At 68.0% G+C, this 54,467-nt stretch carries 52 protein-coding genes, 1 tRNA gene and 2 rRNA genes (2 of these 55 cut by a window edge); 32 read left to right on the forward strand and 23 right to left on the reverse strand.

Going from position 1 to position 54,467, the window contains the following annotated elements:
* The 5 genes from ACR9FL_RS00100 to ACR9FL_RS00120 all read left to right on the forward strand — a co-directional run.
* Nucleotides 1-1,252 (forward strand): 23S ribosomal RNA (locus tag ACR9FL_RS00100); it begins 1,528 nt to the left of the window's first position.
* An 80-nt stretch (nt 1,253-1,332) separates the two neighbouring features.
* Nucleotides 1,333-1,447 (forward strand): 5S ribosomal RNA (rrf, locus tag ACR9FL_RS00105).
* A gap of 72 nt (nt 1,448-1,519) precedes the next feature.
* Nucleotides 1,520-1,596: transfer RNA gene (locus ACR9FL_RS00110), tRNA-Met, on the forward strand.
* Nucleotides 1,597-2,040: 444 nt separating this feature from the next.
* Nucleotides 2,041-5,028: a TonB-dependent receptor plug domain-containing protein gene (locus tag ACR9FL_RS00115; RefSeq protein ID WP_296175638.1), complete on the forward strand. Its 2,988-nt coding sequence runs from the start codon at nt 2,041-2,043 to the stop codon at nt 5,026-5,028.
* A 118-nt stretch (nt 5,029-5,146) separates the two neighbouring features.
* Nucleotides 5,147-5,938: a hypothetical protein gene (locus ACR9FL_RS00120; protein ID WP_296175636.1), complete on the forward strand. Its 792-nt coding sequence runs from the start codon at nt 5,147-5,149 to the stop codon at nt 5,936-5,938.
* Between the two features lie 50 nt (nt 5,939-5,988).
* Here ACR9FL_RS00120 and ACR9FL_RS00125 read toward each other — a convergent pair whose 3' ends face one another.
* From ACR9FL_RS00125 to ACR9FL_RS00145, 5 genes are all read right to left on the reverse strand, one after another.
* Nucleotides 5,989-6,282 (reverse strand): HPr family phosphocarrier protein, encoded by a 294-nt coding sequence (locus ACR9FL_RS00125; RefSeq protein WP_296175633.1) that lies wholly within the window; start codon nt 6,280-6,282, stop codon nt 5,989-5,991.
* A complete protein-coding gene (locus tag ACR9FL_RS00130) occupies nt 6,279-6,683 on the reverse strand; it encodes a PTS sugar transporter subunit IIA (RefSeq protein ID WP_105564561.1) in 405 nt (134 codons plus the stop codon). The genes ACR9FL_RS00125 and ACR9FL_RS00130 overlap by 4 nt, the downstream gene beginning before the upstream one ends.
* A 108-nt stretch (nt 6,684-6,791) precedes the next feature.
* Nucleotides 6,792-7,223: an HPr kinase/phosphorylase gene (locus ACR9FL_RS00135; RefSeq protein ID WP_296175631.1), complete on the reverse strand. Its 432-nt coding sequence runs from the start codon at nt 7,221-7,223 to the stop codon at nt 6,792-6,794.
* Complete coding sequence (locus tag ACR9FL_RS00140; RefSeq protein WP_296175629.1) at nt 7,220-8,830, reverse strand: ATP-binding protein; 1,611 nt, start codon at nt 8,828-8,830, stop codon at nt 7,220-7,222. Before ACR9FL_RS00140 ends, ACR9FL_RS00135 begins: the two co-directional genes overlap by 4 nt.
* On the reverse strand, nt 8,799-9,503 hold the full coding sequence (locus ACR9FL_RS00145) for a response regulator transcription factor (RefSeq protein ID WP_105564558.1): 705 nt from the start codon (nt 9,501-9,503) through the stop codon (nt 8,799-8,801). The genes ACR9FL_RS00140 and ACR9FL_RS00145 overlap by 32 nt, the downstream gene beginning before the upstream one ends.
* Before the next feature lie 221 nt (nt 9,504-9,724).
* Here ACR9FL_RS00145 and ACR9FL_RS00150 point away from each other — a divergent pair, with 221 nt between their 5' ends.
* A complete protein-coding gene (locus tag ACR9FL_RS00150; protein WP_296175627.1) occupies nt 9,725-11,437 on the forward strand; it encodes a hypothetical protein in 1,713 nt (570 codons plus the stop codon).
* Nucleotides 11,438-11,441: 4 nt separating this feature from the next.
* Here the strand turns inward: ACR9FL_RS00150 and ACR9FL_RS00155 are convergent, their stop codons facing one another.
* The 6 genes from ACR9FL_RS00155 to obgE form a co-directional block, all read right to left on the reverse strand.
* Nucleotides 11,442-11,789, reverse strand: a complete 348-nt coding sequence (locus tag ACR9FL_RS00155) for a zf-TFIIB domain-containing protein (protein ID WP_436356651.1) — start codon at nt 11,787-11,789, stop codon at nt 11,442-11,444.
* Nucleotides 11,790-11,918: 129 nt separating this feature from the next.
* On the reverse strand, nt 11,919-13,133 hold the full coding sequence (locus tag ACR9FL_RS00160) for an NAD(P)/FAD-dependent oxidoreductase (RefSeq protein WP_436356652.1): 1,215 nt from the start codon (nt 13,131-13,133) through the stop codon (nt 11,919-11,921).
* 50 nt (nt 13,134-13,183) lie between these two features.
* On the reverse strand, nt 13,184-13,492 hold the full coding sequence (locus tag ACR9FL_RS00165; protein ID WP_296175622.1) for a GNAT family N-acetyltransferase: 309 nt from the start codon (nt 13,490-13,492) through the stop codon (nt 13,184-13,186).
* Between the two features lie 83 nt (nt 13,493-13,575).
* On the reverse strand, nt 13,576-16,296 hold the full coding sequence (locus tag ACR9FL_RS00170; RefSeq protein ID WP_436356653.1) for a TonB-dependent receptor plug domain-containing protein: 2,721 nt from the start codon (nt 16,294-16,296) through the stop codon (nt 13,576-13,578).
* Between the two features lie 133 nt (nt 16,297-16,429).
* Nucleotides 16,430-19,342, reverse strand: coding sequence for a DNA polymerase I (polA, locus tag ACR9FL_RS00175; RefSeq protein ID WP_436356654.1), 2,913 nt, complete (start codon nt 19,340-19,342; stop codon nt 16,430-16,432).
* A gap of 262 nt (nt 19,343-19,604) precedes the next feature.
* Nucleotides 19,605-20,663: a GTPase ObgE gene (gene obgE / locus ACR9FL_RS00180; RefSeq protein ID WP_436356655.1), complete on the reverse strand. Its 1,059-nt coding sequence runs from the start codon at nt 20,661-20,663 to the stop codon at nt 19,605-19,607.
* Between the two features lie 96 nt (nt 20,664-20,759).
* Here obgE and ACR9FL_RS00185 point away from each other — a divergent pair, with 96 nt between their 5' ends.
* The gene (locus tag ACR9FL_RS00185; protein ID WP_436356656.1) at nt 20,760-21,518 is read left to right on the forward strand and encodes a hypothetical protein; all 759 of its coding nucleotides are present in this window, start codon (nt 20,760-20,762) and stop codon (nt 21,516-21,518) included.
* Here ACR9FL_RS00185 and ald read toward each other — a convergent pair.
* Complete coding sequence (ald, locus tag ACR9FL_RS00190; protein ID WP_436356657.1) at nt 21,515-22,633, reverse strand: alanine dehydrogenase; 1,119 nt, start codon at nt 22,631-22,633, stop codon at nt 21,515-21,517. The genes ACR9FL_RS00185 and ald overlap by 4 nt on opposite strands.
* A gap of 149 nt (nt 22,634-22,782) precedes the next feature.
* On the opposite strand from ald, the gene ACR9FL_RS00195 reads away from it, so the two are divergent.
* Nucleotides 22,783-23,301 carry a hypothetical protein gene (locus tag ACR9FL_RS00195; protein ID WP_436356658.1) on the forward strand — a complete coding sequence of 173 codons (519 nt, stop codon included), beginning with the start codon at nt 22,783-22,785 and terminating at the stop codon, nt 23,299-23,301.
* 67 nt (nt 23,302-23,368) lie between these two features.
* Here the strand turns inward: ACR9FL_RS00195 and ACR9FL_RS00200 are convergent, their stop codons facing one another.
* From ACR9FL_RS00200 to nepR, 4 genes are all read right to left on the reverse strand, one after another.
* The gene (locus ACR9FL_RS00200) at nt 23,369-23,506 is read right to left on the reverse strand and encodes an entericidin A/B family lipoprotein (protein WP_105564547.1); all 138 of its coding nucleotides are present in this window, start codon (nt 23,504-23,506) and stop codon (nt 23,369-23,371) included.
* An 81-nt stretch (nt 23,507-23,587) separates the two neighbouring features.
* Nucleotides 23,588-25,327, reverse strand: a complete 1,740-nt coding sequence (gene phyK, locus ACR9FL_RS00205; protein ID WP_296177751.1) for a sensor histidine kinase PhyK — start codon at nt 25,325-25,327, stop codon at nt 23,588-23,590.
* A 3-nt stretch (nt 25,328-25,330) separates the two neighbouring features.
* On the reverse strand, nt 25,331-25,939 hold the full coding sequence (locus ACR9FL_RS00210; RefSeq protein ID WP_296177752.1) for a sigma-70 family RNA polymerase sigma factor: 609 nt from the start codon (nt 25,937-25,939) through the stop codon (nt 25,331-25,333).
* On the reverse strand, nt 25,936-26,142 hold the full coding sequence (gene nepR / locus ACR9FL_RS00215) for an anti-sigma T factor NepR (protein WP_296177753.1): 207 nt from the start codon (nt 26,140-26,142) through the stop codon (nt 25,936-25,938). The genes ACR9FL_RS00210 and nepR overlap by 4 nt, the downstream gene beginning before the upstream one ends.
* A 194-nt stretch (nt 26,143-26,336) precedes the next feature.
* Between nepR and phyR the strand changes: the two genes are divergently transcribed.
* A complete protein-coding gene (phyR, locus tag ACR9FL_RS00220) occupies nt 26,337-27,134 on the forward strand; it encodes an anti-anti sigma factor/receiver protein PhyR (protein WP_296177756.1) in 798 nt (265 codons plus the stop codon).
* Between the two features lie 64 nt (nt 27,135-27,198).
* On the opposite strand, the gene ACR9FL_RS00225 is transcribed toward phyR, so the two are convergent.
* On the reverse strand, nt 27,199-27,468 hold the full coding sequence (locus tag ACR9FL_RS00225; protein WP_296177758.1) for a hypothetical protein: 270 nt from the start codon (nt 27,466-27,468) through the stop codon (nt 27,199-27,201).
* Nucleotides 27,469-28,067: 599 nt separating this feature from the next.
* Here ACR9FL_RS00225 and ACR9FL_RS00230 point away from each other — a divergent pair.
* Together ACR9FL_RS00230 and ACR9FL_RS00235 are read left to right on the forward strand one after the other, a co-directional pair.
* Nucleotides 28,068-29,090 carry an NADP-dependent oxidoreductase gene (locus ACR9FL_RS00230; RefSeq protein ID WP_436356659.1) on the forward strand — a complete coding sequence of 341 codons (1,023 nt, stop codon included), beginning with the start codon at nt 28,068-28,070 and terminating at the stop codon, nt 29,088-29,090.
* A 13-nt stretch (nt 29,091-29,103) separates the two neighbouring features.
* On the forward strand, nt 29,104-29,511 hold the full coding sequence (locus tag ACR9FL_RS00235; RefSeq protein WP_436356660.1) for an acyl dehydratase: 408 nt from the start codon (nt 29,104-29,106) through the stop codon (nt 29,509-29,511).
* A 90-nt stretch (nt 29,512-29,601) separates the two neighbouring features.
* Here ACR9FL_RS00235 and ACR9FL_RS00240 read toward each other — a convergent pair whose 3' ends face one another.
* Nucleotides 29,602-30,393: a SapC family protein gene (locus ACR9FL_RS00240; protein ID WP_297934932.1), complete on the reverse strand. Its 792-nt coding sequence runs from the start codon at nt 30,391-30,393 to the stop codon at nt 29,602-29,604.
* Nucleotides 30,394-30,546: 153 nt separating this feature from the next.
* Between ACR9FL_RS00240 and ACR9FL_RS00245 the strand changes: the two genes are divergently transcribed.
* The 4 genes from ACR9FL_RS00245 to ACR9FL_RS00260 are packed head-to-tail and all read left to right on the forward strand — an operon-like array spanning nt 30,547 to nt 32,917.
* Entirely contained in the window at nt 30,547-31,041 is a 495-nt protein-coding gene (locus ACR9FL_RS00245; protein ID WP_296176247.1) for a Fur family transcriptional regulator, read from the forward strand.
* A 5-nt stretch (nt 31,042-31,046) separates the two neighbouring features.
* Complete coding sequence (locus ACR9FL_RS00250; RefSeq protein WP_436356661.1) at nt 31,047-31,937, forward strand: alpha/beta fold hydrolase; 891 nt, start codon at nt 31,047-31,049, stop codon at nt 31,935-31,937.
* On the forward strand, nt 31,937-32,401 hold the full coding sequence (locus ACR9FL_RS00255) for an N-acetyltransferase family protein (RefSeq protein ID WP_436356663.1): 465 nt from the start codon (nt 31,937-31,939) through the stop codon (nt 32,399-32,401). Before ACR9FL_RS00250 ends, ACR9FL_RS00255 begins: the two co-directional genes overlap by 1 nt.
* A gap of 48 nt (nt 32,402-32,449) precedes the next feature.
* Nucleotides 32,450-32,917: a hypothetical protein gene (locus ACR9FL_RS00260; protein ID WP_436356665.1), complete on the forward strand. Its 468-nt coding sequence runs from the start codon at nt 32,450-32,452 to the stop codon at nt 32,915-32,917.
* Nucleotides 32,918-32,921: 4 nt separating this feature from the next.
* Here ACR9FL_RS00260 and ACR9FL_RS00265 read toward each other — a convergent pair whose 3' ends face one another.
* On the reverse strand, nt 32,922-34,085 hold the full coding sequence (locus ACR9FL_RS00265) for an aminotransferase class V-fold PLP-dependent enzyme (RefSeq protein ID WP_436356666.1): 1,164 nt from the start codon (nt 34,083-34,085) through the stop codon (nt 32,922-32,924).
* A gap of 164 nt (nt 34,086-34,249) precedes the next feature.
* Nucleotides 34,250-37,102 (reverse strand): preprotein translocase subunit SecA, encoded by a 2,853-nt coding sequence (gene secA / locus ACR9FL_RS00270; RefSeq protein WP_296176240.1) that lies wholly within the window; start codon nt 37,100-37,102, stop codon nt 34,250-34,252.
* Nucleotides 37,103-37,375: 273 nt separating this feature from the next.
* Here secA and ACR9FL_RS00275 point away from each other — a divergent pair, with 273 nt between their 5' ends.
* Genes ACR9FL_RS00275 through ACR9FL_RS00285 form a run of 3 tightly spaced genes read left to right on the forward strand, consistent with a single transcriptional unit; the run spans nt 37,376 to nt 40,106 of the window.
* Nucleotides 37,376-38,317, forward strand: coding sequence for a peptidylprolyl isomerase (locus tag ACR9FL_RS00275; protein ID WP_296176239.1), 942 nt, complete (start codon nt 37,376-37,378; stop codon nt 38,315-38,317).
* Nucleotides 38,314-39,693, forward strand: coding sequence for a bifunctional glutamate N-acetyltransferase/amino-acid acetyltransferase ArgJ (argJ, locus tag ACR9FL_RS00280; protein WP_436356667.1), 1,380 nt, complete (start codon nt 38,314-38,316; stop codon nt 39,691-39,693). Before ACR9FL_RS00275 ends, argJ begins: the two co-directional genes overlap by 4 nt.
* Complete coding sequence (locus tag ACR9FL_RS00285) at nt 39,690-40,106, forward strand: (deoxy)nucleoside triphosphate pyrophosphohydrolase (protein WP_296176234.1); 417 nt, start codon at nt 39,690-39,692, stop codon at nt 40,104-40,106. The genes argJ and ACR9FL_RS00285 overlap by 4 nt, the downstream gene beginning before the upstream one ends.
* Nucleotides 40,107-40,224: 118 nt before the next feature.
* Here ACR9FL_RS00285 and ACR9FL_RS00290 read toward each other — a convergent pair whose 3' ends face one another.
* Entirely contained in the window at nt 40,225-41,112 is an 888-nt protein-coding gene (locus ACR9FL_RS00290) for a methyltransferase domain-containing protein (protein ID WP_436356668.1), read from the reverse strand.
* Here ACR9FL_RS00290 and ACR9FL_RS00295 point away from each other — a divergent pair.
* From ACR9FL_RS00295 to ACR9FL_RS00325, 7 genes are read left to right on the forward strand one after another with little or no spacing between them, the layout of a single operon-like run.
* Nucleotides 41,111-41,917 (forward strand): ComF family protein, encoded by an 807-nt coding sequence (locus tag ACR9FL_RS00295; protein WP_436356669.1) that lies wholly within the window; start codon nt 41,111-41,113, stop codon nt 41,915-41,917. The two genes, ACR9FL_RS00290 and ACR9FL_RS00295, sit on opposite strands and share 2 nt — an antisense overlap.
* A gap of 32 nt (nt 41,918-41,949) precedes the next feature.
* Nucleotides 41,950-42,207, forward strand: a complete 258-nt coding sequence (grxC, locus tag ACR9FL_RS00300; RefSeq protein WP_436356670.1) for a glutaredoxin 3 — start codon at nt 41,950-41,952, stop codon at nt 42,205-42,207.
* The gene (locus tag ACR9FL_RS00305; protein ID WP_436356671.1) at nt 42,207-43,046 is read left to right on the forward strand and encodes a carbon-nitrogen hydrolase family protein; all 840 of its coding nucleotides are present in this window, start codon (nt 42,207-42,209) and stop codon (nt 43,044-43,046) included. The genes grxC and ACR9FL_RS00305 overlap by 1 nt, the downstream gene beginning before the upstream one ends.
* Nucleotides 43,043-43,477: a DUF1178 family protein gene (locus tag ACR9FL_RS00310; RefSeq protein ID WP_436356672.1), complete on the forward strand. Its 435-nt coding sequence runs from the start codon at nt 43,043-43,045 to the stop codon at nt 43,475-43,477. The genes ACR9FL_RS00305 and ACR9FL_RS00310 overlap by 4 nt, the downstream gene beginning before the upstream one ends.
* 6 nt (nt 43,478-43,483) lie before the next feature.
* Complete coding sequence (locus ACR9FL_RS00315; protein WP_436356674.1) at nt 43,484-44,299, forward strand: AraC family transcriptional regulator; 816 nt, start codon at nt 43,484-43,486, stop codon at nt 44,297-44,299.
* 36 nt (nt 44,300-44,335) lie between these two features.
* Nucleotides 44,336-44,797, forward strand: a complete 462-nt coding sequence (locus ACR9FL_RS00320; protein ID WP_436356675.1) for a DUF6265 family protein — start codon at nt 44,336-44,338, stop codon at nt 44,795-44,797.
* A gap of 26 nt (nt 44,798-44,823) precedes the next feature.
* Entirely contained in the window at nt 44,824-45,300 is a 477-nt protein-coding gene (locus ACR9FL_RS00325) for a GNAT family N-acetyltransferase (RefSeq protein WP_297934942.1), read from the forward strand.
* Here ACR9FL_RS00325 and ACR9FL_RS00330 read toward each other — a convergent pair.
* Nucleotides 45,287-45,832, reverse strand: a complete 546-nt coding sequence (locus ACR9FL_RS00330; protein ID WP_436356676.1) for an AAA family ATPase — start codon at nt 45,830-45,832, stop codon at nt 45,287-45,289. The genes ACR9FL_RS00325 and ACR9FL_RS00330 overlap by 14 nt on opposite strands.
* A complete protein-coding gene (gene ubiG, locus ACR9FL_RS00335) occupies nt 45,829-46,647 on the reverse strand; it encodes a bifunctional 2-polyprenyl-6-hydroxyphenol methylase/3-demethylubiquinol 3-O-methyltransferase UbiG (RefSeq protein WP_436356678.1) in 819 nt (272 codons plus the stop codon). The genes ACR9FL_RS00330 and ubiG overlap by 4 nt, the downstream gene beginning before the upstream one ends.
* A gap of 56 nt (nt 46,648-46,703) precedes the next feature.
* On the opposite strand from ubiG, the gene ACR9FL_RS00340 reads away from it, so the two are divergent.
* The 7 genes from ACR9FL_RS00340 to ACR9FL_RS00370 all read left to right on the forward strand — a co-directional run.
* Nucleotides 46,704-47,978: an aspartate kinase gene (locus ACR9FL_RS00340; RefSeq protein WP_296176212.1), complete on the forward strand. Its 1,275-nt coding sequence runs from the start codon at nt 46,704-46,706 to the stop codon at nt 47,976-47,978.
* A gap of 53 nt (nt 47,979-48,031) precedes the next feature.
* Nucleotides 48,032-50,299, forward strand: a complete 2,268-nt coding sequence (gene ptsP / locus ACR9FL_RS00345; RefSeq protein ID WP_297934946.1) for a phosphoenolpyruvate--protein phosphotransferase — start codon at nt 48,032-48,034, stop codon at nt 50,297-50,299.
* Nucleotides 50,300-50,396: 97 nt separating this feature from the next.
* On the forward strand, nt 50,397-51,446 hold the full coding sequence (locus tag ACR9FL_RS00350) for a helix-turn-helix domain-containing protein (protein WP_296176758.1): 1,050 nt from the start codon (nt 50,397-50,399) through the stop codon (nt 51,444-51,446).
* A gap of 64 nt (nt 51,447-51,510) precedes the next feature.
* Nucleotides 51,511-52,644, forward strand: a complete 1,134-nt coding sequence (gene ispG, locus ACR9FL_RS00355) for a flavodoxin-dependent (E)-4-hydroxy-3-methylbut-2-enyl-diphosphate synthase (protein ID WP_436356680.1) — start codon at nt 51,511-51,513, stop codon at nt 52,642-52,644.
* A gap of 58 nt (nt 52,645-52,702) precedes the next feature.
* Nucleotides 52,703-53,566: an alpha/beta hydrolase family protein gene (locus tag ACR9FL_RS00360; RefSeq protein ID WP_436356681.1), complete on the forward strand. Its 864-nt coding sequence runs from the start codon at nt 52,703-52,705 to the stop codon at nt 53,564-53,566.
* A gap of 4 nt (nt 53,567-53,570) precedes the next feature.
* Nucleotides 53,571-54,167: a glutathione S-transferase N-terminal domain-containing protein gene (locus ACR9FL_RS00365; protein ID WP_436356682.1), complete on the forward strand. Its 597-nt coding sequence runs from the start codon at nt 53,571-53,573 to the stop codon at nt 54,165-54,167.
* A 118-nt stretch (nt 54,168-54,285) separates the two neighbouring features.
* Nucleotides 54,286-54,467, forward strand: the 5' portion of a protein-coding gene (locus tag ACR9FL_RS00370; protein ID WP_436356683.1) for a translation initiation factor 2. The gene runs 283 nt beyond the window's last position; the window shows 182 of its 465 coding nt (coding positions 1-182); the start codon lies at nt 54,286-54,288; the stop codon falls past the right edge of the window.

Consider the following 54,467-nt stretch of genomic DNA (forward strand, 5'->3'; position numbering starts at 1 on the left):
AAACCGACACAGGTGGTCAGGTAGAGCATACCAAGGCGCTTGAGAGAACTGTGCTGAAGGAACTCGGCAAATTGCACGCGTAACTTCGGAATAAGCGTGACTCACCTTGCGCAAGCAGGAATGAGTGGCACAAGCCAGGGGGTAGCGACTGTTTAGCAAAAACACAGGGCTCTGCGAAGCAGCAATGCGACGTATAGGGTCTGACGCCTGCCCGGTGCCTGAAGGTTAAAGGGAGGAGTGAAAGCTCCGAACTGAAGCCCAGGTAAACGGCGGCCGTAACTATAACGGTCCTAAGGTAGCGAAATTCCTTGTCGGGTAAGTTCCGACCTGCACGAATGGCGTAACGACTTCCCCACTGTCTCCAGCACAGGCTCAGTGAAATTGAATTCCCCGTGAAGATGCGGGGTTCCCGCGGTCAGACGGAAAGACCCTATGAACCTTTACTATAGCTTCGCCTTGGCGTTAGCGACCGTATGTGTAGGATAGGTGGGAGGCTATGAAACCGGGGCGCCAGCTCTGGTGGAGCCATCCTTGAAATACCACCCTTACTGTCGTTGACGTCTAACCGAGGACCGTTATCCGGTCCCGGGACATGGCGTGGTGGGTAGTTTGACTGGGGCGGTCGCCTCCTAAAGTGTAACGGAGGCGCGCGATGGTGGGCTCAGACCGGTCGGAAATCGGTCGTCGAGTGCAATGGCATAAGCCCGCCTGACTGCGAGACTGACAAGTCGAGCAGAGACGAAAGTCGGCCATAGTGATCCGGTGGTCCCGAGTGGAAGGGCCATCGCTCAACGGATAAAAGGTACTCTAGGGATAACAGGCTGATTTTGCCCAAGAGTCCATATCGACGGCAAAGTTTGGCACCTCGATGTCGGCTCATCACATCCTGGGGCTGGAGCAGGTCCCAAGGGTATGGCTGTTCGCCATTTAAAGTGGTACGTGAGCTGGGTTCAGAACGTCGTGAGACAGTTTGGTCCCTATCTGCCGTGGGTGTTCGAAGCTTGAGAGGATCTGTCCCTAGTACGAGAGGACCGGGATGGACATACCTCTGGTGGACCTGTCATGGCGCCAGCCGTGCAGCAGGGTAGCTAAGTATGGAATAGATAACCGCTGAAAGCATCTAAGCGGGAAACTAACCTCAAAACAAGGCTTCGCTGAGGATCGTGGAAGACTACCACGTTGATAGGCCAGGTGTGGAAGCGCGGTGACGTGTGAAGCTTACTGGTACTAATAATCCGATCGGCTTGATCGTTTCTCAGCAAAACTCATTCGGTTCTACTTGCCGATAATACAATCGCGACGATGTCTTCTTCTTCTTGTGTGTCTGGTTGACCCCGTGGCTATGTCGGAGGTTCCACACCCGATCCCATTCCGAACTCGGTCGTTAAGCCCTCCAGAGCCAATGGTACTTCGTCTCAAGGCGCGGGAGAGTAGGTCGCCGCGGGGTCTACCAGATACACAAGAACAAGCCGTCCAAAAGACTGTCTTCGAACCCTTCTTCCCTCACACACCGCCTTGCCGCGGGATGGAGCAGCCCGGTAGCTCGTCAGGCTCATAACCTGAAGGTCGCAGGTTCAAATCCTGCTCCCGCACCCAAGCATTTCAAAGCCCCGCAAGCCCAGCTCGCGGGGCTTTCTGCTGTCTTACGCCTCGCGCCCGCCCCCTGATCCCGTCTCCAGCCGCCTAACGGACCTGGCTCATCCAGTCCGACGGCAAACGATCCGTCGGCGCCGGAACCGGTTGATCCAAAGGCCGAGACTGGGGCGGCGCAAGATCGGGGCCGGCGAAGCTCTTGCTTGCTGATGCCGGGCGCGACCGTCCGCTTCTGCGGCCCAGATGGGTCGGCGCGGTCTGTCTGATCTCTTGGGAGCTGTTGCGAGCATGCAACGGAGTTCGGTCAATCGCGGCGTCTTTACGGTTTATGTGGTGCTTTTTTGGCTCTTTTGGCGAAGTTTGATGAAATTGGCCGTGGCGATTTGTTGCGTGCGGCCCCAGCGAAAATCCTGAAGCAGCAAACTGAATAAGGACGCCGTAATTCAGATGAATATGCGAAATCGACTGCGCGAATCGTCTTCTCTTGTCGGGGGGGCGCTGGCTGCGCTGTTAGCGGCGTCTCCCGCTCTGTCCCAAACGACCACGCCGGCTACTCAAGATGAGGGGGCGACACAGGTCGAGGAAGTCATCGTCACCGGCTCGCGCATTCCCAAGAACGAGTTCACCAGCGCCTCACCCGTCCAGGTGATCACCAGCGAGCGGGCGCAGGCGCGCGGGTTGAGCGATACGGCCCAGATGCTGCAGTCGTCGACCGTCGCCGCCGGTTCGCCCCAGGTGAACAGCACCATATCCAGCGCCTTTGTCACCGATGGCGGGCCCGGCGCCTCGACCATTTCCCTGAGAGGGCTGGGCGCCAATCGGACCCTGGTCCTGCTCAACGGACGTCGCGCCGGCCCGGCCGGCACGCGAGGAGGCGTGTCCGCCTTCGATCTCAACGTCATTCCCCAGTCGGCGATTGATCGCGTCGACGTGCTCAAGGACGGCGCCTCGTCTATCTATGGGTCGGATGCGGTCGCCGGCGTGGTCAACCTGATCACCAATCGCGGTCGAGACGGCGGCGAGATGGGCGTGTTCGCCACGGCGCCCTTGGATGGCGGGGGCGAGCAATACAACGTCTCGGGCGCCTTTGGTAAGAAGTTCGATCGCGGCTATATCAACATCTCTGGCGACTATTACCGCCAAGAGGCGCTACGTGCTGGTGATCGTGATTTCCTGATCTGCAAAAATCAGTATGTGTTCGAGCCGGGCACGCGCAATCGCGCCGATCGCATTGACCCGCGCACGGGCAAGCCGACTTGCAACGACACCCTCTGGGGGCAGGTCTATGTCTATGGACCGGGCTTCACCGGCCGCGCCGGCCGCTTCCAGTACGACTATGACGGCGACCTGGGTCAGCATATCCCGGTGCGTCCGGCCAATCCCGCGATCGACGCCCAATATCCCGGCGCGCCGGACGGCTTCTATCTGGTCAACTATGACGCCGCATCGCGCGCCGTGGTCAACGCCAGCCACCCCTTCGCGCGTGAAGAGTCGATCGTGCCCGAGGTTGAACGCTACACGGCCTTCATCGACGGCGCCTATGAGATCGGGCGCGGCATGGAGGTCTATGGCGAGTTCCTGCTGAACCGCCGCGAAAGCCGGACTGACAGCTATCGCCAGTTCTGGAACTACACCTATACGTCGACCGGCATGGGCTATGGCGGTGATCCGGTCAACGGTTTCACCGGCGACTACTATCTGAGTGCGACGCCCGTCACGGATCACTTCGACCAGTCGCAGCGTGTCGACTATATCCGCGGCGTGGCTGGGCTGCGGGGTGACCTGAACCTGTTCTCCAATACGTGGAAATGGGACATCTTCGCCCAGTATAGTCGTTCAGACGGCGACTATACGTCCGATGTGATCCTGGACGACGCCGTGGCGTCGACCAACTTCAAGACGGAAAGCTGCGTCGGCACCAACCTGCCCGTCAGCGGCCGTCAGTGCATCGACATGAATTTCGCGGATCCCCGCGTGCTGCGCGGCGACCTGACGGCGGAAGAGCGCGCCTTCCTGTTCGATACGGAAACGGGCAACACCCTGTACGAACAGACCTATGTGGAAGGCGCGATCGGCGGCAATCTGTTTGATCTGCCCGCTGGACCCTTGGGCCTGGCCCTGGGCTTCCATATCCGTCGCGACGAAATCAATGACACGCCCGGCGAAGTGACGCTGGCTGACAACAGCTGGGGCCTGTCGGGCGCCGGCATCACCGAGGGGACGGAGGACACGCGCGAAGCCTATGTCGAACTGGCCGTGCCCCTGTTGAAGGACTATCCCTTCATTCAGGACCTCGATCTGTCCCTTTCCGGCCGCTACACCGACACCAAGACCTCGGGCGACGCCTCGACCTATAAGGTCGGGCTGAACTGGGCGGTGAACGATGCGGTCAGGTTCCGCGCCACGCACGGCACCTCGTTCCGAGCGCCCGCGCTGTTTGAACTCTATCTCGCCGATCAGACCAGCTTTGCGGGGCAGCGGAATATCGATCCCTGTCTGAACCTGGACAATCGCCTGGCCGACGGCACGGTCACGCAGAAGCTCTATGACAACTGCACCAGTGCGGCGGGGCCGGGCGGCGGCGTGGCCGGCGACTTCACCGGCGGCAACGCCTCGGCTGAGGTGGTGACGGGCGGCGGTCTGGGCGTGCTGACGCCGGAAACCTCGAAGGCCACGGTCGTGGGCGTGATCATTACGCCCCCCAACTCGGGGCTCAGCCTGGCGGTCGACTATTTCGACATCAACATCAACAACCAGGTCACCAACCTGGGCGCCGGCGGCATCCTGACGGCCTGCTATCTGTCCGACAACTTCCCGACCGATCCGATCTGTAACCAGTTCGACCGGGACCCGACCCTGGGCATCACCCAGGTGCGCGACAGCTTCATCAACATCTCGGAGCAGAACAACCGTGGTCTGGACTTCACTGTCCGCTTTGTCACCGAGACGCCGTGGGGCGATCTGACGCTGGATAGCCAGACGACCTGGACCCTTGAGAACTTCACGGCCGTGTTCGCCGACAGTTCCGTCGATCCTCTGGGCGAGGTCGGGTATCCTGAACTGGTCGGCAATATCAACGCCAGCTTCTCGCGCGGTCCGTGGACGGCCTTCTGGGGCTTCGACTGGATCGGCAACCAGTCCAGCCTGGGCGAGTATATCGAGGGCAATGGTTCGCCCTTCACCACCATTGACGGTCGTCGGGTCGAGGTGAAGGCGGACGCCGAGTTCACCGGCTTCCACAGCGCCTCGTTGAGCTATCAGTTCGATGACTGGAAACTGATCGGCGGGGTCGCCAATCTGTTTGACGAAAAGCCGCCGGCGGCTTCGACGATCATCGGCGAGTACTCGACCACGGGGAACTCGATCCTGGCGTCGCAGTACACCGAGGCCTATTACGGCCGCCGTGTCTTCATGCGGGTCAGCAAGTCGTTCTGATCTGATCGAGCGGTCTGGCTTAGAGGGCGGCGGGCTTCCCGCCGCCCTCTTTCCAATTTCGGGCTGGGCGAAGCGGCGATCGCTGCGCTACCAATGAAGAGCTGGGCGGGGGAGAAGCATGGCCATCATTACAGGGATCAAGGACACGCTGGACGCGCAGGTGGCGCAGTTTCCGCAGGCGCCCCTCAATCAGCCGGTTCTGCTCAATAGCGTGCCGAAGGGGGGGACCCACCTGCTGCGCAACATCGTTCGGATGTTCGTGCCGGTCGAGCAGCACTATGATCAGGACTTCGTGCAGATTCCCAACATGCATCTGCATCTGGAGGCCTTCAATCCCCACGCGCCCAGGCTCAGCGCCGCTCATCTGCTGTTCAGCGATCAGGCCGTCGCCAACATCCGCACCGCCCGTCATGTTCTGCTGGTGCGCGATCCCTATGACTGGGTGCTGGCTCGCGCGCGTTTCTTCGTGTCGGACGCCTTCCATCAGGAAAACCTGGAGCATCTGAAATCGGGCGTGTTCAACGCCGAGATGTTGCTCAATTTCATGATCTTCGGATTGCATGGAAAGACGCCGGCGCTGGCCGATGTCTATACCCACAACGCCGCGGCATGGTTGGGGACGGGCGCGTATCTGGTTCGCTATGAGGACATCCTGGCGGCGCTGGCGGATTTGGACGCGCCGTCGTCAGAACGGTATTTTCGCGGCTTGCTGGACGCCTGCGGCATCGACATGCCGGCCGATTGGAGGGCGCGTGTCCGTATCGGCTCGGATCGCAAATTGAGCCGCACGGCGCGTGAAAATCTCAAGCTGCCGGCCGGGGTCGCGTTCCCGGCGGCCCTGCCCGAGCAACAAAAGCAGCTGGTGGACTTCCATGCGCCGGGGCTGCGGCAGCTGCTGGGCTATGCCTGACTGACGGCTTGGCCGGCCTTTGTCGGCAAGGCGTCGGTTCGGGAAGAAGCTTACTGGTCTTCGTCGAACTTGCGGGCGACCAGGTCGCTGAGAGCTTCGATGGCGTCGGCGGCGTCGGGGCCCTCGGCCTCGATGTCCACGCCGCAGCCGATGCCGGCGCCCAGCATCAGCAGGCCCATGATCGAGCGGGCGTCCACGGTGACGCCGTCGCGGGTGACGCGAATCTCGGACTCGAAGCTGGAGGCCAGCTTGACGAACTTGGCCGAGGCGCGGGCGTGCAGGCCTCGCTGGTTGCAGATGCCGACGGTGACCTGGATCGGTCCGTGAACGGGCGTATCGCTCATTTCTCGCCCGCCAGGACCCAGGACGCGACCGAGATGTATTTGCGCCCGGCGTCCTGTGCGTGGGCGACGCAGGTCTCGAGGCTCTCGCGGGTGCGCACGCTGGCCAGCTTGATCAGCATGGGCAGGTTCAGGCCGGCGATGACCTCGGCGTGGGTCTGCTCCATGACCGAGATGGCCAGGTTGGAGGGCGTGCCGCCGAACATGTCGGTCAGCAGGATGACCCCGTCGCCGTCGTTCACGGCGGCGGCCGCATCGACGATGTCGCGGCGGCGCCGCTCCATGTCGTCTTCGGGGCCGATGCAGATCGCGGCCACGCCCCGCTGAGGGCCGACCACGTGCTCCATCGCCGCCAGGAATTCGGAGGCCAGGCCCCCGTGGGTGACGATCACCAGCCCGATCATGAAGGCTTCACCAAGACAATACGCCCCGCGCTTCTGCTCTCAGCGAACGCCCTTGGGGCGCCCAAACTGATCTGCAAGCCGGCCTTCATAGGCTAATCGCGCGCCGGTTCAAAGAGCCGCGAGCGCGGTTGCGACGACCTGCCCGGCGGAAGCGGGGCGGGGGTCCAGCCGCAGGCGCGCGATCGCCACGTCCTGCCAGGCCCAGGTTTCGGCTTCGGGCAGGCGCTCAACGGCCTCGTGCGTGCAACTGACGGCCAGGACGATCCGCGCCAGGGGCTGGATCGGAACGGCGACGATGCCCAGGCCGCGCACCTCGATGCGGCCGGCGATCGCGGCGGGCGTCGCGGCGTAGAGGGCCCCGTCCGAGGCCCACAGGTGGGTCCAGTCGTCGGCGATCAGTCGCCAGCCCTGGCCGATCAGGCGCAGGGCCAGGTCGCTCTTGCCGACGCCGGACGGTCCCTGGATCAGGACGCCGCGCCAACCGGCGGACGTACGGCAGGCGACGGCGGTGGCGTGGATCGGTTGCATCGGCGCGCTCATGGGCGGCGTCCGGCCAGGGGCAGCAGGACTTCAAAGCGGGCGCCGACCACGGCGCCGGTCTCGTCGGTGCGGTTCTCGGCATGAACGCGGCCGCCGTGGGCGTCGATGATCTGGCGCACGATGGACAGGCCCAGGCCCGAGTTCGCGCCGAAGGCCGTGCCCTTGGGCCGCGAGGTGTAGAAGCGCTCGAACACGGTCTCGAGGTTTTCGGGCGGAATGCCGGGGCCGTCGTCCTCGACCCGGATGCGCAGGGGCCAGTCCGGACGGCTGTCGTCGCGTTCCAGCCGCACCCGGACCTCGCCGTCGGCGGGGCTGAAGGAGCGGGCGTTGTCGATCAGGTTGCGGAAGACCTGGCCCAGGGGGATGTCGCGGCCCAGAACCTTTGCGCCCTCGGCGGTCGAGGCGAAGCGGACGCCGGCCTCGCCCGGTTTCTGACCGCCCTCATAGACGGCGATGATGTCGCCCAACAGTTCGTTGAGGTCGATCAGGCGCGGGCGGTCGCGCGACAGCTCGGCGTCCAGACGCGAGGCGTTGGAGATGTCGGTGATCAGCCGGTCGAGGCGGCGCACGTCCTGCTGCAGCAGATTGGTCAGGCGCGCCCTCTGCTCGTCGGTCTTGACCAGGGGCAGGGTCTCCAGGGCCGAGCGGATCGAGGTCAGGGGGTTCTTGATCTCGTGGCTGACGTCGGCGGCGAAGCGTTCGATGGCGTCCATCCGCGTCGACAGGGTGTCGGTCATGGATTCCAGGGCGCGGGCCAGGTCGCCGATCTCGTCCTTGCGGTCTTCCAGGTCGGGCAGGGAGATGGCGCGGGCGCGCTGCAGGCGCACCTGGTCCGCCGCCGCCGACAGGCGCATGACAGGGCGCGCCACGAACATGTGCAGCACCAGGGCCGACAACAGGTTCACCGCCAGGGCCACCAGGGCGAAGGGGGTCAGGGCGCGGCGCTGGGCGGCCAGGGTCTCGTCCACGTCGCCGGCTTCGAGAGTCAGGACGCCCAGGACCTGCTGGACGTGACGCACAGGCAGGGAGACGGACACGACCCGGTCGCCGTTCTCGTTGCGGCGGATGTCGGCCTGGGGGGCGCCTTGCAGGGCGCGCTCGACCTCGGCAGACAGTTCGGCGTTGGCGCGCTTGACCCGAGCGGTTTCGCGGGGGGAAAGCTCCTCGGGCGCCAGGGCGGTGCCGGCGGGGTTGGCGGGCGCCAGGGCCTGGCCCGGAATGGCGTCGGTGACGGCATAGCTGTCGGAAACGATCAGGCCGTCCTGATCATAGAGGCGCGCCCGCTGGCCCTCGGGAATGAAGTTGTCGCGCAGCCACAGGCCGGCCGCGCCGGGGTCCAGCATCGGATAGGGCTCGCCCCGCGTGATGCCCAGCTCGCCCAGCACATTGGCCAGAAGCTTGGCCTGGACCGACAGGGATTCCTGACGCGCCTCGATCAACCCGCGCTGCCATTCGTTCAGGGCCAGGGCCCCGCCGAACAGGATCAGCAGGCTGAGCAGGTTGAGCGCGAGAATGAAGCCGCCGAGGCGCGATCCGCCGAAGCGGAAGCGACGCCTCGGTCGGGCGTCCTCGGTCTCAGCTTTCGCGGTAGCGGTAACCGACGCCATACAGGGTCTCGATCGCGTCGAACTCGGGATCGACCACCCGGAACTTCTTTCGCATCCGTTTGACGTGGCTGTCGATGGTGCGGTCGTCGACATAGACCTGATCGTCGTAGGCGGCGTCCATCAGGCTGTCGCGGCTCTTCACGAAGCCGGGACGCTGGGCCAGGGCCTGAAGCAGCAGGAACTCGGTGACGGTCAGCTTGACCGGGCGACCTTCCCAGGTGCTTTCGTGGCGGGCCGGGTCCATCGACAGCTTGCCGCGCTTGATGGCCTTGCCGGCGGCTTCGGCGGCCGTTTCGACCTCGCCGCCGTCGGCGCCGGTGCGGCGCAGCAGGGCCTTGACCCGTTCGATCAGCAGACGCTGGCTGAAGGGCTTGTGGATATAGTCGTCAGCGCCGAGGTTGAAGCCGAGGATCTCGTCGATCTCCTCGTCCTTGGACGTCAGCATGATGACCGGAATCTGAGAGGTCTGGCGCAGGCGGCGCAGCACTTCCATGCCGTCCATGCGCGGCATCTTCACGTCCAGGATGGCCAGATCCGGGGGCGTGGTCTCCAGCGCCTCGAGGCCCGAGGCGCCGTCGTGATAGGCCGTGACCTTGTGGCCATGACTTTCAAGGGCCAGGGACACGGAGGCGACGATGTTCTCGTCGTCGTCGACCAGGGTGATGTTGGCCAAGGGCTTCTCCTTAGTGCGGGCGGCGGCGGTCGTTCGATCAACCGTCGCGAGTCGATTGCTCAACGCGCGACAAGCGTAACCGTTCTATTCCATCGTGGTGACATTACGGCCACAGCAGATGGTTCGCCAGAGCCTGTCTTTCAACCTTGGCCGGGAAATGGCGAAACCTCGCCTTAAAGGCTGAAGGGCCAGGATAGCGGTCAGAATACGCGAAAGACGCCATGGCCGGTCCGGTTCACTACGAAATCTATGTTCGCAAGACGCCGCCGGCGTCCTGGTCGCTGTCGATGGCGACCGAGGACCGCAAGACGGCGATCGAGACGGCCGAGGACCTGCTGCGCGACGGCCAGGCCTGCGCCGTGCGCGTCACCAAGGAGACCCTGGACCCGGACACCATGGAGTTCGCCAGCGTCGTCGTCCTGACGCGCGGCGCGCCCGAGCTGAAGCGCAAGGCGCCGGTGCGCGAGGACAACCGCGGCCCCAGTTGCCGCGGCGTTCAGGACCTCTACGCCCCCCATGCCCGTGATCTGCTGGGGCGGGTGCTGGAGGACTGGCTGAACCGTCAGGGCGCGACGGCGTTCGAACTGCTGCACCGCCCGGATCTGGCCGAGCGGCTGGAGGCCTCGGGCGTCGAACTGCAACACGCCATTCAGAAGATCGCCGTGCCCGAGAGCCAGAGCACGAGCCAGCCGGTCCACGACCTGGTGCGCCACTATCAACGGCTGGCGGAGCAGGCGATCGAGCGCCTGTTGCAGGCTGGGCGACGCCATCTCTTTCCGAGCCTGGACGAGCGCTCGATCGCCGATGTGGCGCATCGACTGAGCGGGGCGGCGGATCGCGCCTTCATCATGGGCGGGGTCGTCGCCGGGGCGCTGAAGGGCCTGCCCAGCGCGCGGGCGCGCCTGGATCGGCTGATGGATCTTTGCGACCGCGCGCCGACGGACGGGCCGCCGCGCGCCCTGGTCATGGTGCCGGTCGAGCAGATCCTGTGCGAACTGCTGGGGTCACGCGCCAGCCTGGCCCAGATCGTCGGGCCGGCTCTGGATCAGGGCGCCAGCCTGGCGGCCGTGGTGCGGATGGTGGCGCCGCGCGAGATCGCCGCCCTGATCGCCCATGACGAGAAGCTGGCGGTCCTGATCCCGCCGGTCGAAGGCGGCCCGGTGCGTCTGGGGGAGCGGCTGGCGGCGGGCGAGTTTCCTCTGCTGGCGGCCTCGCTGGCGCGGATGGTGGTGCGCGAACTGCGGAGCCAGCGTCGCCTGCGGCCCGGAGACGCCGAGGGCGAGATCGACATCCTGCGCGCCCTGGCCATGACCCTGACCGCGACAGCGGGGCGCCTGCTGACGCTGGAAGAGGTGCAGACGGCCTTCAGCGAGCGCTCCAAGAGCCTGGTCACCGCCGACTTCGTCGCCGCCTATGTGCGCGGTTGCCCGAACGTGCTGAGCGAGGTCGAGCGCCTGGCGCGGCTATGTGAAAACGTCACCGGCGGGGCCAACAAGCGGTCGGCGGCGCGCTGGCTGGACGCCTGCGTCACCTCGCTGCGGTTCGAGACCGAGATGCGGGCTTCGGGTCAGGCGCCGGGACAGAAACTGTTGGCCCTGGCCGGCTTGCAGCGGGCGGTGGGCAACGCCGCCCTGTCGGAGCGCGACCGGGACGCCATCGTGACGGCGCTCGGCGTCGTCGGCGGGGCGGTCGAGGCCGACGCCAAGCTGACGGCCCAGATCGCGCGCGCCCCTGCGCCGCCGCCGCAAAGGCTGACGGCCCTCTTGCGTCTGGCGGCGGCCGAGGTCGGGCCCAGCGGCCCGGTCGCGGATCGCGCCAAGGCGGAGGCGGTCAGGCTGTTGCGGGCGCCGGAGGTGCGGACCGCGCTGGGCGCGGCGCCCGAGGCGGTCAGCGCCCTGCGTCCCCTGATGAGGGCGGTGGGACTGGCGGCCTGAACCCTCAGTCGAAGATGTCGAAGATATCCATCCGCTTCTTCTTTTTGCGGTAGTGATAGTCGTCGTCGCGGTGACGATCGTCCTTGTAGCGCGGCGGCTCGCGATAGCCCTGGGGCTGGCCGCCCCACGGTTGCTGCATGGGTTGCTGCTGATAGGTCGGTTGCGGCGCGGTCTGGGGCGCGATTTGCGGGGCGGCGGCGCGGCCTTCCTCAGCGGCGACGGCCATCAGTTTTTCCAGCTCGCCGCGATCCAGCCAGACGCCGCGGCAGGTCGGGCACATGTCGAACTGGACGCCGTTGCGGTCCAGCGTCTGCATGGCGGCGTTGTCGTTGGGGCACATCAATAGGGGCATGGGGTCCTCATCGTCGAATGATGCGGTCCGACATCACGCCGCTTTCGCCGCGCCAGAGGGGCCCGTCCCGCTGAGGATAGAGTTAGGGACGGCGCGCCCGCCCGACAACCTGCGCAGACGCCGCAGGGGTCAGCAGGTCTGTCCCGCCGCCCAGCCCGACGACCAGGCCCACTGGAAATTATAGCCGCCCAGCCAGCCGGTCACGTCCGCCACCTCGCCGATGAAGAAGAGGCCGGGGACGGACTTCGCCTCCATCGTCTGCTGGTCCAGGGCGGCGGTGTCGACCCCGCCCAGGGTCACCTCGGCGGTGCGATAGCCCTCGGAGCCGACCGGCTTGACGGTCCAGGCGTTGACCGTCTCGGCCATGGCCCGGAGCTTCTTGTCCCCGACCTCGGCCAGCTTGCCCGACAGGTTTTCGCGGGCGCAGACGACCTCGGCCAGGCGGCGGGGGATGACGTGGCCAAGCGCGGTGTGCACCGCCTGCTTGCCGTTCTCGGTCTTGGCCGCCAGCATCCGTGTGGCGACGTCCTCGCCGGGGGCCATGTCGACGGTGATGGCCTCGCCCTCGCGCCAGTAGGAGCTGATCTGCAGGATCGACGGCCCGGACAGGCCCCGGTGGGTGAACAGCATGGCTTCCTTGAAGCTGGGCCTATCGCCCTTCGGGCTGCTTGAGGCCGGGACCGCCTTGACCACGGCGTCCACGGCCACACCCGCCAGCGGCTTGAGCTGTTCCAGCAGGCCGGGCTCGAAGGTCAGGGGCACCAGGGCAGGGCGGGTCTCCGTCACCCGCAGACCGAACTGACGGGCGACCTCATAGCCCCAGCCCGTCGCGCCCATCTTGGGGATGGACTTGCCGCCGGTGGCCACCACCAGGGAGGCCGTCGAGATGCGGGTCCCGTCATCCAGATCGACGGTGAAGCGGTCGCCGTCACGCGTGATGGCCTTCACGCCGAGGCCCAGCGACAGGGTGACGCCCGCCGTCTTCATCTCGTCCGTCAGCATACGGATGATCTGCTTGGCGCTGTCGTCGCAGAACAGCTGGCCCAGGGTCTTCTCGTGCCAGGCGATGCCGTGGCGCTCGACCATCTTGAGGAAGTCGTGCTGGGTGAAACGCTTCAGCGCCGACAGGGCGAAGCGGGGGTTCTCGCTCAGGAAGTTGGCGCCGCTGGTCCCCAGATTGGTGAAGTTGCAGCGTCCGCCGCCCGAGATGCGGATCTTTTCGCCTGGCGCGCGGGCATGGTCGATGACGCGCACGCGGCGACCGCGCTTGCCCGCCTCGATGGCGCACATCATGCCGGCCGCGCCGGCGCCGACGATCAGGACGTCGAGATCAGAAGACTTCATGGGCTGGCCCTAGCAGGCGCGCGCCCATGAAGCGACCTCGCAGACCTGTTCTAGAGGCCGAGCGCGATGCGATAGCTGGGGTGCACCACCTCGGCGTACTCGGGATGCTTCTTCAGATAGCCGGCGAAGAAGGGGCAGGTCGGCAGGATGACCAGGCCGCGTTCCTTCAGGTCGCTCAGGACGTGTTTGGCCATGCGGCTGGCGATGCCGCGCCCTTCCAGCGGGATGGGCACGATGGTTTCGGTGATCAGCAGGCCGCCCGCCACCTTGTTGTAGATGACCACGGCGGTCTGGCCGTCCACCGTCAATTCGTAGCGGGTGGCTTCGGCGTTGTCGTGGATTTCGGGATCGAGGCTCATGATCGGCTCCTGCGGCATGGCCGGTCAGCCTAGCCCGGCGGCCGACGAAAGGGGAGGGGACGTCGCCGCCCCCTCCTGTCGCCTCAGAAGCTGTAGTCCAGTTGGACCCAGGTCTGACGACCGTAGATGTCGTACCAGCCGATCGAATAGTTCGGCCAGCCGCCGGTGCGGTCCTCGGGATAGCGGTCGGCGATGTTGTTCATGATCACCGAGACCGAGGCCTTGTCGTTGACGCGATAGCGGAGGCTGGCGTTGAACACGGCGTAGGGATCGCGCTCCGACGCATAGTCATTGGTCGGAATGGTCCCGTAGCGCACGCCATAGAGGGTGGTGGTCCACGGTCCGACGTCCCAGGTGACGCTGCCCGACATGCGGTCGCGCCAGTCCGACTGACGCGACAGGTCGCGCAGATAGTCGAAGGTCGGGTCGCCCTCGAACTGCTGATACTCGTGCTCCAGAACCTTGGTGTAGGTCAGGCTGCCGCTCAGTCGGCCGTAGCGGTCGAAATCGTGGCGGGCGTTGACGGTGGCGTCGAAGCCGCGCGTCGTCTCGCTGGCCGCATTGATCGGGTTGACCGTGATGCGGGTGACCTGGTTCGGATTGATCGCCGCGCTGGCCGGATTGCGCGCCACCCGACCGACATAGTCCAGGCAGAGGGCCGAGGTCGGATCGACCGTCCCGCCGCTGGGCGTGCGGCCGATGCGGCAGTCGGCCTCGGTGCGCAGGATGATGTCCTCGCTCAGCGACGTCACCTGCTGGCTGATCTCCAGATCATAGTAGTCGAACTGGATGTCGAAGGCCTTGCTGGGCGTCCAGACGAAGCCGGCGGTGAAGGACTTGCCCTTCTCCGGCTGCAACTCGGCATTGCCGCCGCGCGTGAAGTCCATGTTGTACTGGATGTCGCAGCTGGAATAGTCCTGCTCGTCCAGACGGCACTGATAATAGTCCGTCACGCCGGGGTAGTAGCCGCGCGTCTCGGTGGCGAAGATGTAGTTCATGTCCGGGGCGCGGAAGCTGGTCGAATAGCTGGAGCGCAGCATCAGGCTGGGGATCGGCCGGTATTGCAGACCCAGGCTGTAGGTCGGGCTGTCCACCGATTCGCCGCGGTATTCGTAGCGGTCGTAGCGGCCGGCCACGGTGGCGGTCAGTTGCTCCAGGATCGGGACGCGCAGCTCCAGACCCGCCGCCTGACGCTTGCGCTCGCCGCCCGAGGGCTGGGAGCCGCTGGTGTTCCAGGCGACGCCGTCGTTCAGGCGCGCGTCGGGCTGGTTCTTGTAGCCCTGCTCGCCGATCTCGACCACGGCGGCGGCCTGCAAGGGGCCAGCCGGCAGCTGCCACAGGTCGCCGTCCACCGAGACAGTGAAGTCCTGCAGCCAGGAGGTGTTGTGGTCGGTGAAGCGGTCGGCCACCGTGCCGAACTCGCCCGGCGTCAGCGGCGTGTAGAGGCGATTGGCGGTCGGCGCATAGACCGGCTGGGTCGTGCCGGCCACCTCGCGCGTCCCCTGCTGGGCGCCCAGGAAGAAGGCGTCGATCCCGGTCAGCAGCCGCACCCGGCTCTGGTCGCTGACATATTCCGAGCGGTTGAAAGCGGCCTCATAGCGCCAGTCGCCGATATGGCCGCGCACGCCGAGGACCGCGTTCCAGTTTTCCTCGTCATAGCGGTTGCCGACGCCGAAGGCGCCGCCCGTCTCCTCGGGCGTCAGCACCCGGTTCCAGGTCTCCAGCCGCCCGGCCGTGTCGTTCCAGAAGGTCTTGTTCCAGCTCAAGGAGCGGACCACGTTGTCGACCTGGGTCTTGCCGTAGAGGAATTCACCGAAGACCTCCGTGTCGTCGTTGAGGTGATAGGTCAGGCCCAGATAGGCGTTGCCCGACTCCTTCTGCGTCTGGATCGTGCGGGTGTTGTAGTAGGCGTCGCTGCCGCAATAGGAGCCGCCGCTGGCCGCGACGACGCGCTCGATCGTGCCGCCCTGCAGCGACCCCAGGCCCTCGCACAGGCCGGCGGGCGGGTCGTAATAGGCGCGGGTGATCGGGTTGCGGTTCGAGAACATGGCCGGCGGGACCGCGCCCGGCTCGGCGTAGCGAGTGTAGGACTCGCTGATCTCGCGGTCGCCCCAGAAGATGGCGTCGCGCCGGCTGTATTCCAGGCTGCCGACCACATCCAGACGGTCCCAGCTGCGGCCGCCCGACAGCTGGGCGCGCCAGTTCTCGCCGCCGCCCTGTTCGGTGCCGCCATAACGCAGCGAGGCGTCGAAGCCGTCGGTCTTCTGCTTCAGCTTGATGTTGACCACCCCGGCGATGGCGTCCGAGCCGTAGATGGCGCCGGCGCCGCCGGTCAGGACCTCGATCCGGTCGACCACGGCGTTGGGCAGGTTGGCCAGGTTCACCGCATTGACCGAGCCGTTGTAGGCCGAGGGATATTCCGCCACCCGCCGCCCGTTCAGCAGGACGAGGGTGTGGTTGGGGCCGAGCCCGCGCAGGGAGATGACATTGGCCGCCGGGGTGAAGGTGGCGCCGAAGTCCTCGCCCTGAACCGAGCCGGTGTTCTGGGTCGCCTGGCTCAGGGCGTCGAAGACGCTGCGGAAGCCGCGCGTGTCGATGGCCTCGCCGGTGATGACCGAGACGGGGGCGACGCCCTCCAGATCGACGCGGCGGATGCGCGAGCCGGTGACGACGACCTCGTCCACTGTCGCGGCGGCTTCGAGCTCGGGCGTTTCCGTTTGAGCGGGCGGGGTTTGGGCGAAGGCGGGGGCGGCCGCCGTCAGGGCGATGGCGGCGACCGACAGTCGCAGCAGACTCTTTTTCACAACTGAACCTTGTTCTTGGAGGGGTGTTCCAAGCGGTCAAGGTTTAGGCGAAATTTTTACCCCGAACAGCCGTGATCGCCGCGCGTTTCTTTTAGAAGTTTGCGGCGATCAGAGAGAAATGCTCAACGACCGATCAGTGGGCCTCGTCCCAGTTGGCGGCGGCCTTGGCCTCGACGATCAGGGGCACGCTGAGGGCCACGGCGGGATCGGCGGCGCCTTCCATGACCTTGCGCACCAGGGCCAGGGCGCGTTCGGCCTCGGCCTCGGGGGCCTCGAAGATCAGTTCGTCGTGGACCTGCAGCAGCATGCGGGTCTTCAGGCCTGCATCCAGCAGGGCGCCCGGCATGCGGATCATGGCGCGGCGGATGATGTCGGCGGCGGCGCCCTGGATGGGGGCGTTGATGGCCGCGCGTTCGCCGAACTGACGCTCGGCCCCCGACTTGGAATGGATGGCCGGGATGTGGATGCGACGCCCGAAGACGGTGGTGACGAAGCCGTGCGCCTTCACGAAGGTCTTGGTCTGATCCATGTAGGCGCGGATGCCGGGGAAGCGCTCGAAATAGGTCTTGATGTAGGCTGCGGCCTCGCCCTGATCGATGCCCAGCTGGGCCGCCAGGCCGAAGGCCGAGATGCCATAGACGATGCCGAAATTGATCGCCTTGGCGCGACGGCGGGTTTCCGACGGCATGCCCTCGACCGGCACGCCGAACATTTCCGACGCGGTGGCGGCGTGAATGTCGAGACCCGCCTTGAAGGCGCGCTTCAGTTCGGGAATGTCGCCGATATGGGCCAGCAGGCGCAGCTCGATCTGGCTGTAGTCGGCTGAGATCAGGACGTGGCCCGGGGAGGCGATGAAGGCCTGACGGATCAGGCGGCCGGTTTCGGTGCGGATCGGGATGTTCTGCAGGTTGGGATCGCTTGAGGCCAGACGCCCCGTCGTCGCCGCCGCCAGTTGATAGGAGGTGTGGACCCGGTGCGTCGCCGGATCAGAGGCCGCCACCAGGGCGTCGGTGTAGGTGCCCTTCAGCTTGGACAGCTGGCGCCAGTCGAGGATGGCGCGCGGCAGGTCGTGGGTCAGCGCCAGGTCTTCCAGCACGCTGGCCTCGGTGCCCCATTGGCCGGATGCGGTCTTCTTGCCGCCGGGCAGGTTCATTTCGCCGAACAGGATCTCGCCGATCTGGCGCGGGCTGCCGACGTTGAAGGGACGACCCGCCAGCTTGTGCGCCTGCTCCTCCAGCTCGGCCATGCGCTGGCCGAAGGTCGAGGACAGGGAGCGCAGGCGGTCGGGATCGACCCGCACCCCGTTCAGCTCCATGTCGGCCAGGACGGCGGGCATCCCCCGTTCCAGCGTCTCATAGACGGTGGTCAGGCGCTCGCTCGCCAGACGCGGCTTCAGCAGCTTGTAGAGACGCAGCGTCACGTCCGCGTCCTCGGCGGCGTAGCAGGTCGCCGGTTTCAGCTCGACGTGCTTGAAGCTCTTCTGGCTCTTGCCCGTGCCGGCCACGCTCTTGAACGGGATGGGTTCGTGGCCGAGGTGCAGGCGGGCCAGCTCGTCCATGCCGTGGCCGTGCAGCCCGCCTTCGAGCACATAGCTGATCAGCATGGTGTCCTCGATCGGGGACACGCGGATGCCGCGCCGGGCCATGACGGCGAGGTCGTATTTGATGTTCTGGCCGACCTTCAGCACCGCCGGGTCCTCCAGCAGGACCTTTAGGCGTTCCAGGGCCGTCGGCTTGTGGATCTGCGTCAACGGCTCGCGCGTCTCGCCGCCTGCCGGCTCCAGACCGAAGTCGAAGCCGCCGCTCGCCGCGTCGGCGCTGGGCTCATGGTCGTGGGTCAGGGGGATGTAGCAGGCCTCGTTCGGCCCCACCGCGAGGGAGACGCCGCACAGACCCGCGTGGGTGGCCGACAGGGCGTCGGTCTCGGTGTCGAAGCCGATGACCCCGACGGCGCGGGCGCGAGCGATCCAGCGGTCCAGATCGTCCAGCGTCTGCACGCACTCATACTTGTCGCGGTCGAAGTCGTGGACGGCGTCGGGCGTCGCGACCTCGGTCTGGCCGTAGCGCGGCGTGGCGACGGGCGCCGAGGGCTGGCGGGCGAAGGTCGAGCCTTCCTTGGCGGGCGCCTTGCCGTCGCCGACGCGGCGCAGCAGCGAGCGGAACTCCATCCGCTCCAGAAACTCGGCCAGCACCGCCGGATCGGGATCGCGGATCAGGAAGTCGTCGACCGCCTCGGGCGCCGGGGCGTCGCAGGTCAGGGTCACCAGCTCGCGCGACAGGCGGATCTGGTCGGCGAAGTTGATCAGGGTCTCGCGCCGCTTGGGCTGCTTGATCTCGCCCGCGCGGGCCAACAGGGTGTCGAGGTCGCCGTATTCGTGGATCAGCTGGGCCGCCGTCTTCGGCCCGATGCCGGGGGCGCCGGGGACGTTGTCGACGCTGTCGCCGATCAGGGCCTGAACCTCGACCACCTTGTCGGGGGTGACGCCGAACTTCTCGAAGACGGCCTCTTCGTCCAGGCGGCGATCCTTCATCGGATCGTACATGACGACGCCGTTCCCGATCAACTGCATCAGGTCCTTGTCGGAGCTGACGATGACCGCTTCGCCGCCCAGGTCGCGGACCTTGCAGGCATAGGTGGCGATCAGGTCGTCGGCCTCATAGCCGGGCAGTTCGACGCCGTGCACGCCAAAGGCGGCGGTCGCCTCGCGCACCAGGGGGAATTGCGGCACCAGATCCTCGGGCGCGGGCGGGCGGTGGGCCTTGTACTGATCGTAGAGGGTGTTGCGGAAGGTCTTTTCCGAGTGGTCGAAGACGGCGACCAGGTGGGTCGGGCCGTCTTCGCCCTTCATGTCGCGGATCAGCTTCCACAACATGTTGCAGTAGCCCTGGACCGCGCCGACGGGCAGGCCGTCCGACTTGCGCGTCAGGGGCGGCAGGGCGTGATAGGCGCGGAAGATATAGGCCGAGGCGTCGATCAGCCACAGCCGGGGCGGCGGTCCGTCCTGGCTAAGGGGGCGGGCGGCGGATTCGATGGGCGCGTCGGTCATGGCGCGAACATAGGGGGCGGCGACGGTCGCGTCATCCGTGTGAATTGGCCCGCTGGCGCGAGAACGCCTTCACTGCCGTCATCCTCGGACTTGATCCGAGGATCAAGCTGTCGGCTCCGCGACGCCGGGACAGCGCGCGGCGTCCTGATCTTCGTCGGTCGAGCGTGCGAAGCGCCCGATCCTCGGATCAAGTCCGAGGATGACGGAGGGTAGGTGAAGCGGCGGTCCCCTCCCGCGTGAAACGGGGGAGGATCAGAACGCCTTACGGCTGCCAGCCGCCCGGCGTTTCGGGGATGGCGTCGTCGTCGCCCTCGACGGCGATCTCGCCGCGGGTCTGGCGAACCTCGGCCCAGGCGGCGCGCAGCAGTTCGGTCACGCCCTCGCCGGACACGCCCGAGACCAGGAAGGGGGTCTTGCCCGAGGCGGCCTTCAAGGCCTCGATCTTTTCCGCGCGTTCTTCGGGCGACAGGGCGTCGATCTTGTTCAGGGCCAGCAGCTCGACCTTGTCGGCCAGGCCTTCCCCATAAGCATCGAGCTCGCCGCGAATGATGCGATAGGCCTCGGCCACGTCGTCCTGGGTGCCGTCGATCAGGTGGATCAGGCTGGCCGAACGCTCGACGTGACCCAGGAAACGGGTGCCCAGGCCTGCGCCTTCATGGGCGCCTTCGATCAGGCCGGGGATGTCGGCGATGACGAAGCGTTCCGACGGGCTGAGGTCCACCACGCCCAGGTTGGGCGTCAGGGTGGTGAAGGGATAGTCCGCCACCTTGGGCTTGGCTGCCGAAACCGCCGCCAGGAAGGTCGACTTGCCGGCGTTGGGCAGGCCCGCCAGACCGATGTCGGCGATCAGCTTGAGCCGCAGCCAGACCCAGCGTTCCTGGAACTCCTGGCCGGGATTGGCGAAGGTCGGGGCCTGATTGGTCGGCCCCTTGAAGCGGGTGTTGCCCCAGCCGCCGTTGCCGCCCGAGAGCAGCTTCACCTTCTGGCCCGGCTTGTCCATGTCGAGCAGGACGGTTTCCTTGTCCTCGTCCAGGACCTGGGTGCCGACCGGAACGCGCAGGACCACGTCGTCGCCCTTGCCGCCGTGCATCTGGCGGCCCTGGCCGTGGTGGCCGGTCTGGGCCTTGAAATGCTGCTGGTAGCGATAGTCGATCAGGGTGTTCAGCCCCTCGACCGCCTCGACCCAGACGTCGCCGCCCTTGCCGCCGTCGCCGCCGTCAGGCCCGCCGTTGGGGATGAATTTCTCGCGTCGGAACGAGACGGCGCCGGCGCCGCCCGCGCCCGAGCGAATGTAGATCTTAGCCTGGTCGAGGAACTTCATCGCGGGCTTATGCCAAAACTCGAGCCAAAGGGCGAGCGTCACGCGGTTCGGCGGCGTTTACGTCGCGTTAGGCGACACAGCCGAGCTTGTCCGGCCATGAACATCGGCTCCCTGTTTCCTCTCGCCCAGACGACCAGGCCTGACGCCCAGGCGGGGCCGACGACGGCGCGCGAGCAACGCCAGGAGGCCTTGGCCGACGCGAAACTGAACGACGCCCGCGCGGCGGTCGAAACCTTGAAGCAGCGCACCAGCAACGCCTCGGAAGAGAAGAAGGCGACGGCCAAGAAGAAGATCGAAGAGATCAAGGCGCGCCTGCAGATGCTGCAGATGGCCATGATCGGCGATCCTAAGGGCGCGGCCCGCATGGCGGCGGCTCTGGCGCGGGAACTGGGCGCGGCGGTCAAGGCCTACGCCGCCGCCGGAGGTTCGACCGCCGGTCTGGGCGTGGCGAGCGGCGCGCCTGCGACGGGTGCGCTTGAGGCGGGCGGCGCCGAAGCCACGTCGGAAGCGGCGTCGGGCGAGGTCGCGGCGGAGACGTCGTCCCCCGAGGCGCCGGCCGGGGCGCCGGCCGAGGAGGCCGAGGCCGCCAAGGCGTCCAACCCCTATCAGCAGGCCATCGACGCGTCTCAGGCTCGCATCAACGAGCAGGCTCGCCGCAGCGGCGAACGTCAGGCCGACCGCGACACCATGGACGAGGTCAAGCGCCTGGCCGCGCAGATCAAGGCCATGGCCCAGCGTGCGGCCAAGGGCTCGCCTGAAGGCGACGAGGCGGTGCGCGCCGTGGCCGGCATGGACCGCGAAGTGCAGGCGGCGATGCGCGCCATGCCCGACGCCGGGGTCGCCCTGACGGCCTAGCCCCGCGCCCAGACGCCGAACGGATCGCTCCACGGCAGGCCGAGCGCCTCGGCCACGGCGGGATAGGTGATCTCGCCCTTTAGCACATTGAGGCCGCGCGCCAGATGCGGGTCCTTCTTCAGCGCCTCCAGTCCCTGGTCCGCCAGGGCCAGGCCGAAGGGCAGGGTGGCGTTGTTCAACGCTTCGGAACTGGTGCGCGGCGCGGCGCCCGGCATGTTGGCGACGCAGTAGTGGACCACGCCGTCGACGACATAGGTCGGGTCTTCGTGGGTGGTCGGCCGGGAGGTCTCGAAACAGCCGCCCTGGTCGATGGCGACGTCGATCAGGACGCTGCCCGGCTTCATCGACTTCAACTGGTCGCGGCGGACCAGGGTCGGGGCCTCGGCGCCGGGGACCAGGACGGCGCCGATCACCACGTCGGCCTTGACCAGTTCCTCCTCGATGGCCCCGATCGAGGAATAGCGGGTGATGACCCGCCCGCCGGTCAGTTCGTCGATCTCGCGCATGCGGGGGATGGACCGTTCCAGCACCACCACCTCGGCGCCCAGGCCCATGGCCATGCGCGCGGCGTTCAGCCCCACGACCCCGCCGCCCAGCACCAGGACCCGCGCCGGCGCCACGCCCGGCACGCCGCAGAACAGCAGGCCCATGCCGCCGTTGTGTTTCAGCAGGGTCTCGGCGGCGGAAAAGACGGCGATGCGCCCCGCCACCTCGGACATGGGGGCCAGCAGGGGCAGACCGCCGTTCCTGTCGGTCACCGTCTCATAGGCGATGGCGGCGCATTTCGAGGCTAGCAGGCCCTTCGTCTGTTCGAGATCGGGGGCCAGGTGCAGGTAGGTGAAGAGGATGTGGTCGGGCCGCAGCCGCGCCCACTCTACAGGCTGCGGCTCCTTGACCTTCACGATCATCTCGCTGTCGGCAAAGACCGTCTCGGCGTCGGCGACGATGGTCGCGCCCGCCTTCCTGTAGTCGGCGTCGCTGAAGCCGGCGCCCAGGCCGGCGCCGGTCTCGATGCGGACCTCGTGGCCGTGGGCGACGTATTCGCGCGCGGCGGTCGGGGTCAGGCCGACCCGATGTTCATTGGTCTTGATCTCGCGGGGCACGCCGACACGCATGGGTTTCGTCCCTGAGTTCGCGCCCCGTCGCGCGGGGCGAGGCCGAGGCTAAACCTGACCTTGGGGAACGGCTAGGCCGTAACGCTGAAATTCGAACTTGCGCCCCGATCGCGCGGCGCCCACCTCAATGCTCAAGCTTGGAGGGAAGAATGGCGAAGGATCACGCCGGGATGTTCTGGTTCGGATGGGCGCTGGCGGCGGGGCTGGCCGCCGCGCCTGGACTGATGGCCGGTGGCTTTCCTCTGCTTCCGCTGTTCCTGGCTGTCGTCGGCCTGGCCTGTGCGACGCACCGTCCCAGCCGCGCCTTGGTGACGGACAAGCTGGTCGAGGCCTTCGGCGGCGGGCGCATCCGGTCGCTGATCATCGTGGTCGGCGCGATCCTGATGATCCAGATCCTGCCGATGGAGCTGGCCCTGCTGATGGCCGGGGACGTTCTGGCCTATGTCGAGGTGGTCGCCGCCGTCAGCCTGATCGCCGGACAGGCGCGCTGGCCCCTGTTCAAGGCCCGCATCGCGCGGTTTGTCCGGGACGGGGTCGCGCGCGTGAACCTCGGCCTCGGGCGACGCCCCGTGGCGCGCGCCCGTCGGGCCGCCCCGCGCCGTCGTCCGAGGCCTCCATCGTCGGGCGCCGACGACGGAGCGGCGCCGTGGGGCCTGGCCTTCGCCTGAGGACGCGCGGACATGAAAATCCCCGCCGTCCGGTCGGACGACGGGGACGAACAGCCCTGAGGTCGGGCTAGTTCTTGGCGTCGCGGGCGGCGCCCTCGACGGCTGATCCGGCGGCCTGGGTGTCCTTGCCGACGCCCGCGATGGTGTTGCAGGCGGCGGTGGTCAGAAGGGCGGCGGCGGCGGCAAGTACGAACAGTTTGCGCATGGTCGGCTCCTGTGAAAACGGGCGGGGGGTCCAATGACCGGCCCTCGCAACACCAACGCGAGGGAGCGGGCCGGGTTCCTGTCAAGCTGACGCGGCGGCCGGTTTCGGAGCTTCGGGCGTGGCGAAGGTCAGGCGGGCGATGGAGCCGCCGCCGGGGGCTTCGAGCATTTCCGCCTGGCCGCGAAGTTGCTTGGCGAAGGCGTTCATCAGGGTGCGGCCCACGCCGGTGGTGTCGCGATCCGCCATGCCGGGGCCGTCGTCCTGGACCTCCAGAACGCTGGTGGGGCCCGTGACGCGAAAACGGACCTGAAGGTCGCCGCCGCGTCCGGCGAAGGCGTGCTTCTGGGCGTTGGATACGGCCTCGACCAGCCACAGGGCCACGGGGGCCAGCCGGTCCGGGTCGATGATGATGGCGTCGGCCTCGACCGAACTGGTGACCAGGGGGCCGCGCATGGCCTCGCCGGCGATCAATTGTCCCACCAGTTCGGTCAGGAAGGTGCGCGAGTCCGCCTCGCGGATGTCCTCGCTCTGGTAGAGGGTGCGGTAGATCAGGGCCAGGGCCGTGATCCGCTGGCGGGTGTCGCCCAGGGCCGAACGCGCCGCCGGGTCGGCCACCGCCCTCTGCTGCATCGACAGCAGGGAGGAGATGATCTGCAGGTTGTTCTTCACCCGGTGGTGGATCTCGCGCATCAGCGCGTCCTTCTCGTCCAGCGAGTCGAGCAGGGCCTTGTCGCGGGTGGTGATGCTGTCGCCCAGGGCGCCCAGGGTGCGGGCCAGGGAGCGGATTTCGGTGGGCGCGTGCTCGGCCTGGACCGGGCGCACCGAAAAGCGGCCCCGCGCATAGATGGCCGCCACCCGTTCCAGATAGACCAGCCAGCGGATGACCACGCGCTCGGACAGCAGCATGACGGCGAGGAAGGCCACCAGCCAGGCGGCCAGGGGCATGAGGAAGGAGCCGATGGGATTCAGCCGCGCCCAGGACAGCAGGCCCGAGGTCGGCGCCGACAAGAGGACGAACAGGTCGCGTCCGGCCAGGGCCGTGCCCGCGTAAACGTGCCGACGCCCTCGCGAATCCCGCGCTTCGAACAGGGCGGCCTTGCCCTGGCGCGCTTCCTGTATCCAGGTCGAGGCGCGCGCGCTGTCGATGACGAAGGCGGCGGAGTCGGTGGAGATCAGGACGCGGCCCTGGGCGTCGGTCACGGCGGACTGAGCGCCGGGCGGCAGGGCGGGGTCATGGATGTCGGGCTGCAGGGCCGTCAGGGGGATCACCGCCGCGATGGCCCCCTGGAAGGCGCCGAGGGGGCGTTCGGAACGGACGGCGATGATCAGCGAGCCGGCGGCGCCGGGCGCGCGGGCCATGACCACGTCCTCGCCGTTGCGGAGCCGCTGATACCAGTCCTGGCCGCGCACATCCGCAGACAGGGTCGAGGCGGCTCCCTCTTGCGGGCTCGAGCGAGAGGCGCAGACCGGTTCGCCGGTGGCGCTGTAGCGATGCAGGGCGGACAGGCTGTCGAGCCGCGACACCAGGGCGGTCAGACGCGGCTCGCAGTAGAAGCCGGAGGCCTCGGGCGCCAGGGCCTGCAGCAGGACCACCGTGCTGTCGATCCGGGCCTTGGCGTCGGCGGCGCTGCGCTCGGCCGCCAGTTGCAGGTCGATGCTGCGGTCTTCGGCCTGGCGCTGGAACTCGGCCTGGGTCTGGGCCGCGCTGAGCATGAGGATGGGCAGCAGGGCCACAGCCATGGCCAGCCCCATGCGAAAGCGAATGCCCTGAACGCTGGGGCGGCTGAGCTTCAGCCCCCAGGCGCGGCCGAACCGCACCATGCGTCAGTCCTGCCTGGCGCCGCTCAGCCTGTCGGCGTCCGCCAGAATCGAGCGCATGGCGTCGCCGGCGGCCTGGCCGTCGCGCCCGTAGCCGCCACGTTCCAGCGTCGCCTGCAGGGCCTTGCGGGCGCGCGAGACGCGGCTCTTCACCGTGCCGACGGCGCACTGGCAGATCTCAGCGGCTTCCTCGTAGGCGAAGCCGCCGGCGCCGACCAGGATCAGGGCTTCGCGCTGTTCCTCGGGCAGGGTCTTCAGAGCCTGACGCAGCTCGTCCAGGGCGACCGGCGCCTCGGGATCGTCGACCGCCACCAGGGTCCGTTCGGCGGCTTCCTGATCCAGCTGGGTCTGGCGCCAGGAGCGACGCTTCTCCGAGTAGAACTGGTTGCGCAGGATCATGAAGGTCCAGGCCTTCATATTGGTGCCCATCTGATAGCTGGCCCGGGCGTCCCAGGCCTTCATCATGGCTTCCTGGGCCAGGTCGTCGGCGGCCGTCGGGTCGCCGGTCAGGGTGCGGGCGAAGGCGCGCAGGTGAGGGATCAGCGTCACCAGCTCCTTCTTGAAGCCGGCGTCGTCGGCCGAGGGCGGTTTGGGCGGCGCGCTGGAGATGCTCACTGGCCCTCCTTGGTCGACGACCGTTCGTCGGCCCGCCGCAGGATGTCCAGGAATTCGTCGGGAACGGGCTCGTTCACCACCTGGTCGAACATGTGGCGCAGCTTCACGCCGATCGCCTGCTGCCGCAGGCGGACTTCTTCCAGCCCGTTGTCCCGAGACGCCGGCGCGTCGGGACGCGGGGTGGTTTCCTTAGCATTCATCATGGGGTTCCGGCCGCCGCCCAAGCCTAGAGGTAGGGTTCATGAAAGCGGAAAACGCCGCTTCTCTCCAAGAGTTCCTAGACCCCCGCGTTTTTATGCTCAAGCTTGGACGGCCAGCGTGGAACCGTTGTGTGATCGACACGTTATGTCAAACTGGCGCGTCTTCAGATCGGAGACGCCGAAGTCGGGGAATTTGTATGAGTCTACTGGCCAGGCTTGCGCCGCATCTGCCCTATGTCCGCCGCTATGCGCGGGCCCTGACGGGCGATCAGATCACTGGCGACAACTATGTGCGCGTGGCCCTGGAGGCGCTGGCGGCCGGCGAGCGCCAACTGCCGACGGACATGACGCCGCGGGTCGCTCTCTATCACGTCTTCCACGCCATCTGGTCCTCGACCGGCGCCCAGCTTGAGGACGGCAGCGGCATGGACGGCCCCGGCGACGACGCCGCGCGCCGCCTGATGCGGATCGCGCCGCGTTCGCGACAGGCCTTCCTGCTGACGGCCCTGGAAGGGTTCACCCCCTCTGAGGCGGCTCAGATTCTCGGCGTAGATCCGCGCACGGTCGAGCGTCTGATCGCCGAGGCCCAGTCCGACATCGACGCCGAACTGGCCACTGATGTCCTGATCATCGAGGACGAGGCCATCATCTCGGCCGACATCGAAAGCCTGGTCAAGGAACTGGGCCACCGCGTCACCGGCACGGCGACCACCCATGACGAAGCCGTCGATGCGGTGACGCGTCACCGTCCGGGCCTGGTGTTGGCCGACATTCAACTGGCGGACGGCTCGTCGGGCATCGACGCGGTCAAGGACATCCTCAAGCGCTTCGATGTGCCGGTCATCTTCATCACGGCCTTCCCCGAGCGCCTGCTGACCGGCGAGCGGCCCGAGCCGACCTTCCTGATCACCAAGCCCTTCCAGCCGGAAACGGTGAAGGCGGCGATCAGCCAGGCGCTCTTCTTCCACCCGTCGCGTCAGAAACAGGCCGCCTGATTTTCCTGGCGCGCCCGATGGTCTGGCCCCGACGGTTCGCTGTCGGGGCCTTTTCATGTCGGTTTCAGGCCGCCGGCGCCGTTGCGGCCGGCGCCGGGGCGTCAAAGGGGGCGACGTTGTCTCGGGCGGCGCTCGCGTCGGGGTTGACCGTCTGGAAGCCCCCGTTGCTGAGCAGCCACATGCCCAGCAGCAGGACCGCCGCCGCGCCGCCGGACACGATCAACAACCACAGAATCCGCACCCCGCCCCGGCCTTGACGGACATATTGGGCCTCGATCGGCCTATGATGTTCCACGGCGTCCGCGGAATGGGAGTGGGGGTCCTGATGGGTCATCACGGTCTCCGGGGACGGGGCCTCTTCGGTTCAGGTCTGTCGCCCTGTTGAAACGCCGCTTACGGCGACGGCGTTCCGGTCTAGGCGTGCGCCATCCGTTTTCAGGCGTCCGTGGAACCCGTTTCAGGCGCTGTCGTTATCGAGGTGCGGAGGCGACAAAGCCCCCCCGACTTGACCGGTTCGCCGGTCCGCCGCCTCCGCACCTCATTCTCGATGATGCCACCTCAGGCGGACCCGAAACGGTCCGCTTTTCTTTTCGTTGTCGTCCGGCCGCCGCGTCCTTGGGTCGCATGGCCTCTCGGTCTCTGACGGGCGTGAATGCACTGTCCTGTTGGGAGGAAGGCGGATGAAGTCCTTGGTTCTGAAAGTGACGATCGGCATAGGGGCTGCGGCCCTGATGGCTGGCTTGGCCCTGATGGTCTGGGCAGGATTCGCCATGTCGGCTCACGGCGCCTGACGACCGGATCTATACTGGTCGAACTCGGCGTGACTTCCGGCTCAAGCTGACGCGGAGTCGGCCGCTTTTCTTGGAAACCCCTCGACAGGAGCGGCGCATAGGCCACTATGGGTCTTCAAAGAAAACGCATTGGAGACGCGCCATGAGCCTTCGCAATCGTCAGTGGGTTCTTCGTCAGAGGCCGCAAGGACTGATCCAGGACGGTGATCTGGAGTTGATCGAGACCCCGGTGCCGGATCTGAAGGACGCCGAGGTTCTGGTTCGAACCCTCTACCTGTCGCTGGACCCGACCAACCGCACCTGGATGAACGACAGCCAAGGCTATCTGCCTCCGGTGGGTCTGGGCGAGGTCATGCGCGGTCTGACCCTGGGCGTGGTCGAGCAGTCGAAGTCGGAACGCTTCAAGGAGGGCGACATCGTCACCCCCCTGTCAGGCGGCTGGGCCGACTATGCCGTGGTGCACGAACAGGGCCTGCGTCCGGTGCACCGCGCGCCCGGGCTGCCGCTGACGGCCAATCTGTCGGTTCTGGGAATGACCGGGCTGACCGCCTATTTCGGCGTCACCGACGTGCTGAAGGCCAAGGCTGGGGAGACCCTGGTGATCTCGGCGGCGGCGGGGGCGGTCGGCTCCATCGCCGGGCAGGTGGCCAAGCAGCGCGGCGCCCGCGTCATCGGCATCGCCGGCGGGCCGGACAAGTGCCGCTGGCTGACCGAGGACCTCGGCTTCGACGCCGCCGTCGACTACAAGAACGAGGACGTGGGCGAGGCCCTGGATCGTCTGGCCCCCAACGGCGTCGATCTCAACTTCGAGAACGTCGGCGGCGACATCATGATCGCTGTGTGGAACCGGCTGAACGTCCATGCCCGCATGGCGGTCTGCGGCCTGATTTCCAGCTACAACGCCACGCGCATGCCGCCGTCGCCGAACTTCAGCCGGATCATCACCCATCGCCTGAACGTCCAGGGCTTCCTGGTGCTGGACTACGCGCATCGGGCAAGGGAAATGGTCGAGGAGATGGGGCCTTGGCTGGCCGATGGCCGGGTCAAGTGGAAGGTTCACGTGGACGATGGTCTGGAAGGCGCGGTCACCTCGCTGAACCGCTTGTTCACCGGCGACCATGACGGCAAGCTGCTGGTTCGGGTTTCGGAAGAACCCGCCGCCTGAGGAGCCTGACGGCATGACCGAACCCCTGCACGTCCATTTCGAGGATCTCGAGGTCGGTCAGGTCATCCCCCTGGGCGCCTGTGCGGTGGACGGGGCGGCGATGGACGTCTTCGTCGAACGGTTCGCGCCGGGCTGGGACGTGGCCTATGGCGCGCCTGACGCCCTGGTCTATGCCCTGTGGAGCCGGCTGTCGGCGGAAAAGGCGGGGCATTGGGCCGGAACCAAGACCCTGGCCGTCGACGGCTTGCGCTTCTTGCGCAATCCGCCGGCGGGGGAACTGCTGCGCGGCCGGCTGACGGTCATGGGCAAGGACCCGGTCGGCGACGTCAAGGGCATCGTCATCGCCCAGCAGGACCTGCTGGACGAGGCGGGGCGGCTGGTCTTCTCCTGCCTGACGCGCGCCCTGGTGGCGCGACGCTAGACAAGAAAAACGCCTCGCCGGCTTCCCGGCGAGGCGTTTTCATTTTTCCATCGGGCCTGAAGCAGCGCGCAAGCGCGCTAGGCCCCGGAATTAAGCGTTGGCGGCGGCCGGAGCCTGGTTGGCGCGCTGCAGCGCGACCGCGATCAGGCGGTCCCAGCCCAGCAGCGACACCAGGTGGGCGTAGATCTGGCCCAGGGCGCCGTTGTCGCGCAGTTCGACCAGCTTCTCGGCCGGCAGGGCCTTCAGCTTGTCTTCCGAAACGGCGAAATACTCGGCCAGCTTCTGCGCGGGGGCCGCCGATCCGTCGGCGTTGCGGGGCGTGAAGTTGGCTTCGCGCACTTCGAACAGGTCCAGATCCGTCAGCAGCTTGACGAAGGATTCCGTGCGCAGACGCTCCTGCTCGAAGTTGTTGCAGAACTCCATCGCATTGTTGACGTAGGCGCTGGGCTGGTCGCCGTCGAACAGCGGGATTTCCGCGTTCTCGCCGACGAAGGCGGCGGCGCGATCGATGCAGAGGATCATGCGCTGCTGGCTGTCGTCGTTGGCGAAGACGAAGGGATAACGGCGCACATAGGCCGGGATGTAGGCGTCGGAGCGGAAGGCGCCGTCGTCCACGAACAGGTTTTCGTTCTGACGCAGGCCCATGGTCACGACCGGCTGCTTGGCGTCGCCGACGAAGATGATCGGATAGGACAGGGCGGCGGGCGCGAACTCGGTCACGGTCAGCGGTACGACATTGGTCTGCGCCACGAAGGCGTAGGGCTTGTCGGAGGACGTCACGCCCAGCTTGCCGTGGGCCTCGAACGAAATCGGCTCCGGCTGGTCATAGAACAGGACGTTGCCGGACAGGGGGCCGGACGCTTGGGTCGTGGTGTCGGTCATGATGGTCGGATCGGCTCTGAACAGAATGGACGGGCCTTCTAGCCCATGGCCGGGCGCGTCGCAAACGCGATGGTTCGACGAACGGCGGGTGCGAGAGGCTCTGCGACGCCGGCGCCGGTTGCGGTGCGGCGGCTGACCCCTTAGCTGTGGGGCATGGGCGCCGCTTGCGATCACGATCATTCCGACAGCCGACCCGGTCCCGCCGAGGTCGAGCAGGCCATTGTCTCGGTCGAGGCCCGCTGCGCCGCCGAGGGCGAGCGCATGACGGCGCCGCGCCGCCGCGTGCTGGAGCTGCTGCTGGCGGCGGGCGAGCCGGTCAAGGCCTATGACCTGATCGCCCGCTATGGCGTCGATGGTCAGGCCGCCAAGCCGCCGACCGTCTATCGCGCGCTGGAGTTCCTGGAACGCCGGGGCGTGGTCCACCGTATCGCCTCCATCAGCGCCTATGTCGCCTGCACCGCCTCCGCCGGGGACGCCCCGGCCCACGCCGCCGCCTTCCTGATCTGCGACTGCTGCGGGGCGACCGAAGAAGTCGCCGTGGCCGGGGGCGACGCCTTCGCCGAGGCTGCGTCTTCCGCCGGTTACGCCATCGAGCGCACCACCATCGAGGGTCACGGCCGCTGCCCCGCCTGCCGCGTGGCGGCCTGATACGGATGGACGCCCTGGCCCTTTCAGCGCCGCGGCGTCTGACGGTTCCTATCGACAACCGCTGGGGCGGCGGCGAGATGGCCGTCCTCGACTTCGGCGATCCGGCGCGGCCGGTCGATCTGATCTTCGTCCACGCCAATGGCTTCAACGCCTATACCTATCGCTCGCTGCTCCAGCCGCTGTCGGGCGCCCTGCGCATCTGGGCGCCGGATCTGCGCGGGCATGGGCGGACGGAACTTCCGGCTCAGCCGCAGGGGCGGCGCAGTTGGAAGGATCACCGCGATGATCTGATCGGGCTTCTGGACGCCGTGGACGGCCCGCCCGTGGCCTTGGCGGGTCACTCCATCGGGGGGACCAGCGGCCTGCTGGCGGCGGCCGAGCGGCCCGACCGGGTGTCGCGCCTGCTCCTGCTCGACCCGGTGATCTGGCGGCGTGAGATGGTCCTGGCCATGAACCTGCCCCTGGTCGGGATGCTGGCCCAGCGGTTTCCCATCGTGCAGGGCACATTGAAGCGCCGCGCCCTGTTCGACAGCCGGGAGCAGGCGCTGAAGGCCTATCGCGGGCGCGGGGCCTTCAAGGGTTGGCCCGACATGATGCTGGCCGACTATCTGGTCGATGGATTGGTCGAGAACGATCAGGGGTTCGCCCTGACCTGTGATCCGGCCTGGGAGGCGTCCAACTACGCGGCCCAGGCGCACAATCCCTGGCGGGCTCTGCGGCGCTATCCGGGCGGGATTCAGGTCCTGAAGGCGCAAGACGGCAGCCTCTGCGCCGCGCCGGTCACGGGGCTGGACGCCGCGCCGTTGCGGGTGAGCGCGGTCGCCGGAGGCGGTCACCTGTTTCCGATGACCCATCCCGAGATCGTGCGCGACGCTCTGTTCGATCTGGCGGTCTGATGGCGGGCCTGGCGATCCGGCGCGCGACGGCGGCGGATGCTCAAGGGCTTCACGCCCTGATGCAGGCCCTGGCCGCCCATGAAGGACTGACGCCCTATCTGGCCGCTACGCCGGACGGTCTGATGGATGCTCTGGCGGCCCAGCCGCCTCGCGCCGCCTTCCTGCTGGCCGAGATCGACGGCCGGGCGGTCGGCTTCGTCTCCTGGACGCGGGTCTACGGCATCTGGCGCGGCGAGGACTATCTCAACCTCGACGACCTGTTCGTGGTCGAGGCGGCGCGCGGCGCGGGCGTAGGCGAGGCCCTGATGCGCGCCTTTGCGGCTGAGGCCGAGGGGCTGGGCGCGCGCTGGGAGGTGCGGACGGACAACCGAGGGGCGCGACGCTTCTATGACCGCCTGGGCGCCGAGCAGGAGGAAAAGGTGGTGGTGCGCTGGTCGCGCGACGCCATGCGGACCGCCCTCTGATCCAAACCAGGGTTGCGGTCGCGCCTTTCGGTGCTAGGCCTGGGAGGCATGTCGTCGTCCGCCGCCCCGTCCAGTCTGCCGCGTATCCTGATCGGGTCGCTGATCGGCGCCGTGATCGGCCTGATCCTGCTGGCCCTGGGCGTGGCCATCCTGTGGAACGCGGCCGATCAGCGGATGGCGAGTCCGCCGCCCCCGCCGCCGTCGCGGTCCGCACCGTCGAAGCCGTCGAGCGAGGCCGCCGCTTCGCCCGTGCCCTATCCCACGGTGGCGCCTGGGGTCGCGTCGGTTCCGGTCGCCGCCGAACCCGAGGCGCCGCCGAGGGCGGCGACCTCGGTCTGGCGCTCCATCTTCGACGATGAGGAGGAGAAGGCGGCGGCTCCGGCTTCAGAGCCGGCCCCCGCTGTCGCGCCGCGACCTGAGGCCCGGCCCGCCCCACCTCGGCCCGCTAAGCCCCGACCCTCGACGCCGCGTCGTCCGCCCGAGGCCCAGCGTCAGGACGACAGCCTCTTCTTCTGACGTCTCAGGTCAGGCGGGCGCAGGCGTGGATCAGCCGTTCCACGTCCTCTTCGGACTGATAGAGGCTGAAGCCGAAGCGGATCACGTCGTCGCGCACGTCGGTGACCACGTTCATGTGCTGCAGGTCGGCCTTCCAGCGAGACGCCTCGTCCGAGCGCAGGGCCAGGAAGCGGGCGCGCGGCGCCGCGCCCTCGACGGGATTGAGGATTTCGGCCTGCGACAGGGCTCCCGCCTCGCCGTTCTGGATCGCCGCCTGGAAGCGGGTCTGCAGGCCGCGGGCATGGGCGGCGACGGCGGCGGTGGTCAGGCCCTGCTCGGCCAGCATCCGCTGCACGGCGTTGAGGCGATACAGGGCGCTGACGTCGAAGGTGGCGCCCCAGAAGCGGCCGCCGTCGGTGCGGTACTGAACCCCGCCGGGCGGGCCTTCCAGATGGCCGAACTCGGCGAACCAGCCGGTGATGACCGGGCGCGGGCAGAAGCCGGGCGGGGCGTGCAGGAAACAGGCCCCTTCGCCCGCCATGGCGTATTTGTAGCCGCCCGCCAGATAGAAGATCTTGTCCGCGACACCTGACAGATCGGTCGGCGTGGCCATGAAGCCGTGATAGCCGTCGACCACCACCCACGGTCCCGCCGGGTCAGCTAGGGCCGCCAGCTCGGCCACGGCGTCGAACACCTGGCCGGTGCGGAAGAAGACCTGGCTGACCAGGATCAGGTCGTGCCCGCCCGCCTTGGCCGCCGCCACGAAGCGTTCGGCGAAGGTGGCGAAGGGCTGCAGCGGCACGCGCGTCACCACGGCCTCGCCGGCCTCCTCCCAGCGCTCGGACTGGCGGCGGAAGGAGTGGAACTCGCCGTCGGTGGACAGGATGCGCACCGGCTTCTTCTCGACCCCGGACACGAGGCGGATCAGCAGGTCGTGGGTGTTGGAGGTGAAGATCAGGCTGTCGGGCGAGGGCAGGTTCAGCTCGCGCGCCACATGCTTTTGGGCCTCGGGAATGACCTCGCCGAAGACCAGCTCCCACTTGCGGTCAGCAAAGCGGTTGGCCTCAGCCCAGGCCTGGACCTGGGCGTCGAAACTGGCGTCGGGCCACAGGTGATGGCTGTGGGCGGCGAAATGCAGCCGCTCGGGATCCAGACCCAGGGCGCGCGAGAAGAGGGGCTTGTAGCTCATGGCGACAGGCTAGCTCGCCACTGAGGCGGCGTCACGCGCTCCGCCTCAGTGCCGCCCAAAGAAAAAGGCGGCCCTGCAAAGCGAGGCCGCCTCTCTCAACTCAGTGTTGGGCGCTCAAGCAGCGAGCGACCGCGTCGCGAGCGTAGCGCCGCGCGGCAGCGCTACTAGATAAGACTACCGTGGCAGTGCTTGAACTTGCGGCCCGAGTGGCAGGGGCAGTCGGCGTTGCGGCTGGTGCGTTCCCAGCCGACGGGCAGGGCCTCGACCGGCAGCTTGGAGCGGTCGTCGCCGGTCAGCATGCCTTCCGGGTTCTGGGCCGAGGGGTTGGTCATCTGGTTCTCGCCGGTGCCGGGGTTCAGGTGGATTTCCTGGAACTCGGGCATCTCCATCGCGGGCGGAGCCTCGAAGCGGAACTCGACCGTCATCAGCCAGCGGGTGACGTTGTGGCGCAGGTCGTGCAGCAGCGTCTCGAACAGGTTGAAGGCTTCGGTCTTGTACTCGTTCAGCGGGTCGCGCTGGCCGTAGCCGCGCAGGCCGATGACGCCGCGCAGGTGGTCCAGGTGGACCAGGTGCTCGCGCCACTGCATGTCGATCATCTGCAGCATGAACTGCTTTTCCAGACCGCGGGTCTGGTCGGCGCCGATCTGTTCCAGACGCTCGGCGGCGCGGGCGTCGGCGGCGGCGTTGATGCGCTCCTCGATCTCTTCGTTCGAGACGCCTTCCTCGGCGGCCCAGTCGCGCAGCGGCAGTTCCAGACCCAGGGTCGAGCGGACCTTCTCGTCCAGACCCTCGATGTCCCACTGTTCGGCATAGGCCTTGGGCGGCATGTAGCGCTCGACCAGGTCGGAGACGACGTCGAGGCGGAAGTCGGTGACCAGTTCCGACAGGTCCTCGGAGTCCATGAACTCCTGGCGCTGTTCGAACACGGCCTTGCGCTGGTCGTTCACGACGTCGTCGTACTTCAGCACGTTCTTGCGCATGTCGTAGTTGCGGGCTTCGACGCGCTTCTGGGCGGTTTCGACGGCGCGGTTCAGCCAGGGGTGGCTGATGGCCTCGCCCTCGGCCACGCCGAAGGACTTCATGATGCTGTCCAGACGGTCGCCCGCGAAGATGCGCAGCAGGTCGTCTTCGCACGACAGATAGAATTTGGAGGTGCCGGGGTCGCCCTGACGGCCGGTGCGGCCGCGCAGCTGGTTGTCGATGCGGCGGCTTTCATGGCGCTCTGTGCCGAGGACGAACAGGCCGCCGGCGGCCATGGCCTGATCCTTGGAGGCCGAGATTTCAGCCTTGAACTCGGCTTCCTTGGCGGCCAGGGCCTCGGGCGTGACCTCGATCGCCATGTTGCGTTGTTCCTGGCTCCAGCGCTGGACGCGCATTTCCAGGTTGCCGCCCAGCTGGATGTCGGTGCCGCGACCGGCCATGTTGGTGGCGATGGTCACCGCGCCCGGCAGGCCGGCGTCAGCGACGATATAGGCTTCCTGCTCGTGCTGGCGCGCGTTCAGGACGTTATGCGGAATGCCGTGGCCGGTGGCGTAGTCGATGTCATAGGCCTCGTCGCCGACCTTCTGCGCTTCCTTCTCGCGACCGGCGTATTCGGCCTTGAGGGTGCGCGAGCGCTCGACCTTGTAGTCGTAGGTCTTGAGGACCTCGGACAGTTCCTCGGACTTCTCGATCGAGACGGTGCCGACCAGGATGGGCTGGCCCTTGACGTGGCACTCGGCGATCTGGGCGGCGATGGCGCGGTTCTTCTCGGCGAAGGTGCGATAGACCTCGTCGTCGTAGTCCTTGCGCTGGATCGGACGGTTGGTCGGCACTTCCAGGACGTCCATCTTGTAGATGTCGAGGAATTCCTGGGCCTCGGTGGCGGCCGTGCCGGTCATGCCGGACAGCTTTTCGTAGAGGCGGAAGTAGTTCTGGATGGTGACCGAGGCCAGGGTCTGGTTCTCGGGCATGATCTTGACGTCTTCCTTGGCCTCGATGGCCTGGTGAAGACCTTCGGACAGGCGGCGGCCCGTCATCATGCGGCCGGTGTATTCATCGATCAGGACGATTTCGCCGGCCTTGATGATGTAGTCCTTGTCGCGCGTGTAGAGGGTGTTGGCGCGCAGGGCCTGGTTGACGTGGTGGACCAGGCTGACGTTGGCCGGGTCATAGAGGTCGGTGGTGTCCTCGGCGAAATGGCCGCCGGTCTCCAGCATTTCCTCAATGCGCTCCGAGCCCAGCTCGGTCAGCAGGGCCTGGCGCTGCTTCTCGTCCAGATCAAAGGTGGCCTTGTCGACGATCAGCTCTTTCACGATCGCATCGACGATCTTGTAGAGGTCCGAACGGTCCTCGGTCGGGCCCGAGATGATCAGCGGGGTGCGGGCTTCGTCGATCAGGATGGAGTCGACTTCATCGACGATGGCGAAGTGGTGGCTGCGCTGCACCATCTCGCGGCGATCGTAGACCAGGTTGTCGCGCAGATAGTCGAAGCCGAATTCGTTGTTGGTGCCGTAGGTGATGTCGGCGTTATAGGCCGCCTGACGCTGGCCCTGCGACAGGCCGTTGACGATGACGCCGACTTCCAGGCCGAGGAAGCGATAGACGCGGCCCATGGTCTCGGCGTCGCGGCGCGCCAGGTAGTCGTTGACGGTGATGACGTGGACGCCCTTGCCCGCCAGGGCGTTCAGGTAGACCGGGGCCACGGCCACCAGGGTCTTGCCTTCGCCGGTCCGCATCTCGGCGATGCCGCCTTCATGCAGGATCATGCCGCCGGCCAGCTGCACGTCGTACTGACGCTGACCCAGGACCCGCTTGGAGGCCTCGCGCACCACGGCGAAGGCTTCGTTCTGGATCTTGTCCAGGCTCTCGCCGGCCTCGATGCGGTCCTTGAAGGTCTGCGTCATCATGCGCAGTTCGTCGTCGGAGAAGGCCTCGAACTTGGCTTCCAGGGCGTTGATCTTTTGCGCCTGGGCCTGGAAGGCCTTGACCTTGCGGTCGTTGGAGGAGCCGAGGATTTTCTTGGCGAAGCCGAGCATGGGCGATCCGGTAAAGGCGGTCGAGCGGCTGAAGGCTCTGAAACAGGAAGCGCCGTAGTCTAAAGCCCGGATCGACGCCGGTCCCAACGACCCTCGAAATACGAGGCGTGCGCAGGGGCCGCGCAGACGATCGAAAACCCCTCGACTTGGGCGCAGCCGGGACTTAAGCACCGCCCTAACCCCTGTCAACGCGAGGGGCTTTCAAGGGCTTGCTGCGACGGGCCTTCCGGTTACTGTTTTTCGCCCCTTTTTCGCCTTTGGCCGGAGCGCCTGATGCGTCTTTCGCGCCCTTCGATCACAACCCTGCGGCCCGTGCTGGCGTCGGCCTTGCTGGCTCTGACCCTGACGGCGGCCTGCGGGCGCGGCGACGCCGAAGCCCCGCCGGAAAAGAATGATCTCGTCGTGGCCCGCGTGCTGGACGCCTCCGTCTGGGCCTCAGACGTGCGTCGCGAGGCGGTGGCCCAGGGCCTGATCGGCGAGGGCGAGCCGCTGGACGTTCAGTCCGAGCTGTTCCGTCGCGTGCTGGACGAGGTGGTGGATCAGAAGCTTCTGGCCGCCGAGGCCCGCCGGCGCGGTCTGGACAAGAGCGCCGCCGCCCAGCGTCGGCTGGAGGCGGTGCACGAGCGCATCCTCGGCGACATGCTGGTGGAATCCGTCGTCAGCGGCGCGGTGTCCGATCAGGCGGTCGAACGCCTCTATCAGGAGCAGCAGCGTCGCGCCCAGACGACCGAGGAGGTCCGCGTCCGTCTGATCCTGTCGCACACCAGGGAACAGGCCGACGCCGTAGTCGGGGTTCTGGGGCAGGGGGCCGCCTTCGAGGCCGTGGCCGCCCAGCGCTCGGTCGACGACGCCACCCGCTATTCCGGCGGCGACCTGGGCTATTCCACGCTCGACGTCCTGCCCGACGCCTACGCCGCCGCCGTGCGCGGCCAGGCCCCCGGCGCCCTGGTCGGGCCGGTCCAGACGCCCGGCGGCTGGGCTGTGCTGCGCGTCGAGGATCGTCGTCTGGAAACGCCGCCGACCCTGGACCAGGCACGTCCCCTGATCGTCCGCTACCTGACCTATGAAGGCGTGCGCCAGTTGCTGGAGCAACTGCGCGGCAAGGCCCAGGTCGAAGTCTTCCTCAATCCCGCCAAACCCGCGGCGCAAGCGGGCGCCAAGCCCGCGCCCGCCTCTCCTGTCGCCGCCCCTCCCGCCGGAACCGTCGCCTCATGAACCGTCCGCCCGCCAAATCCGGCTCGACCGGCCAGATGATCGAAACCGCCATCGAAAAGGCCCTGGATCCGCTGGCCTCGGCCTTGAAGCGCGCCACCCAGCCGTCGTCCTCGGCCAAGGCCTCGCCCGGCAAGCCCGGTCTGATGGTCTCGCCCTTGGCCGTGCCCTTCCCAAGCATTCCGCCCATCGGCGGGGTCGAGATCGCCACCGCCCGCGCCGGCTTCTACAAGCACGAGCGCGACGACCTGGTGGTCTTCCACTTCCCCGAGGGTGCGTCGTGCGCGGGGGTCTTCACCCGGCACAAGGTGGGCTCGGCGCCCGTCGACTGGTGCAAGCGTCATCTGGATTCCGACAAGGGCGGCGAGGGGGTCAAGGCCCTGGTCGTCAACGCCGGCTGCGCCAACGCCTTCACCGGCAAGGCCGGGGCCGATGCGGCCCGCCGCACCGCCTCCGAGGTCGCCAAACGCTTCGACTGCCGCCAGCGTGACGTCATGCTGGCCTCGACCGGCGTCATCGGCGTGGTGCTGGACGAGACCAAGATCACCGCCCGCCTGCCCGACATCAAGGCGGGCCTGAAGGCCGACGCCTGGGCTCAGGCCGGCCTCGGCATCATGACCACGGACACCTTCCCCAAGGGCTCCTACGCCGAGTGCGAGATCGAGGGCGTCAAGGTGAAGATCGCCGGCATCGCCAAGGGCTCGGGCATGATCGCGCCGGACATGGCCACCATGCTGGCCTTCATCGTCACCGATGCGAACATCGCGCCGCCGGTGCTGAAGGCCCTGCTGAACCTGCACGTCCGCACCACCTTCAACAGCGTGACGGTGGACGGCGACACCTCGACCAATGACACGGCCCTGCTGTTCGCCACCGGGGCCTCGGGCGCGCCGCGCATCGGGCGGGTCGGCGACCGTCGCCTCAAGGACTTCTCGGCCGCCCTGGACAAGGTCATGCTCGATCTGGCCCACCAACTGGTCAAGGACGGCGAGGGCGCGACCAAGTTCGTGCGGATCACCGTCGACGGCGCGGCTTCGCCCGCCTCGGCCCGCAAGCTGGCCAAGTCGATCGCCGACAGCCCTCTGGTCAAGACCGCCATCGCCGGCGAGGACGCCAACTGGGGCCGCATCGTCATGGCCGTGGGCAAGACCGAGGAGGCCGTCGACCGCGATCGCCTGGCCATCCACTTCGGCCCCCATGTCGCCGCCGTCGACGGCGCGCCGTCGCCGACCTACGACGAGGCGAAAATGAGCGCCTATATGAAGAACGCCGAGATCGACATCACGGTGAACGTCGCCTCGGGGCGCGCCTCGGCCACCGTCTGGACCTGCGATCTGACCAAGCGCTACATCGAGATCAACGGGGACTATCGCTCGTGAGCGAAGCCGCCGCCGTCCCGACCGTCCTGGTCGTCGCCGTCGCCCTGGTTGATCCCGACGGCCGCGTCCTGATCGCCAAGCGGCCCGAGGGCAAACAGTTGGCGGGGATGTGGGAGTTTCCGGGCGGCAAGGTCGAGCCGGGCGAGCGGCCCGAACAGGCCCTGATCCGCGAGCTGAAGGAAGAACTGGGCATCGACGTGAACGAGGCCTGCCTGGCCCCCTTCGTCTTCGCCAGCCACGCCTATGAGAGCTTCCACCTGCTGATGCCGCTCTACCTGTGCCGCCGCTGGTCGGGCGTGGTCACGGCGAAGGAACACGCCGGTCTGGCCTGGGTGAAGCCGAACAAGCTGGGCGACTATCCCATGCCGCCCGCCGACGAGCCCCTGGTCGCCTGGCTGCGCGACCTGCTCTGAAGTCCCATGTCGTCATCCCGGCAGAGCCTCTCGCAGAGGGGCGAAGAGCCGGGACCGCCGCACACGCCGCCGTTTCTGGCGGTCCCGGATAGCGGCTGCGCCGCTTCCGGGATGACGGTCAGCCTTCGCCCGTCTGCTCTCTGACCCCGAGCGCATCGGCCAGCCGCGTCTTGGCCGAGCCGCGTCGGGCCGGTTTCTGCTGGCTCTCGTGCGGGGCCCAGCCGGCCAGATGCACCATCTCGAAGGTCGCCGGAATGCGCCCGTCCGCCTCGGCGTGACGTTCGGCGTAGAGCTGCGCGGCGCGGGCCAGCACAGCCCGGCTCAGCGGCCGGATCGGTCCGGCCAGCACATTGGTCTCGCCCATGGCGCGCAGGTCGCGCATCAGGGCGAAGGGATCATTATAGCGCACCGTCACCCGGTCCACGTCCGACACTGGCAGGGCGAAGCCCGCCCGCTGCAGCAGGCCCGCCCCGTCGAAGCCGTCGGCGAAGGGCGAAACGCGCGCCTGGGCGCCGCCGTTCACCTCCAGCTCGGCCTCGGTCAGCACGCCGCGCAGCTCTTTCAGCGTCGCCGCCCCGAACAGGCTGGCCACGAACAGGCCGTCGGGCTTCAGCGCCCGCCGGATCTGGGCCAGGGCGCCGGGCAGGTCGTTGGCCCAGTGCAGGCCCAGCAGGTTGACGATCAGGTCCGCCGACTGGTCCTCCATTCCCAGAGGCCCGGCCCCCGGCGCGGCGCGCTCTGAAACCGAGCCCACGGCGTGCACCTCGCCCACCCGCTCGCGCGCCGAACTGTCGGCGACGGCCTGGGCGAAGACGCCGGGATGGGGCGACAGGTCGACGGGGGCCTGAAACTCGCGCAGGATCACTTCCAGGCTGTTCACCGCATTCTCTGCGGCGCGGACGTGCAGGAAGTCGGCGTCGGGGAAGCGTCGGGCGGCGCGGCTCAGGCGCGCGGCGCGGCGGGCGGCGTCGAAGATGATCGGGGGACCGGAGGAGGGGGCGCTCATGTCGGTTCAGGATGGGGGCTGGAGAGGTCGATTAAAAGGCGTGGCGGCGCCTATAGCATCCCGCACGCGCGATGCGGGGCGCGGCCTGCTGGATATTCTGCTGCCGCCCATGGCCCACGACAGCCGAGCCGCCACGGCCTCGGCGGGCCTGACGCCCGACGCCTGGAGCCGGGTGGTTTTCCTTGAAGCCCCCGTCTGCGACGGCTGCGGCGCGGCGTTCGAGTATGACGGCGGCGACTTCGCCTCCGACCGCTGTCTGGCCTGTCAGGTCCAGCCCTACGCCTTCGCCCGGGCGCGGGCGGCCTGCGTCTATGACGAGGCCTCGCGCGGCCTTATCCTGAAATTCAAACACGGCGACCAGCAGCAGTTCGCGCCCCTGTTCGCCCGCTGGATCGCTCGCTCGGCCGCCGACGTCGTGGCCGAGGCCGATGCGGTGCTCCCTGTGCCCCTGCACCGTAGCCGCCTGCTGGCCCGGCGCTTCAATCAGGCGGCCGAGGTGGCGCGGCCTCTGGCCCGCACCGCCGGTCTCGACTACCTGCCCGACGCCCTGATCCGCAGCGCTCCGACCGACAGCCAGGGCGGCAAGTCGGCGCGCGGACGGCGTTTGAACGTCAAATCGGCCTTTGCCGTCACCGAGGCCGGGCGTCGCAGCATCAAGGGGCGGCGCATCCTGCTGATCGACGACGTGCTGACGACCGGGGCCACGGCCGAGGCCTGCGCGCGGGTTCTGATGCAGGCCGGGGCCCGCGCCGTGGACCTGGCCGTCATCGCGAGGGTGCGAACCGCGCGCGAACCGCCTAAGTAGGGGGCTAGCCTGCAGTTCAAGGAGTTCCTGAGTTGGCCGAAGTCGTCATCTACACCAAGCCCGGTTGCCCCTATTGCGTCGCCGCCATGGGCCTGCTGACCCGCAAGGGCGCAGAGTTCACCGAGATCGTCGCCTCGAACGACCCGGAAAAGAAGGCCGAGATGGTCGCGCGTTCGGGCGGCAAGGCCACCTTCCCGCAGATCTTCATCAACGGTCAGCACGTCGGCGGCTCGGACGACATCCACACCCTGGACCGCAAGGGCGGTCTGGACCCCCTGCTGGCGGCCTGATGGACGACCGGCTCGCCATTGCGCTGATCCAGACGCGGACGCCGGCGACGGCGGCTGCGGGGCTGGCCCATGTCGAGCCGCTGATCCGCGAGGCGGCGGCGGGCGGGGCGAAGCTGATCCTGACGCCCGAGGGGACCAACTTCCTCGAGCAGCGCCGAGCCTTGCGCGACGCCGCCCTGTCGAGCGAGGACGCCGATGCGGCGGTTCTGGGCCTTCGCGCCCTGGCGGCGGAACTGGGCGTCTGGCTGCTGATCGGCTCGGCCATCGTGCGCTCGGATGCGCCCGGCGACGCCCGCGCCGCCAACCGCTCCCTGCTGATCGACCCGACCGGGGCGATCACGGCCCGCTATGACAAGCTGCACGTCTTCGACGTCGATCTGGCCAACGGCGAGACCTATCGCGAGAGCGCCTCGGTGCGGCCCGGCGAGGCCGCGCGTCTGGCCGAGACGCCCTGGGGCGGTCTGGGTCTAAGCATCTGCTACGACGTGCGTTTCCCCCATCTGCACCGCCAGCTGGCCCAGGCCGGGGCGGCCATGATCGCCGTGCCCGCCGCCTTCACCCGCCCGACCGGCGAGGCTCACTGGGAGACCTTGCTGCGCGCCCGCGCCATCGAGACCGGCGCCTTCGTCCTGGCCCCGGCCCAGGGTGGAACCCACGAGGACGGCCGTCAGACCTGGGGCCGTTCCCTGGTCATCGGCCCCTGGGGCGAGGTCATCGCCCGCGCCGACCACGACGAGCCCGGCGTCCTGCACGCGACGCTGGACCTGAGCGCCGTGGACCGGGCGCGCGCCTCGATCCCGGCCCTGCGCCACGACCGCGAATTCGATCCGCCGCAATGATCCGCTACGCCCTGTCCTGCGACCACGACCACGGCTTCGAGGCCTGGTTCGCCTCCTCGACCGACTATGACGATCAAGCCGCGCGTGGGCTGGTCGAATGCCCCTTCTGCGGCTCGACCGGCGTGCGCAAGCAGGTCATGGCCCCGTCCGTCGCGGGCACGAAGAAGACCGCGCCTTCGCCGGACGCCATGAAGCAGGTGCAGTCCATGATGATGCAGGCGGCGCGCGAGGTGCGCGATCACGTCGAGCAGAATTTCGACTATGTCGGCGACGCCTTCGCCCGCGAGGCCCGCGACATCCACGAGGGTCGCAGCGAGAAGCGCGAGATCTACGGCGAAGCCACGCCCGCCGAGGTGAAGAAGCTGAAGGACGACGGCGTGCCCTGCGCGCCCCTGCCCAGCCTGCCGCCCGACCCCAAGAAGGCGAACTGACCGCAGATGGGGGAGGGGGAGCGCTACGAGGAGTTCGCGCCGCCGCCCGCCTTGCGTCCCTTCATCCGCGTGCTGTGGACCTATGCGGCGCCGAAGCCGACCGGCGACGTGCAGCGCATCGCCCCGGACGGCTGCCCCGAACTGGTGATCGACCTGGCCGCGCCCTACGAGGAAGAGGGCGACGACGGCGTCTTTCGGCCCCAGCCGCCGGTCATCTTCGCCGGCCAGATGACCCGACCCATGGCTATTCGTCCCGTCGGCCCGGTCGAGATCGTCGCCGCCAAGTTCGAGCCGGACGGGGCGCGGGACTTCCTGGGGCGTCCGTTGATCGAGGCGACGGACCTGCGGCTGGACCTGGTCGCGCGACTGCGCGGCTTCACGGCCCCGTCCGGTGCTCCGGCGGCCCAGGCGGCGGCCCTGGCCGACTGGCTGGAAGGCCAGCGCCAGGCGGCCGGGTGGCGCATCGACCCCGCCGTCCGCGCCCAGGTCGCCGCCGCCGAGCGCGACGTCGAGGGGCCTGCGCTCAACCCGGCCGAGCGCCGCGCCCTGCAACGCCGTTTCCGCGACCGGGTCGGCGTGGCGCCGCGCACTCTGCGTTCGGTCTTCCGCTTCCGCCGCATCTTCGACCATGCCACGGGCCCGGACGCCGACGCCGCCTCCTGGCTGGAGGCCGGTCTGGCCGCCGGCTATTTCGACCAGCCGCAGATGGCCCGCGACTTCCGCCGCTTCCTCGGCTGCACCGCGACCGAATGGGCGCGCGATCAGGCGGAACTGGCGCGGCGGCTGGCGTCGCAAACCTACAAGCGGGACGGAGCGGACTGATCTAGGCTCCTTTTCGAACCGAGGAGGGAGACTTCGATGGCCTTGCTGACCGCACTTTCGGCCGCCGCTCTGATGCAGGCGTCCTCGCCCGCCCCCGATCTGTCGTGGATGGCGGGCTATTGGCTGGACTGCTCCGGCGGGCGCGAGGCGTCGGAGACCTGGAGCGACCCGCGCGCGGGGCTTCTGGTCGGCCATACCGTGACTGTGCGCAATGGCCGCAGCGGCTTCGAGTTCGCTCGCATCGGACCCGTCCCGGAGGGCGGTCTGGCCTATGTCGCCCAGCCGGGCGGGTCTGCACCCACCCCGTTTCGTCTGATCGAGAGCGGGCCGCATCGGGTGGTTTTCGCCAATCCCGCCAACGACTTCCCCCATCGCATCCTCTATCAACGCGAGGGGGATGTGCTGACCGCCCGCATCGAAGGGGCGGATGACGATGAGACCCGGAGTGTGGAATGGACCTTCAACAAGGCGGAACTGAACGCCCGCTGTCCGACTTGAAAGATGGGGGGCTAGAATGGCGGCCGATGACGCCCGAGGACGTCGACGGCGTCGTCGCGGTCGCCCGCCTGTCCTTCCCCGACCATTTCGAGGCGCGCGAGTGCTTCGCCGAGCGGCAGGAACTGGCGCCCGAGGGCTGCTTCGTCCTGTCCGACGAAGCCGGAACCGTCATGGGCTATCTGATGGCCTATCCCTGGCGGCGGAACGCGGCCCCGCCGCTGGACAGCCTGATCGGCGCCGTTCCCGAGGACGCCGAGGTCATCTATCTGCACGACCTGGCCGTCCACCCCGCTACGCGCGGCGGCGGCCATACCCGCCCGATCGTCGAGCGACTGGCCGAACAGGCCAAGGCGGCGGGCTGGCCCGAGATCGCCCTGGTCGCGGTCAACGAGGCGACCGCCTTCTGGGAGCGCAATGGCTTTGTCGTCCAGAACCCGCCCGGCATGGCCGAGAAGCTGGCCAGCTACGGCGACGACGCCCGGTACATGATCAGGACGCTCTGAGCATTTCCAGCACGAAGGCCAGGCGTTCGGCCACGGGCGCCTTCGGCAGTTCGATCAGGTCGTAGCCGAAGCGCGGATAGACCTCGGCCATGGCGTCGAAGGTTTGCTGCGCTTCGTCCAGATCCTGTCGGCGTTCGGTGTCCTGCTCGAAGATTTCAGGCCAGACCGGGGCGATGAAGACGCGCCGGTCATAGCGGACTTGCTGGGCCGCCCGTTCAACGTGGGGCGGGACCGGCAGGCCGCACAGGGTCAGGTAGCCGATCACGTCGGGGATGCCGCGATCAAAGAAGACCGAGCCCGTTGCCTCTTCGGCGCGGGCATGAGCCTCCAGTTCGTGGTCCAGCATCAGTTCGGCGAACAGGGCGCGGTCGCGCCAGGGCAGGGCCTCTCCATCGATGGCCTGCTGGCGGCGGATGATGGCCCGCCCGACCTCGGGCGAGGTCGCATGCTCCGCCGCCGCCAAGGCCTCGATCAGGCTGGTCTTGCCCGAGCCCGGCCCGCCGGTGACGACGATGCGTCGAGTCTTGGTCACGCGTCCCGCGTCGCCATCATCATGTAGTTGATGCCCACGTCGTCGCCCTCGCTCCAGCGGTCGTTCAGCGGGTCATAGGCCAGACCATAGGGGCCGGTGACGGTCAGGGGCTCGCCGTCCAGCATGGCGCGCAGCTCCTCGGGCTTGAGGAACTGGCGCCAGTCGTGGGTGCCGGCGGGGACCCAGCGCAGCACATATTCGGCGGCGAACTTGCCCAGCAACAGGCCCTTCAGGGTGCGGTTCAGGGTGGCGACGACCATCATGCCGCCGGGCTTGATCAGTTTCGAGCAGGCGCGGACGAAGGCTTCGGGATCGGCGACATGCTCGATCACCTCCATGGTCAGAACCACGTCGAAGGGACCCGCATTCGCTTCCACCATCTGCTCGACGGTGGCGGCGCGATAGATGATGTCCAGCCCGACCTGTTCGGCGTGGGCGCGGGCCGTGCCGATGTTTTCGGACGAGGCGTCCAGGGCCGTGACCTTAAAGCCCATGCGCCGCATCGGCTCGGCGATCAGGCCGCCGCCGCAGCCGATGTCGATCAGGCTGAGGCCGGTGAAGGGCGCGCGCGTCCGAACGTCGCGGCCATAGTGTTCGGCGGCGCGGTCGCGGACGAATTTCAGCCGCGCCGGATTGAAGCGGTGCAGGGGCGCGAACGGCCCTTTCGGGTCCCACCACTCGGCCGCCTGGGCCGAAAAGCGCGCCACATCGGCGGGATCGATGCTCGGCCCCTCGGCACGATCGGTTGCAAAGGGTGAAAAACCCTCTTCGCTTTGGGGTTTGCGCGGCTCAAGGCTGTCGTTAGAAGCGGACATGGCCGCAGGCATGAACCGCCTTGGCCGCCCATGCAAGCAGGGGACGAAACGCCACGATGACGCGGCCCGAAACGACACGACTGGTGATGAAGTTCGGGGGGACCTCCATGGGGGACCTCGAGCGTATTCGTCGTGCGGCGCGAATTATCGCCGCCGAGGCCGCCAAGGGCAAACAGATCGCCGTGGTGGTGTCCGCCATGGCCGGCAAGACCAATGAGCTGGTGGCCTGGACCGACGGCGCGGGTCCCGCTGCTGCGGGCCTGCCCCTGTCGGACGACGAATATGACGTGGTGGTCGCCTCGGGCGAGCAGGTGACGTCGGGCCTTCTGGCCCTGACGCTGCGCAACATGGGCCTGAACGCGCGCAGCTGGATGGGCTGGCAGATTCCGATCCTGACCGACGACGCTCACGGTCGCGCCCGCATCGAGGACGTCCCCGGCGACGTCCTGGGCGCCGCCGTCGACAGCGGCCAGATCGCCGTGGTTCCTGGCTTCCAGGGCGTGACCCGCGACGGCCGCATCACCACGCTCGGCCGCGGCGGCTCCGACACCTCGGCCGTGGCCGTGGCGGCGGCCCTGGGCGCCCCTTGCGATATCTACACCGACGTGGACGGCGTCTATACGACTGACCCGCGCATCGAGAGCCGCGCGCGGCGCCTGGAAAAGGTCTCCTACGAGGAGATGCTGGAAATGGCCTCCCTGGGGGCCAAGGTGCTGCAGACCCGCTCGGTCGAACTGGCCATGGCCAAGCAGGTCCCGGTTCGGGTCCTGTCCAGCTTCATCGAGCCGGATGAGAATGGAAATCTGCCGGAAAACGCCGGCACCCTGATTTGTGACGAGGATGAGATCGTGGAAAAGCGCATCGTTTCCGGCGTGACCATGAGCCGGGACGAAGCCCGGATCACGCTGCTGGGTCTGGCGGACCGCACCGACGCCCCCGCCGACGTCTTCACGCGTCTGGCCGAGGCCAACGTCAATGTCGACATGATCGTGCAGAGTCAGGCCCGCACCGAGGGCGCGGTGAACCTGACCTTCACGACGGGACGCCGCGACGCCCAGCGCGCCGCCGAGATGATGACCGCCGCCAAGGCCGAGATCGGCTTTGAGGAGCTTCGTATCGACGCCGACGTGGCCAAGATCTCGGTCATCGGCGTGGGCATGCGCAGCCACGCGGGCGTGGCCCAGACCATGTTCCGGGCCCTGGCCGACAAGGGCGTCAAGTTCCAGGCCATCTCGACCTCGGAAATCAAGATCAGCGTCCTGATCGAGGACGCCTATTCCGAACTGGCGGTTCGGGCGCTGCACGCGGCCTACGGGCTGGACGCCCTATAGGAAAACAGCAACGCCGCCCTATCTGAGCGAAGGGCGGCAAGGCGGGAGGCGACATGGTGAAGGGCGGATTGACGACGAGGGGGCCTCGCAACCTCCTGCGCCAGATCCGCGAAGCCATGGCCGGCGGCGGTCCGGCGCAGGACCGTTTGGACATGGTGGTGCGCACCATCGCCCAGTCCATGGTCGCCGAGGTTTGCTCCATCTATCTGCGCCGCGCCTCGGGCGAACTGGAGCTGTTCGCCACCCAGGGCCTGAACCCTGAGGCCGTGCACAACACCCGGCTGCGGCCGGGCGAGGGCCTGGTCGGCGAGGTGGCCCGACTGGCCCAGCCGATCAGCCTGTCGGACGCCCCGTCCCACCCCAGCTTCTCCTATCGCCCGGAAACAGGCGAAGACCCCTTCCACGCCTTCCTCGGCGCGCCTCTGCTGCGTGGCGGCCGGGCCATCGGCGTCCTGGTCGTCCAGAACCGCGCCGCCCGTCGCTATGACGAGGAAGAGGTCGAGGACATCCAGACCATCGCCATGGTCCTGGCCGAGACGGTCGCCTCGGGCGAACTGCTGGCTCAGGACGAACTGCGCGACGTCGAGGTGGCGCCCCACCGTCCCGAACGGCTGAAGGGCCAGAAGTTCGCCGAAGGCCTGGCCTATGGCGTGGTCGTTCAGCACGAGGCGCCCCTGGCCCCCGAGCAACTGCTGTCCGACAACCCCGCCGCCGAGGAGCGGCGCCTGGCCGAAGCCCTGTCGGCGCTGAAAGCCGGCATCGACGACATGCTGGAAGGCGGCCAGAGCAAGCTGGGCGGGACCTCGTTCGAGGTGCTGGAAACCTATCGCATGTTCGCTGACGACCGGGGCTGGAACCGGTCGCTGGAAGAGGCGGTGCGCTCGGGCCTGACCGCCGAGGCCGCCGTGGACCGGGTGCGCAATGAGCATCGCGCCCGCTTCGCCAAGGCCCGCGACCCCTATATCCGCGAGCGGCTGCACGACTTCGAGGACCTGGCCAACCGCCTGCTGCGGGTTCTGGCGGGCGACAATCCCGGCCAGCGCGACCTGCCTGACGACGCCATCCTGGTGGCCCGCAACCTTGGCCCCGCCGACCTGCTGGAATATCCGCGCCACAAGCTGCGCGGTCTGCTGCTGGAAGAAGGCTCGGCCGCCAGCCACGCCGCCATCGTGGCGCGGGCCCTGCAAATCCCCTGCGTCGGGCGTCTGCAAGGCCTGCGCGACCGCCTGTCCGAGGGCGATCAGGTCATCGTCGACGGCGAGACGGGCGAGGCCTATCTGCGCCCGCGTCCGGACATGCTGGCGGCGGTCCAGACCCGAATGGCCGTGCGCGAGCAGCGTCGCGCCGAGTTCGACCTGCTGCGCGACAAGCCCGCGGTCACCAAGGACGGCACGCGGGTCACGGTCCTGACCAACGCCGGTCTGGCCGTGGACCTGGAAAACCTCGACATGACCGGGGCCGAGGGCATTGGCCTGTTCCGCACCGAGTTCCAGTTCATGGTCTCGGACGAACTGCCGCGCCTGGACGCACAGACGGCGCTCTACAAGCTGGTGCTGGACGCGGCGGGCGACCGGCCCGTCACCTTCCGCACCCTGGACATCGGCGGCGACAAGGTCCTGCCCTATCTGGAGAACGAGCGGGAGGAGAACCCGGCCTTGGGCCGTCGCGCCATCCGACTGGGGCTGGACCGTCCGGCCCTGCTGCGGATGCAGGTGCGCGCCCTGCTGGCCGCCGCCGCCGGACGCGAGCTGCGCGTCATGTTCCCCATGATCGCCACGGTGGACGAGTTCCGCGCCGCGCGCGAACTGGTCGATGTCGAGTGCGACTGGGCGCGGCGTCGCGGGCGACCCCTGCCGTCCCTGCTGCGCGTCGGGGCCATGGTCGAATGCCCCAGCCTGCTGTGGCACCTGGACGCCCTGCTGCCCCTGACCGACTTCGTCTCCATCGGCACCAACGACCTGCTGCAGTACATGTTCGCCGCCGACCGGACCAATCCCCTGGTCTCGGACCGCTATGATCCCCTGTCGCCGCCGGCCCTGCGGGCCCTGGCCGAGATCCAGCAGAAGTGCGCCGACAGCGCCACCCCGGTCTCGGTCTGCGGCGAACTGGCCGGGCGTCCGCTGGAGGCCTTCGCCCTGATCACCCTGGGCTACACCCGCCTGTCGGCGCCGGCGGGCGGGGTGGGGCCGGTCAAGCGCATGATCCTGTCGGCGGACCTGCCGGCGGCGCGTCGCGGCATGGCCGTCCTGCTCGGCTCCTCGGCCGGGTCGGTGCGCGGCGAGATCGAGTCTTTGGCGCGCAAGTTGAACGTTTCGGTCTGAGAACCAAGCGGGGCCGCTTTTCCCGCGTTGCCCGCATGAGGCGCCTCGTCTAAGCGAAGGGGAGGGCGTGTTCGCGCCCGCACGCACGGAACCCCGCATGGATCAGGATCGGCAGGACGCGCCGTCCCTCGAGGACGCCGAGACGCTGGGCGAGGCCCTGCGCGCGGCCCGTCTCGCCTCGGGCCGCTCCATGGCCCAGCTGTCGACCATGACGCGGGTGCATCCGCGTTATCTGACGGCGCTGGAACAGAACGAGTTCTCGGTCCTGCCGTCGCGCATCTTCTCCATGGGCTATGTCCGCGCCTACGCTGGGGCGCTCGGTCTGGATGAGCTGACCGCCGTCGAGCGCTTCAAGCGCGAGTTCCCCGAAGCCGCCGTGCCGCTGCAGGCCCCGACCGGCGCCGCCCTGCAGCAGATGCGCCGCACCTCGCCCAAGATCCTGGCGGCGCTCGGCGTGCTGATTGTGGCCGTGGTCGGCTGGAACGTTTTCCAGCGCGTCGTCCGCATCGAGCCGCCGCATCCGTCCGATCTGGTCGCCGTGCCCAAGAACTGGGCCAAGGAGGCTGACTCCGAGGTCGAACGCGCCCTCTATCTGGGCGCGCCGCGCGCCGCCCCGCCGGACCAGACGACCCCGGCCCTCTACATCACGCCAGGATTGGAAGCTCAGCTGACGGGTGTCGATCCCGACGATCCCAACGCCGTGGCGCCGCCCGCGCCCCCGGTTCAGGCCGCCTTCAACCCGCGCGGCGCCGTCTATGGCGCCTCGGCCACGACCTCCGTGGTCACTCTCCAGGCCCGCAAACCCGCCACCCTGGTCGTGCGTCAGGGCGATGGCCGTATCCTGTTCGCGCGTCAACTGGGGGCGGGCGAGGCCTGGCGCGCGCCGCCGAACGTCTCGGCCACGGTGGACGTGTCGGACCCGACCGCCTTTGACGTCTATCTGAACGGCGAGCACAGCGGCGCCCTGCCTGCGCCCCAGTCGCCGCTTGGGACGCTGAACAATCGCGCCCAGGCCGAGGCTCGCCAGTCGGAGGCCCGCGCCGCCGCCGCCGCCGAAGCCCAGGCCCGCGCGCGCGCCGCCCAGGCCGCCGCCGCTCTCGCCGCCGCGCCGCCGCCCGCCGCCCCTGCGGTCCCGCCCGCGGGATGAATCGTCGCGGGCCGCGACTGATGTCGTGGTTTTGCCGTCGTTCCTCGCCTATGTTCCGCGCGACATGAGCGACCATTCCGAACTCGGCCACATCCGTCCCTGGCGCCACATCGAGCGCCGCAAGAGCCGCCAGATCATGGTGGGCTCGGTCGCGGTCGGCGGCGACGCCCCGATCAGCGTCCAGTCGATGACCAATACGCCCACGACCGACGCGGCGGCGACGCTGGAGCAGATCCGTCAGCTGGAAGAGGCCGGGGCCGACATCGTCCGCGTCTCCTGTCCGGACGAGGAGTCGACGGCGGCGTTCAGGACCATTGCCCGCGAAGCTCGCGTGCCGCTCGTGGCTGACATCCACTTCCACTACAAGCGCGGCATCGAGGCGGCCCAGGCGGGCGCCGCCTGCCTGCGCATCAACCCCGGCAACATCGGCTCCATCGACCGGGTCAAGGAGGTCGTCCAGGCCGCCCGCGACCACGGCTGCTCCATGCGCATCGGCGTCAACGCCGGCTCGCTGGAGAAGGAGCTGCTGGAAAAATACGGCGAGCCCTGTCCTGATGCGATGGTCGAAAGCGCCTTGAACCACGCCCGCATCCTGCAGGACCTGGACTTCCACGAGTTCAAGATCTCGGTGAAGGCCTCCGACCCCTTCCTGACGGTGGCCGCCTATCAGCAGTTGGCCGAGGCCATCGACTGCCCGCTGCACCTCGGCGTCACCGAGGCCGGTCCCTTGCGCACCGGCACCATCAAGTCGGCCATCGGCATGGGGAACATGCTGTGGGCGGGCATCGGCGACACCATCCGCGTGTCGCTGGCCGCCGACCCGGTCGAGGAGATCAAGGTCGGCTTCGACATTCTCAAGTCGCTGGGCTTGCGTCACCGGGGGGTGAACATCGTCGCCTGCCCGTCCTGTGCGCGTCAGGGTTTTAACGTCATCGAGACGGTGGCCATCCTGGAAGAGAAGCTGGCCCACGTCTCGACGGCCATGTCGCTGTCGATCATCGGCTGCGTCGTCAACGGCCCGGGCGAGGCCCTCTATACCGACGTCGGCTTCACCGGCGGCGGCAAGGGCGCGGGCATGGTCTATCTGAACGGCAAGATCGCCGGCAAGCAGGCCAATGAGGGCATGATCGACCACATCGTCGAACTGGTCGAGCAGAAGGCCGCCGAACTGGACGCCGCGCGCAAGGCGGCGGAATAGCCCTGTTCCGCTCCGGACGGCTGGGCTAGTCAGACCGGACACTGGGTTGGGGAACATCATGATCCGTCGCATCGCGCTGGCGTCTGTCTTGGCTCTTTCGCTCGGGGGCATGGCTGCGGGCCCGGTCCTGGCGCAGGCGGTCGCGGCGGCGTCGTCCGCAACCCCTGCGACCCATGTCGCCCTGTCGGCGCCGGACGGCCGCGCCATCGACGTCAGCGCCTGGTCGGCGAAGGATGAGCAGGCGGTGATCGTCTTCAGCCACGGCTGGAACAGCGACCCGGCGCGCTATCATCGCATCATCAAATACTGGACCGATCACGGCTTCACCGTCATCGCGCCGATGCATACGGATTCGCTGCAGCATCCTCGCCACGCCGAGGGCGACCAGCGCAGCTTCGTCATGACCCGGATCGTCGATCATGCGGTGGTGCGCGGCTATGCCCAGGCCAGCCATCCGGGCAAGCCCATGATCGCGGCCGGTCACTCCTTCGGCTCGTTCAACTCGCTGATGGCGGCGGGCGCGGTCAGCGTCGCGGGGCCGCTGGGCGACCCGGCGGTCAAGGCGGTGATCGCCATCTCCACGCCCGGCGTCGTGCCGGGTCTGGTCAGCCCCTCGACCTACGCCACGGTCGCCGCGCCGGTGCTGATCGTCACGGGCGACGCCGATCTGGTGCAGGGTTTCGTCACCGACCCCCGCGACCACCGGGCGGCGTTCGACGCCAGTCCGGCCGGCGACAAGATGCTGATGACCTTCGCGGGCGGCGACCATGGCTTCATCGGCAAGGCCGACCCCGCCGACTTCGAACTGATGGCCGCCACGACCGTTGATTTCATGCGCGCCCATGCTCTGGGCGATGCGGCCGCGCAGGCCCGACTGGATGCTCTGACCGCGCCCGAGGGCGTGACCATTGAACGGCGCTGAGATCATGAAGCTCTACATCACCACCCCGTCGCCCTTTGCGCGCAAGGTCCGCATCGTCGCCCGCGAAAAGGGCCTGTCCGAGCGGATCGAGGAGATCGCGGTCGATCCCTACGCCAATGCGCCGGAACTGCTGACGACCAATCCGGTGGTGCAGGTTCCGACCCTGGTGGCTGAGGACGGCCTGCCGCTGACCGACAGCCCGGTGATCGCCGAATACCTGGACGTCCTTGGGGCCGGCCCGCGCCTTCTGCCCGCCGAAGGACCCGAGCGGCTGCGCGTCAAGCGTCTGGAGACCCTGGCCAACGCCACGCTGGAGATGGGCGTCAAGCTGGTGCTGGAGAAGCGCCGTCCCGAGCACGAGCGCTCGCCGTCGTGGATGGAGCGGTGGACCTTCAACATGGGGCGCGCTCTGGATGCGCTGGAAGCCGCTGCGCCCGACGCCGAGGATTTCAACATGGGCGTGCTGAGCGCCGGGATCGCCGTCAGCTGGATCAGCTTCCGTCATCCCGACTACGACTGGAAGACCGGCCGCCCCAAGCTGGTCGCCCTGCAGGCCGCGCTGGAACAAAGGCCCAGTTTCCAGGCGACCGTCCCGGTCTGAACCGCCGCCGCAGACGGCTGTGGATGTCACGCGTTCGTGATTGACGGTCGAACGACGTGATGCCAGACATGAGGCAGGCCAGCCGGGGGGGCTGGACCGTATCCTCTTAGGGATCGTCATGATTTCCAAACGCCATGCACGGCTGGCCGTGCAAGCGCTGACGCTCGCGGGCTTGAGCGTCAGCCTGCCGGCCTGCGCCACCATCACGCGCGGCACCACCCAGGAATTCGTCATCGAGAGCAGCCCGCCCGGCGCGCGCGCCTCGACCTCGAACGGCTTCTCGTGCGAGGCCACGCCCTG

The sequence above is a fragment of the Brevundimonas sp. CEF1 genome (genome assembly GCF_051353055.1).
GTDB lineage: Bacteria > Pseudomonadota > Alphaproteobacteria > Caulobacterales > Caulobacteraceae > Brevundimonas.

Coding starts and splice junctions, on each gene's coding strand:
- ACR9FL_RS00115 (WP_296175638.1), top strand. CDS start 2,041: ATGAATATGCGAAATCGACTGCGCGAATCGTCTTCTCTTGTCGGGGGG.
- ACR9FL_RS00120 (WP_296175636.1), top strand. CDS start 5,147: ATGGCCATCATTACAGGGATCAAGGACACGCTGGACGCGCAGGTGGCG.
- ACR9FL_RS00125 (WP_296175633.1), bottom strand. CDS start 6,282: ATGAGCGATACGCCCGTTCACGGACCGATCCAGGTCACCGTCGGCATC.
- ACR9FL_RS00130 (WP_105564561.1), bottom strand. CDS start 6,683: ATGATCGGGCTGGTGATCGTCACCCACGGGGGCCTGGCCTCCGAATTC.
- ACR9FL_RS00135 (WP_296175631.1), bottom strand. CDS start 7,223: ATGAGCGCGCCGATGCAACCGATCCACGCCACCGCCGTCGCCTGCCGT.
- ACR9FL_RS00140 (WP_296175629.1), bottom strand. CDS start 8,830: ATGGCGTCGGTTACCGCTACCGCGAAAGCTGAGACCGAGGACGCCCGA.
- ACR9FL_RS00150 (WP_296175627.1), top strand. CDS start 9,725: ATGGCCGGTCCGGTTCACTACGAAATCTATGTTCGCAAGACGCCGCCG.
- ACR9FL_RS00155 (WP_436356651.1), bottom strand. CDS start 11,789: ATGCCCCTATTGATGTGCCCCAACGACAACGCCGCCATGCAGACGCTG.
- ACR9FL_RS00160 (WP_436356652.1), bottom strand. CDS start 13,133: ATGAAGTCTTCTGATCTCGACGTCCTGATCGTCGGCGCCGGCGCGGCC.
- ACR9FL_RS00165 (WP_296175622.1), bottom strand. CDS start 13,492: ATGAGCCTCGATCCCGAAATCCACGACAACGCCGAAGCCACCCGCTAC.
- polA (WP_436356654.1), bottom strand. CDS start 19,342: ATGACCGACGCGCCCATCGAATCCGCCGCCCGCCCCCTTAGCCAGGAC.
- obgE (WP_436356655.1), bottom strand. CDS start 20,663: ATGAAGTTCCTCGACCAGGCTAAGATCTACATTCGCTCGGGCGCGGGC.
- ACR9FL_RS00185 (WP_436356656.1), top strand. CDS start 20,760: ATGAACATCGGCTCCCTGTTTCCTCTCGCCCAGACGACCAGGCCTGAC.
- ald (WP_436356657.1), bottom strand. CDS start 22,633: ATGCGTGTCGGCGTGCCCCGCGAGATCAAGACCAATGAACATCGGGTC.
- ACR9FL_RS00195 (WP_436356658.1), top strand. CDS start 22,783: ATGGCGAAGGATCACGCCGGGATGTTCTGGTTCGGATGGGCGCTGGCG.
- ACR9FL_RS00200 (WP_105564547.1), bottom strand. CDS start 23,506: ATGCGCAAACTGTTCGTACTTGCCGCCGCCGCCGCCCTTCTGACCACC.
- phyK (WP_296177751.1), bottom strand. CDS start 25,327: ATGGTGCGGTTCGGCCGCGCCTGGGGGCTGAAGCTCAGCCGCCCCAGC.
- nepR (WP_296177753.1), bottom strand. CDS start 26,142: ATGATGAATGCTAAGGAAACCACCCCGCGTCCCGACGCGCCGGCGTCT.
- phyR (WP_296177756.1), top strand. CDS start 26,337: ATGAGTCTACTGGCCAGGCTTGCGCCGCATCTGCCCTATGTCCGCCGC.
- ACR9FL_RS00225 (WP_296177758.1), bottom strand. CDS start 27,468: ATGACCCATCAGGACCCCCACTCCCATTCCGCGGACGCCGTGGAACAT.
- ACR9FL_RS00230 (WP_436356659.1), top strand. CDS start 28,068: ATGAGCCTTCGCAATCGTCAGTGGGTTCTTCGTCAGAGGCCGCAAGGA.
- ACR9FL_RS00235 (WP_436356660.1), top strand. CDS start 29,104: ATGACCGAACCCCTGCACGTCCATTTCGAGGATCTCGAGGTCGGTCAG.
- ACR9FL_RS00240 (WP_297934932.1), bottom strand. CDS start 30,393: ATGACCGACACCACGACCCAAGCGTCCGGCCCCCTGTCCGGCAACGTC.
- ACR9FL_RS00245 (WP_296176247.1), top strand. CDS start 30,547: ATGGGCGCCGCTTGCGATCACGATCATTCCGACAGCCGACCCGGTCCC.
- ACR9FL_RS00250 (WP_436356661.1), top strand. CDS start 31,047: ATGGACGCCCTGGCCCTTTCAGCGCCGCGGCGTCTGACGGTTCCTATC.
- ACR9FL_RS00255 (WP_436356663.1), top strand. CDS start 31,937: ATGGCGGGCCTGGCGATCCGGCGCGCGACGGCGGCGGATGCTCAAGGG.
- ACR9FL_RS00260 (WP_436356665.1), top strand. CDS start 32,450: ATGTCGTCGTCCGCCGCCCCGTCCAGTCTGCCGCGTATCCTGATCGGG.
- ACR9FL_RS00265 (WP_436356666.1), bottom strand. CDS start 34,085: ATGAGCTACAAGCCCCTCTTCTCGCGCGCCCTGGGTCTGGATCCCGAG.
- secA (WP_296176240.1), bottom strand. CDS start 37,102: ATGCTCGGCTTCGCCAAGAAAATCCTCGGCTCCTCCAACGACCGCAAG.
- ACR9FL_RS00275 (WP_296176239.1), top strand. CDS start 37,376: ATGCGTCTTTCGCGCCCTTCGATCACAACCCTGCGGCCCGTGCTGGCG.
- argJ (WP_436356667.1), top strand. CDS start 38,314: ATGAACCGTCCGCCCGCCAAATCCGGCTCGACCGGCCAGATGATCGAA.
- ACR9FL_RS00295 (WP_436356669.1), top strand. CDS start 41,111: ATGTCGGTTCAGGATGGGGGCTGGAGAGGTCGATTAAAAGGCGTGGCG.
- ACR9FL_RS00290 (WP_436356668.1), bottom strand. CDS start 41,112: ATGAGCGCCCCCTCCTCCGGTCCCCCGATCATCTTCGACGCCGCCCGC.
- ACR9FL_RS00305 (WP_436356671.1), top strand. CDS start 42,207: ATGGACGACCGGCTCGCCATTGCGCTGATCCAGACGCGGACGCCGGCG.
- ACR9FL_RS00310 (WP_436356672.1), top strand. CDS start 43,043: ATGATCCGCTACGCCCTGTCCTGCGACCACGACCACGGCTTCGAGGCC.
- ACR9FL_RS00315 (WP_436356674.1), top strand. CDS start 43,484: ATGGGGGAGGGGGAGCGCTACGAGGAGTTCGCGCCGCCGCCCGCCTTG.
- ACR9FL_RS00320 (WP_436356675.1), top strand. CDS start 44,336: ATGGCCTTGCTGACCGCACTTTCGGCCGCCGCTCTGATGCAGGCGTCC.
- ACR9FL_RS00325 (WP_297934942.1), top strand. CDS start 44,824: ATGACGCCCGAGGACGTCGACGGCGTCGTCGCGGTCGCCCGCCTGTCC.
- ubiG (WP_436356678.1), bottom strand. CDS start 46,647: ATGTCCGCTTCTAACGACAGCCTTGAGCCGCGCAAACCCCAAAGCGAA.
- ACR9FL_RS00340 (WP_296176212.1), top strand. CDS start 46,704: ATGACGCGGCCCGAAACGACACGACTGGTGATGAAGTTCGGGGGGACC.
- ptsP (WP_297934946.1), top strand. CDS start 48,032: ATGGTGAAGGGCGGATTGACGACGAGGGGGCCTCGCAACCTCCTGCGC.
- ACR9FL_RS00350 (WP_296176758.1), top strand. CDS start 50,397: ATGGATCAGGATCGGCAGGACGCGCCGTCCCTCGAGGACGCCGAGACG.
- ispG (WP_436356680.1), top strand. CDS start 51,511: ATGAGCGACCATTCCGAACTCGGCCACATCCGTCCCTGGCGCCACATC.
- ACR9FL_RS00360 (WP_436356681.1), top strand. CDS start 52,703: ATGATCCGTCGCATCGCGCTGGCGTCTGTCTTGGCTCTTTCGCTCGGG.
- ACR9FL_RS00365 (WP_436356682.1), top strand. CDS start 53,571: ATGAAGCTCTACATCACCACCCCGTCGCCCTTTGCGCGCAAGGTCCGC.